Below are 57,671 nucleotides of genomic sequence, written 5' to 3'. Positions count from 1 at the left end.
ACTAAGCCTCTCGTCTGCTCGGTTAACGGAACCATTGGTGCGAAGATATCCGCATCCTTCACAAGCTCATTCAGGTCATATTCCTTCCTGGCACCTGAGCGGTGAAAACATGGTTCACTTGCATAGGGATCCCATGCTGCAACTTCAGCGCACATGAAATGTACAAAACTTGCGTAGCGGCTCGCAATATACCTCCCCTCTCATGAACTTTATCTAATAGATTTATGTATATGCTCGCTAATCATATTGGTAGCCTTAAAGATCGTTAATCAGACTACCTAGTACGAATAATTTACTCTATTCATAAATGCAATCCCAATAGGTCAATGTAGCTAAATATGCAAAAAGACTCACTCCAATTTCCAACAATTGGAATAAACCTCTTAGTGATTTGGTCATGTTTCTGCTTCACTATTAAAATTTCCAGGATACTCGATTTATCAACTACTAATCAGTTTCAGTAGCGTTGTTGTTTTCAATATCAATAACCTCTCTTACTGTTTCTATGAAAGATAATATGATGGGTGACAGCCACTTGTCCTTATGCCACAACATCTGTGTATACACGTGTAAGTCCGGAATTTGCCATGGAAGGGCAATGAGTTCGCCCCGTTCAACTTCGGCTTCCGCTACGATTTCAGGAAGAAAGGCAATACCGATTCCCGAAATGGCACATTGTTTAATGGCTTCAGCACTTTGAAACTCTAAATACGTGATGCTATCGATCCCCTCTTTCTCAAATCCCCGGTCAAACATGGTTCGATAAGGACATCCCTTTTCATTCGTCAGGAACACTTCCCCGTGAAAATCCTCCAGCTGGAGTTCAGTTCGTTTCGCGAATGGATGGTCTGGGGAGGCAAACAAGCGGAACGTTTCTTCGAGCAGCGGTTCCACTGCAAGTCCGCTCGAACGAATGGGTTCATCCAACATAAAGACGACATCCGCGGTCCCCTCAAAGAGTGTTTGCTTAAGTTCCTGATTGGGAACGGAGTGGAAGATAAGACGCACTCCCGGATGCCGCGAACGAAATAGCTGAAAGACAACGGGTAACCGGTAGACGGCAAGAACCTCGTTAGCACTTATCGTTAGTGTACCGCTTAGATTTTCATTATCATGAACGACACTGCGAGCTTCATCCAATTTATTTAGAACGTCCTGTGTATGTGTTAAAAAGCGTTCACCCGCTGTTGTGAGAACGAGCTGCTTGCCCAAGCGGTCAAAGAGACGAACACCAAGCTCTTCCTCTAAAGCTAAATGGTTGATTTCAACATGAAGGGAGCAACTAACAATGGATTATGAGATTTTTGATTTAGGTAATGTAACCTTGCAATCTGGAACGACGCTGCCTAGCGCTTTTCTGGCTTATAAGACTTATGGGAGATTGAATGAGAATAAAGATAATGTCATCGTCTATCCAACTGCTTTTGGCGACACGCATGTTCAGAATGAATGGCTGATTGGAAACGGCGTGGCACTGGATCCGCAAAAATATTTCATTATCGTTCCTAATCTGCTGGGTAACGGGATATCTTCTTCTCCCACAAATACGCCAGCCCCATTCGACCGGGCTAACTTCCCGCAGGTAACGATCTATGACAACGTGAAATTTCAGCATCGGCTGGTGACCGAAAAATTCGGCATTCAAAAGATTGCTCTCGTTGTTGGGTGGTCCATGGGAGGCCTTCAAGCGTTCCAATGGGGTGCAAGCTACCCAGACATGGTGGAACGAATCGCGCCTTTCATGGGAATTGCCAAGCCATGGCCCCATACATTTGTGGTTCTGGACAGTATGAAGGCTGCGCTGCTGGCTGCGGTAGGCTTCGATTCAAGCAAACTAGACCAGCTGACATCTACCGACATGCGTGCGGTTGGCCGTGTATATGCGGGATGGAGTGTATCTGCGGCGTTTTATCGAGAGGAAATTTATCGCAAGATGGGGATTGATTCATTAGCAGCTTTTATGGCTGGTGTCTGGGAAGACAGCTTTATGCAGATGGACCCGCACAATGTCCTTGCCATGTTATGGACAGGCCAACATGCCGATATTAGTGCAAACTCTACGTATAACGGAGATTTCGATAAGGCGCTAAAAAGCATTAAGGCACTTGCCTGCGTCATGCCAGGGAGCACGGATCTCTTCTGTTCAGCGAAAGATAGTGAATACGAGGCAAAGCTTATGCCAAATGCTGTTCTTAAGCCTGTCGAATCGATCTGGGGCCATTTTGCCGGTCGAGGAATCAACCGCGCTGATAATCAATTTATTGATGATAACCTAAAACACTTGCTAGCGCTCAGTAAATAATACGAACTGATTATTCATAGGCTCTATCATTAAGAGCGCCTCCTTGATGTATTTTCGGATTAAGCATCATACGGAGCGCTCTTTTGTTTTCTTATATACACAAAAAGCATTCTTGAGATACTATTATGTAAACTACTTCTAATTCGACCAAGGAGAATAGTCTATGAATATATCGGATCTTAATCAATTAAGAACCCTATTCGCTGAACATAGCAATGAATATCTAGCCCAGAAAATGAAAGCTTATATGAGAAATCAATTTGAGTTTTTCGGCATCCAGTCTCCATTAAGAAAAGAGTTAACGAAGAAATTTCTTGATGAACATGATTTTCCCACTGAGGATCAGGTTGTTGAGGTCATTACGAAGCTTTGGAGCATGAACGAAAGGGAATTGCAAAACGCGGCGCTGCAGATCATGGACATGAGAAAGCGAAAATTTCACTTGGATGACATCAAGCTTATTGAACAGATGATCATCAATAAATCTTGGTGGGATACCGTTGACCATATTGCTTCCAATCATGCAGGTCATTATTTCAGTAAATACCCGGAACAACGGAATATTGCGGATGAATGGATTCAATCTGATAACTTCTGGCTTCAGAGAACCGCTATATTATTTCAATTAAAATATAAGCTGGATACAGATGTCGACAGACTATTCCACTATATTCAATTGACGGCAGACTCCAACGAATTTTTCATACAGAAAGCGATTGGTTGGAGCCTTCGCCAATATAGCAAATACAATCCTGAGTCTGTGATCCGCTTCGTACAGTCTAACACGTTGTCCAATCTAAGCAGGCGGGAAGCCTTAAAAATAATAAATAAGACTACCCAAAACATTAGTTAATACTATTAAAAATTAATGCCATTAACGATGATCGTACTATTTACTTTTCCTAAGGACCTATTGAAATTTTCACTCTACCAGAGCTGTATTAAATCGAGGGTCTCCCGTTCAATGCACATAATGCACCTGTGTGACAAATGATTCTTCATACGACTGCTTCGAATAAACATGACTTAGCTGTATTTATCACTTTTGCCCTTCACTTGCCAAAGCATAATTGGGATTAGTAACAGGGCGAGAATACTTCCGGTAATCGAAAGTGCCGCATAGCTGGAATAAGCAACCACCATTCCGGATAGCACCCCACCCGATGCTCCGCCTAGGGCGATTAATACATCAACAGAGCCCTGCACTTTTGCCCGGTTAGTTGGAGTGGTTGCATCGACAATTAATGCTGTCCCGCTAATCAAGCCAAAATTCCAACCGATTCCTAACAGAGAAAGTGCAATGATTATGACGAACATCGAATCCGCCGGAGCAAGAGCAGCAACTATGCCGGCAATCAACAGTGTTACTCCGGAGGCGATTGCCATCGCCCTCCGCCCGATCTTATCTACCAAAACACCGGTGATCAGGGACGGTAGATACATGGAACCAATATGAAAACCAATGACAAGACCCACTTCCCCTAATCCGTGCCCGTGATGCCGCATATGTACCGGTGTCATGGTCATAATGGCTACCATGACAATTTGCGTGATGATCATAACGGTTGCTCCAGTTACGATTCCACGTTTTCCAGTCCCCGTATCTAATGTTCCTTTAACAGTGGAATGACTTGGAGTGTTTTTCTCCTGAATGACAATAGCTTTCGCTACAAGTAGAGGATCTGGACGAAGTAAAGCAAGTAAAACCATTCCTGCAAGAATATATGCTGCGGCAGCCAACAGAAAAGGTCCAGCTAAACGGGGAATACCTATCGATAATGCAAAATCACCCGTCACATTCACCAGGTTCGGACCTGCTACGGCGCCAAAAGTAGTGAACACCATGGCGATACTAACAGCAGTCGCCCGCTGCTTGGAGTTAGCCAAGTCTGTACCGGCATAGCGTGCTTGCAGATTCGTTGCCGTACCTGCTCCATAGATCAGTAACGAAACGAGCAGCAGTGTAATACTGTTGAAAATTGCAGCTGTTACAACCCCAATGGCTCCCAAGCCGCCGACTAAAAAGCCTAAACCCAATCCAAGCCTTCTTCCGGAGCGCTGGGAAAGTCTGCCGACCAGAAAAGCCGCTCCTGCTGAACCTAATGTAAACAATGCTGTTGGAACTCCTGTAAAATTATCTGTTCCGAGCATATCCTGAGCTAATAGAGCTCCTACCGTGATTCCAGCTGCAAGGCCAGCGCCCCCAAAGATTTGCGAAAGAATAATGACCATTAATGTCCGCCGGTACAATTTATTCTTCTTTTCCGGAGAATCAACATAGCTTTGAAAGGAGACTTGCTGCTTTCTAATTTCTAATTCTGAAGACATTTGGGATTCAACTCCTTCCACGATTTAATGCCTATTTTTATATTTCGAATTTCTCTTTGCTCTTGTTATTAATAAAAGTGTTCCAGTCATGAACTCCCTTGTCCAAGTGTGCGGCCTCAATTCCTTTTTGTTTTAAGAGCTCAATTGCCTTGATCGACATTAAGCAGTACTGACCTCTGCAATATGCCACCACCTTATTATTCGTCGGTAACGAAATGAATTGCTCAGCCAATTCCTCAATTGGAATTGAAATTGCACCAGGAATATGAGCAGCGTCATACTCGTCTCTCGGCCGAACATCAATCAGGGTAACTTCTCCCGATTCAATAAGCTGCTCGAGTTCTTCCATGGATACTCCTTCGGCATCTGGCTTCTGACCTAAGAATTCGTTCTTAATGTGCTGCACCTCAGTTAACTGTTTTTCTGAAAGTCCGTATAAGGAATCTAAAAAATTCAAAACAGCAGGATCAGCCAGCTCATAAATAACAAAGTTCCCCTGCTTCTTGTACTCAACCAATTTTGCATGATGGAGCGTTTGCAGGTGTTGAGAAACATTGGCTACAGTCATGGAAGTCAATTTCGATATACTTTCAACCGATTTCGGTCCTTGTACTAGTACATCCAGGATTTCTAATCGTTTAGGGCTGGAAAGGCATTTACCGATGCGGGCAATTTCTTTGAATAGTTCATCTTTAAAGTCTCTTTCTTTCATTATTTATCACCTCAACTATTCAATTAAGTTATTGAATAGCTTATTCCTTTTTGAATGGAGAGTCAATGGTATTAATCCTATTTAAAGTATATTTCAATCAAAGTATTTGATTCGTAACATTACCTTGACAGTCATGGTAGTGTGACGTATTATGCAGTTACGAGGTGATTTTATGAGCCAGAACAAAATAACATCTGACCTACTGCGCGGACATACCGATACCATGATATTACGGCTCTTATCCGAGGCTGACCGATATGGGTACGAGATTGTCAAGATCATTGCCGAGCGCTCGGGCGGCGAGTATGAATTAAAGGAAGCTACCATGTACTCCAGTGTTCGGAGGCTTGAAGCTGACGGTGATATCGAATGGTATTGGGGTGATGAATCTCAGGGCGGACGGCGTAAATATTTCAGGATTACCGAAAAGGGCAAAGCGACATACGCTCACAACAAAAGCAATTGGGAATACGCAAAAAACGTGCTTGAAAACTTACTATAGAGGGCCATATGTTATGAATGATAAATTAAACAGATATTTAAACGGTGTATTCGCGCCATATGATGGAGTAAAAAGTGCTGCCGAATTAAAGAATGACCTGCTCTTGGATTTACAGGAGCGTTTTCGTGAACTTAAAGCTGAGGGCAAGGACGATGAAACAGCTTTTGAGATGACCATTGACAGCATTGGCGACATTGAACAAACGGTACTAGAGGTGGCGAACCTCTCCCGCTCTCTCGAGCGGAAGGTACAGATAAACCTCCATGCCATTGATCTTCAAGAGAGTGACTTTGCAGGTGTTACTTTACACAAAGGAGAATTCAAAGTGTCCGAGCTGCGCGGAGCCGACTTTGCCGGTGCTGACTTGACCGGTACCTCGTTTGCAACCTGTAATGCGCATGAAGCTAATTTTGACGGCGCGAATCTGACAGATTGCAGCTTTTCCATCACAGACCTTGCGAATGCGAGCTTCAATAAATCGATCCTTGTACGCACCAGCTTCAACATATCGGGGCTGGACGGAGCCAAATTCTCACATGTAAAATTGACCGACGTTACACTAACCAAGACTGATTTAAGAAAAACAATCTTTGAACGTTGTATATTTTCAGGAGTGGATTTCAAACTTTCAGACCTGCGAGGAATGAATTTTGAGGGACAGACCTTTATCGGTGTCAAGTTTGACAAGTCTGCAATGAACGACGTTTCCTTTAGAGGAGCGACACTCAAGAATGTATCATTCCGTCTGCCGTTTTCTTTGACAAACAAATCTCACCGCGATTTCAAAACCGTCTGCTTTGATGGTGCCACGATGGATAAATTGACTTATGCCGCGCTTAAAGGTCTATGGGTTGCCGATTTGTCAAAAGTTACGGTTATTTAAGGAAGACTAATATGCTGCACAAGCCTCCTAAAGATCATCAAGTGCATAAATTGTTATAAACTCATGAATACAAGTAAGATAGAGCCATAATCGAATCCAAGGCTTCCGGGAATATTTCGGGAGCCTTGGATCCTTAAAAGCCCCATAAATTTTTAATTCAGATGACCGATACATAGTTATACGGATTGATATTGATTTAAAAAGGAGAATGAAGATGACAGATAATGTGCTTGGAAGATTTTCCGAAATGCATGACCAATTCATTGCAGATTGGCATGCAGCCATGAATTCGGGGGATACTTCCGCTTTGGAACTGATGACGGATGATTATTATGCTGCATTCTTTAATGATGCCAAGGAAAAGCCCTTGTTCTTTAATACAGAGGAATCTGTCAGCGGCATGAAAGATTCAGTCAGACAGCTGCTTGGCGGTAAGAAAATCTTTAATAACCGACTGATCCGTTTAAAGGACAATGAGAATGCAGCTGTATTTTACGACCTGTCGATTGAATTTAACGGCAATGTAGTAGCAAGACTGTTTACAATTGAAAATTGGCAGCTCATTAACACAAAATGGCTCATCGCTAGTGAAATTCAACAACGGATTAATTAATAATGAATTGGTTTACATAATATTGTTTTCGTTATCCTCTTTAGTGAAATCTAGTTTTCCTACTCCTCATATATCATTTTTCGCGTCATTCCGCCGTCCACAACAAGATGCGCGCCTGTGACAAATGAATTGTCCGGGTCGGTGAAATACATGCAGGCCCGTGCGATATCCTCAGGTGTGCCAACACGGCCGGCGGGATGCTGGCGGTGATCGAGGTCACGAAGTGCACTGTAATCTCCCGTTTCAATCCAGCCTGGACTGACACAGTTGACGCGGATATGGTTCTCGCCATACGAAACCGCTAGAGCATGGCTTAGCGAAACAATCGCTCCTTTAGAGGCAGCATAGGCTTCTGAATTGGGTTCAGACATTAGCGATCTCGTGGAGGAAATATTGACAATCGCTCCACCTTCCGGCTGGCGTTTCATTACTTTTGCCACTTCCCGAGAGGCTAGAAAAACGCTGCGCACGTTCGTGTTCAGCACATCATCCCATTCTTCGACTGTTAGCTCGTCAGGCGATTTAAATCGGGACACTCCGGCATTGTTGATGAGTATGTCTATACGCCCATATAGTCGCTCACTTTCGAGTATGAGGCGCTGAATATCCTCTTCTTCTCGGACATCACAACGGATATAGCTAGCCTGTCCCCCCATCCCCTGAATCGACTCTGCCACAGCATTACCCGTCTGCTCATTCCTCTCAGCTACAACGACACAGGCTCCTCGGTTCGCATAAGCCTCTGCCACACCTCGTCCAATTCCTTGGCCCGCTCCTGTTACAATAACTACTTTTCCTTTAAACGACATGTTTCTGCCCTCCGTTTTCTATATGCTACGGTTGTTCCTATATATAATTCTATTAAAGCTATACGTATATTGTTCATTAAGCTTCTCCGTTATGTTCTACTCAGGAAAGCAATGAATGCCGGTGCCAAGAGCTCCTACCTGCACTGGCTTCTGTTTCTTGGCCTTAGCCAATGTGAGAGCTGGAGGTCGGACAGCTCTGTCTTGCCCATAACTTCTTAGAGTAGACGGTAGTAAGCCGGAAAAGAGAACAACCAGCCAAGTATAATTGGGGTCATTTCAAATCCCCTTGACTGGTTGTATTCCATATAAATTTTATTAAGACGAAGCTAAACCGGTGTGTGCCGGACCACTACGCCAGTACTTTATACAAATCCGATTTGACGGAACCATTTACCGCAAAGAGCAGACCACTGCGAAACGGATGGATCCCCATCAGCCAGTCCAAGTCCGTGCCTTCCTTCCGGAAACACATGAAGCTCATAAGGCACCTTATTTCTGGAAAGAGCCTTAGCATATTCAAGACTATTCTCCACGGGCACTGCGCTATCATCCGCTGTATGCCACAAGAAGGTAGGTGGCGTGCCCGGGCTAACCCTTAAATGGTTGGATAATTCATCCAGGAGCTGTATATCATGACCATCCCCGAGCAGATTTAGGATCGATCCTTCATGACTAAATTCGCGGAAGGATATAACCGGATAACAGAGCACCGCTGCATCCGGTCGGGAGCTGCAGGTATCAATCGGATCTTCGCTTCCAAGGGTGCCGGCAGCTGCATGGTTGCAAACCGTCGCAGCCAGATGTCCACCGGCAGAGAAACCAAGGATGCCGATCCGTTCCGGATCGATACCCCACTCTTCCGCATGGAACCTCACGAGCCGGATTGCGCGCTGGGCATCCATCAATGGATAGGGATGGCGGTAGGGAGCGACGCGGTAATGAACGACAAATGCCGAGAGGCCGATGCTGTTCAGCCACCTGGCGACCGGTTCTCCTTCATGCTCCGCTCTCATACTATATCCCCCGCCAGGTAGAACAAGCACCGCAGCACGGGGCTTGTCTCCTTTAAGTAGATAAGGCGTCATCCCCGGAGCGTTATCCCAAGCTCCCTGAACTGAATGAATGCCCGGTGCTTCTTGTTCCCAAAGCTTCATCATACTCTCCACTCTCACCTTTCTTGAAGAAGGAATATTCCAATCAGTGGTCATTCTATTTACACCAACTGACTTCTTCGACAGAATTGCGGCTTATTCCTATGCCTCAGTTCAGAACAGGCGTTTATTATTTTTGGTCGTATGGTAATGGTGCATATGGTGATACCAGTTTTTGTTCACGCATTTCTTCCCAAAATGATGCTGGAATGACCGTGTGCAGTGCAGCCGTGTCTTCAGCAATTCGTTCAGGTCGACTAGCACCCGGAATTACAGCTGCAACCGCTGGATTAGCCAAAGAGAATTGCAGTGCAGCTGCCTTGATGCTGATATGGTGACGATCTGCAATGTTTTTGATTTTTTCCACTTTGTTCAAAACTTCCGGCGATGCTTTTTGATACTCAAAGTGAGTTCCACCAGCCAGAACGCCTGAGTTGTATGGACCTCCCACAACAATGTCCATCTTGTTCTTTACAGCCGCTGGCATTAGCCGCTGTAGCGCATGTTCATGGTCTAGTAAAGAATAACGTCCAGCCAGCAAGGATACATCGGGCTTAGCCTCTTCCAACTCCAGCATGACTTCAATCGGTTCTACCCGGTTTACTCCGAGTCCCCACCCCTTAATGACTCCTTCTTCACGCAGACGGGTAAGCGTACGAAACGCTCCTGTTCGAGCCGTTTCAAATTGGGAAATCCATTCATCCCCATAAGCGTCTTGTGCTACATCATGAATATATACAAAATCGATCCGATCTGTATTTAGACGTTTCAAGCTATCCTCAATCGAGCGAAGGGTAGCATCCGCGCTATAGTCATTAATAATTTTATTCTTATACCCATACTCGTAAAGTTTACCTTTGTTTCCTTGGTTACCTGCAGATGAATCCTCCATTACATCCAAAATAATGCGACCTATTTTTGTACTCAATACATAATCATCTCGTTTTTTTCCCGACAATGCTTCACCAAGACGCTTCTCTGCTAAGCCAGCTCCATAAAGCGGGGCTGTATCAAAGTAACGAATCCCACTCTCCCAAGCCGCATCTAGCGTGGCGATCGCTTCTTTTTCCGGGACATCACGGTACAAATTACCGAGCGGTGCAGTACCAAAACCTAGTTTCCCTTGCAGTAAGTCTCTTATCATATGAGGTGTCCTCCTAAGAAGTTGTTTTAATCTATTGAATGTAGACCCTATGAAATAATTTAACCAAAATAAGCCTGGCAGATATAAGAATGTCTTATCCATTAATAAATAGAATAATCTAGTTCATCCCCATCAGGAGTAACTAACTGAAATACAGTCGCCTCAAGATCTTTATCGGGCTTCATGTTCAGTCTATTTACAGTAATTGCTTGAACACCCGTTCGTTGCGGTCTAGCCACAATTAACACTTGATTTCCCTTTGATACAACTCTCTCGATCTTTGCTTGCATTATAACGACAACGATCTCATTCACCCGCTCCTCTTGACTGGGCCCTTTCTGTTCTACATTTAGGTCACTTAACCCTAAATTATTCAGAAAATCGTACATGTTCGATAACCCAACTGCAGATGTTGTAAAAATCCTGTGCTGTGCATAAAACAATCTTAAAGGCATATATGACCAACGTCCTCCTGCATATGTACTGTGCCATTGTTCTTTATATAAAGGCCGCTTCCAATGGGGTTCATCCAGGATTAGCCTAAACGGCAGTTGAAAGCCGGTAAGCATTACATCTTTAGATGTTTGCATCTTTGATGGAAATGGACGTTCTAAATAAGGTGTATCCATATGTGTAGGTATTTCAGGTTCCAATTTTCTTAATCGGTTTATAAGATCATCTTTCTGTGTATTTGATGGCTTTTCTTCGGCAGCTATTGTATTCATTTTCAGTGCAAATGCTTTAACTTCATTTCCGTAGCATACCGTGGACTGTGTAATTATCAATGTTGAAAGGATTACCCTGTTAATTAATAATTTCAAATTAAACTTCTCCTTCGTCAGCCTGGTTTTTCTCATCACTATCATTAATCTCCCCCTCTGAATTTCAGAGCATTCATTTTGAATGAAAAGTTAGACAAAATGAAGAACTAGAATTAGAACGCCCAATTTATCTAGGCCAAGTGTCACAAATCTTTTGGTCTCATATCATAAATTATCTCAAAACGAAAAGGAGAAATAAGATGAACCAACAAAACTTTAATGTTAACGAATATCAACAAAGGGAACCACAGCCTTATCAACATCACGGACATGAGCATCATCACCCCCATATGATGCACCCACATAGCTTCCAAATGGGCCACCATATGATCCATCATCACCATCACCATCACCACCACTACCATCATCATTACCAAATGAGAAGAGAAGAAGATTAGTATTAAACCTTCATAAGAAATACAAAAGACGAGAAAATATACGCGCTTCGGTCGTATGATGCTTTCATACACCCGTGCGTAGAATTCTCGTCTTTTCTTAAAACATTTTATTTCAATTTCATCACTAAAAGAAATTACAAATCCCGAATATACCATGCGTCACATGCGAAATGCTCGGAACCTGCAAGCGGTGATTCCAACAGGCGAAAACCGTGTTTTTTATAAAATTTATTAGCTGCCGCCATATTATGCAGTGTCTCCAGGTAACAAACCTTATAATGCAGTTTCGCAAACTGGAGTGCGGTCTCAAGCAACTCTTTTGCTACTCCTGTACCTCTAGCTTCTTCTATTAAATACATCTTCTGCAGTTCGCAAATCTTTTCCTCAGGAGAACCAAACTGCGCGATTCCGCAACCACCAAGCATCTTGCCGTTTGCATCGAACGCAACCCAATAAGCGCGGCCTTCCTGGTTATAATAATCGAACAGATGGCATAAACTTTCATCTTCCCATGCTAACCCTGCACGGTTTCCTCCAAAATCAATCAAACATTGGCGGATAATCGTTTCTATGTCACTGTTATCTTCAGCTTGAATTGTTCTTATGTACATTCTAGCAGCTCCATTTCAAATACATGATTGTCCAGTTCGCTACATGCCTAACTCCTTATGGCTGAGCAATGAATCCATTGATAGCAGCGACTAATCCATGAATATCATCGATCAGCGGGGAGTGACCTGCGTCTAATTCAACATACTGGACTGCCTTCCCATGACTAGCAAAGTCTTCGATCGTTTCCTCTATCATAGACTTTGTGGTAATCAAATCTTTAGTACCCCAAATAACGAGAACAGAACTTTGAATACGTCCCATTTCCCCTGTTCCTTCAGTGAGACCATTAGAAACAGAACTTATGTTGAATCGGTTAGCCGCATCGGCAGCATCAATCATGTTCCGTTGCATTAGACAAGCCTTGATGTACTTCGCACGGGTTTCAGTATCTGACTGACGATTATTCAACATGAGATACGCCATCGCCTGTTCAAAAAAGTCGCGATCCTGATTCTGATTTGCCTGAATGACCATAGCTAGCCCAGGGTCTTTAGCTATCTGTTCCTTCGTCCGCAGACGATCGCCTTCTGTATTCACCGCTGCATATCCTCTGGATGATATGGGGGCTAACAGAATCAGCTTGCTTACACGAGCCGGATAATCGGCCGCAAACTGCATAGCGACTCCTCCCCCATTCGACCACCCCATGACTATGAGTTGATCTAAACCAAGCTGTTCCACAAAATCATATAAATCTTTAGAAAAATCCTTCATATCATTCACTGGACTCTTGTAACTGGACTCGCCATATCCCCGTAAATCTACAGCGATTAAACGCTGCTTGATATCGGGATATTCTAACAAAGGGTCCCATAGTTCCGAAGAAGCCATATTGCCGTGTAATAACAACAGACAAGGTTCTGTTCCAGCTCTCTCCCTGTAGGTCAGCGTTTCTCCACTTGGCAGCACGGCTGATTTTATAACAATCGTCATCACATCATTCCTCCTTGGGAGCATCAAAGTGTGCAATATTTTATCGTACTTTTGATGAAATATAGCCCATGCTTCCTCACCTTCGTGGGCAGATTCATCGGTGTAATGACCTTTCTTCTCGATTCTAACACAATTTAGCACCTTCTTAGCCAGCTCATTCATAACTCCAACTTACATTAAAGCGGACCTCGGCGTACATACGATAATCTTTATTGTTTCGGTTGTCTCCGTCTTGTTACAACTTCCGGCGTTACTCAAGATAACTCATCTTGGATCATCGATGCAAAAACGCCCCATGCCTCAAGCTCATAAATGATCTCTTCCGGATTAAAATCATCGGTCACATATCCGCCGGAATGACTGACTGCGATGCCTGAGACATAATCGGTATCTGCAAACACAAAATCAAATCCGCTGAATAAGCAAAGCTCGTGCACCCCAGAAACAAGATCGTTCAATTCCATCACGAAAACTGGACTCTCGATATGATTAAACCACAGGTGTGCGGGTGAATTCACCGCTAGTGGCCTGATTAAAGACAAGCGGCTCAGCACCTTTTCCCGAAATCCGAATTCTTGATACAGCCTACGGTGCGAAAATTCCCGAATTTCTTCTTCCGTCGGTCGATAAGAATGAACGCTCAGGATTCTGCTGTTTCTTTTCAACTGCTTCAGCACTTCGTCACATTCCCTGCCCACTAGTATCTCTGATAAATCCAGCTTCCCTGACAATTCCTTTGCCGCGTTCTTCGCAAATATCTTTTGACGGTTTACCGCCAGCTTTTCTGCCAACCGGTCCCGCTTGCGGTGTATGTCATCCACGATGTATGCCTCATTCCTGTTTATTTCTCAGTTTCCTTAACCACCGTGCAAAGCTCTCTGCCTGGAGCAGCAGCATAATGCCGATGATTATTCGGATCAGCTGTTCCGCGAGTGTGGAAACATGGCCCATCTCATTGAATGTGACTCCTTGCCCCCGGATATTGACATAATTGATCAGGAGGCTGATCAGTCTGGTGGAGGACAATATCAGGAGTATAAGGCCAACAACCGATAGGATAAATCCCTCCATCTCACTGGAACGGTATCCACTCTCTCCTTCCGCTTCAACCTCTGACAAGCTCCCCGGCACGAGACGCTTTGAAATGGAGTCGGCAAATACCCACAGAATAATGCCGGCTATTATCATGATGGATGCAGGCAGGCCGATCATAAGCAGGACGTCCCCATATGAAATATTGGATTTGATCTGCAAATAGGTCGGCAAGGCAAACTCAAGCAGGTTAATCAAATGATTTAATCCCAATATGAACAAATAGACAGATACCAATCTGACAGCCAAAAAAGCAATTCCCCGCAGCTTCATGCGAATCCCCTCCGCTGTATTTTCTTGTTCTTTCCGGCAATGATTGATCGTCCACCGCACAAGATCAAGATGTTAGGCGAAACATAGACGGTCTTGACTTATATTTTCATACACTCACCTTATTATCAAACAGTCTTATGCAAAAGAGCCGCTTATTTATGTGCAGGCTGTTATTATTATCCGCCGACCTTTACAGGCATGCCGCTTTCGGCCGACCGCCAAGCGGCCCAGGTCACTTCCATCGTTCGGACAGCATCCTCATAGGAAGACAAAATCCCTGAACGATCCCCGGTGCGTACCGCATGAATAAAAGCTTCGTTCTCCCGCTCATAGGGGCTTCCTGCATTGCGGAACTCCGTCATCTTGCCCCTGTCGCCAATGATCAGTCTATCGGCCCGGATATCCACCGTTCCCTGCTCCGTGTAAATACACAGCCCTACCTGCCCGGCTTCCGGCAGGATACATGTGTTGGAGACGGTCGCCACGGCGCCGCTCTTGAGCTTCATCGTCACGGTTCCCACATCATGAACCGTAACTCCTTCGTGCATCTCTTTCATCGCCCGGTGCGCATATGCGGCATATACCTCATCGACCTCACCCAACAAACGGCGGAGCAGGTCCACCATATGCGTCGTTTGCTCGATGAACTGTCCGCCTGAGCCTTCCTGCTTCCGCCACCAGCTCACCTGAGGCATATCACCCATCCAGCAGCCGAGTGCCATGCCGATCTTTCGCCCCTGCAGCATTTCAGCGGCTCTGACAGCCGCATCACTATAACGGAAATGATAGCCCACCGACGTAATCAAACCGGACTGCTGTACCCCGTTCAATATTTTCCGTGGGATTTCCATTTCTGCTCCCAGAGGCTTCTCGACCAGAAAAGGAATACCGCGCTCAATCAGCAGATTCTCCATCTCCCCATGCGCATAGGGCGGAACGCATATATATACCGCATCCGGCTTCACCTCATCAAGCATCTGCTCAAAATTGGCATACGCCTTGGCTGATGAATATTCTTGAGCCGCCCTCTCCGCCTTCTCGAGGCTGGTTCCGACAAACGCCTTGATGGAAACCCCACCCATTTTATTCAATATATTTGCGTGTACCTTGCTGAACCAGCCAGTACCTGCAATCGCAATGTTTAATGTCATGGAACCTCAACCTCCTAGTTGAAAGATAACTTTAATAGGTCCTTGAATATAAAACTGGGTAACACTTATTTAAGATCATATCACTATTATATAATCTTGTTTAACGATTTATGGTAATTTGGCAAGACAAAATAGGAGAGGATGTGAATGTGTTACATAAGGAATAAACTTTATGTGACCGAAATACTGTTGAGGATAGTTATTCGCTCCGCTTTCCACTGTTCTTATTAATTTCAGGTTATCCTACTAAACTAAAAAAGCCCCGCGGGGGCTTTTTTAGTTTAGTAGAGGGCGAAGATTCCATATAATATTATAGTTACGTCTGCCAGGCACATGCGGATGTTAGTCTTCAATTGCGGCTTTACGGGAATTAATGCTACGAATCCTTTCGGGGTCGAATTTCGGTTTTCTATCATATGAATAAAGCCCGTTGACTTCCTGTTCAATATCATATAACTGGGTATAGCAAAACCCGAACATTAACGGATGTTCAAGCAGTACATTCGTTAAACCTTCATAACGCTCCAGGAAAGCTTCCTCCGACACTGGCCTGTCGCCGTAACCCCAAGATTTTTCATCCTTCTGATCCGGATTCCACCAGATGCCGCCATATTCGCTTATGAAATAAGGCTGCCCCTCGTATTTTTGTCGATCAGGAAATGTGTTGTAGACCTCGCCCCCTTCTTTTAGCGGCTCATATTTCGCTCTGAACGTTTCGGGGTTCTGATCATAATCATGAATGTCAAATATATCCGTCACGACATGAAAATTCCCGCTGGTGTCAATAACAGGTCGCGTTGGATCCATTCGTTTAGTTACATCGTATACGATTCGCAGCACATCGTCATCTTGCCTTGTACCATTATGATCCCATGTTTCATTAAAAGGGCACCAGCCGATAAGCGCAGGATGATTGAAATCCCGTTCAACGCCTTCCATCCATTCAGGCAAAAACCGGGACAGACCTTCCGCTTTCGTTATATCCAGCCCCCAGTTGCCATGTTCTCCCCAAACAAGATAGCCCATATGATCTGCCCAGTATAAAAAGCGCGGTTCAAATATCTTCTCATGCAGTCTCGCACCGTTGAAGCCAAGACCCATTGAGATTTCGATATCTTTACGGAGATCCTCGTCACTTGGTGCAGTATAGATGCCGTCCGGATAAAAGCCTTGATCCAATACCAATCGTTGGAAGACCGATTTTCCATTAATCCGGAAAGCCATTCCGTCCAGCTGAATGGTCCGTAAGCCAAAATAAGATTTAACATGATCCTGTGTCTCGCCATGGTTACACAGGGACAACTCAAGATCATACAGTTTGGCATTCCCCACCTCCCAACGGTGGATTTCGGTTAACGGGACGGTCAATTTCACCGAAGAGCTCGAGACAATAGCACTGGTATCGCCCACCTGTTTCCCCTCAAAAATCGCGGTAGCTTTAACGATTGCTCCTGTTGCATTTCCGTCTATTCTCACATCCAAATGCACGCAAGCATTATCAGGGTCGGCCACTAGTTTCATCTTCGACAAATATGCCTTAGGTACTTGTTCAAGCCATACCGTCTGCCAAATACCTGTCGTTCGTGTGTAGTCACAGCCACTTGAGTGGTATCTACCGCTTTGTTTTCCACGTGGCTGACGTCCCGAACGGACATCGTCTTCCACATACACGGTGACCACATTTACGCCCGAAGATACATGGGGAGTGATATCAAAGCTAAACGGGGTGTATCCTCCTCGATGTGAACCCACAAATGCCCCGTTAACCCATACCTCTGTTTCATAATCGACTGCACCAAAATGAAGTAAAGCCCGGCCGCTCAGCCAAGTCTCAGGCAAAAAAAATTCTCGTCTGTACCATACCGCAGGCATAAAGTCTTTATGCTCTACTCCTGATAGTCTGCTTTCCGGACAGAATGGAACGGTTATCATACCTGCAAGCTCATGACTAGAATTCGAATAACCTCTGTCTTTGCCGCTTTTCCCAAAATCGATTTCAAATTGCCAATTTCCGTTTAGGTTAATCCAATCGGGTCGGATCCATTGAGGTCGCGGATATTCAGGGCGTGGAATAGCAGTGGATTTTATCATATTAAATCTCCTTTTCCCTTATTTTTTAAGTTATATTACTCGTTTTTTCCTATGCCTATGGATACTACTTTTTAGTTATTGTAAATTAACTTCGGAGGGATAAAATAGCTCCCACTCTCAAGCGTATTATCCATGCTCGCTGCCTTTCTTTCTATGAATGTGTGTTTACAAGTTGTATTCGGCACTTTCTGTGGAAAACCTTCATGGTACCCGGCCTCTTGCGGGAACGATATTCGGAAGCGGCGTTGGCTATCATTTTAGCTGGCATTTCTGCAACTTGGTCTGGGTTAGTCAGTATTTGTGGCGGATTAGGTGTGCTGGCGGGATTATAGTATGCACACGGGTATCAACGCCTAAGTCAGTCCACATAAAATAAAAGCTGCCCCATCGCTGAAAAGTCAACGAATGAGGCAGCTTTACTAATGCATTACAGCATCAATCTTCCATCTTGCGTCTGTTTACTGTTCTCCCAAGTCTTTCCCAGGTTAAGTCCTTCTTTATAATCAATTCACTTCACTGTAATCATTACCGGTTCAGAATACATCCGCCAGGTATTGTCCAATATAGCCGGATCACCGTCCACAGGTATACTAAACGGTTTATAGTCTTGATACAACTGCAGCGTGACGATTCCAGGTTTAAGTGCTTTCAAGCCCTTGTTTCCAGGATCCAGCGGTGCAACAACCCCGTCCGGACCGATAACACGAATCTCCCCTGCAAACGGAGCCGGCTTACCCGCTCTAAAATGAACCGACGCTTTCAAATCCTTCAAGGTCAATGTTTGACCTACTTTAAGCGTATAAGAATTCTTCGCACCGGATATACTCACAGCCACTTGATCCATCCAATGCGCATAATCCGTAATGATCCCGGTAATTCCCATACTTATAGCATCTTGCATTCCCTGCTTACTGTTAACCGTCCACGCAATCACCGGGAGTCCACGATGTTTGGCATAGCTGATAAACTCAGGAGTAAGCATGGAATAATTCGCAAAATAAAATGTTCCGAGCTGAATATGATCCGTGACCACCTTCTCAGCATCCTGAAGGGCCTCCTCTGGAGAAGGCTTCCCGCCATCCAGTGTAAAACCTCTGCCGATTTCTGGATTCTCCTGCTTCACGCGCTCCAGGACATCCTGACTGAAACTCGTTACATACACATCAGACTCCATATGATATTTCTCTACCAGATCAATGACTTTATCCTCATAGCCGAACCCCTTCATCTCAAGTGCTAAGACCACATTTTTCCCCTTGGCAAAGGTAAGCACTTCTTTCAGTGTTGGGATCTTTGCATCCGGATACTTGTCATATTCTTTTTGCCAGTCCGGATTATTCGTTTTATTAGCCGTCAGACTCTTTAATTGCTCTAAAGTAAGCTCGCTCACCTTGCCTTTTCCGTTGGTCGTTCTATCGACGGTATAATCATGAATCAGAACAAGCTCTCCGTCCTTGGACTCCAGAATATCCAGCTCGATCACTTCAGCCCCCTTCTCAACCGCAAGCTCAAAGGCAGGCATAGTGTTTTCAGGTGCCAAAGCACTCATACCACGGTGAGCTACTATAATAGGATGCTGTGTAATACTGTCTGTCGCGTCGAACTTCGCAAAGGCAGAAGTTATCACCGATGTATCCGAACTTTCGATACCCGAAACCCCCATCGAGATCAACCGATGAGCTTCAGCCTCCGTTGTGACCCCATAACCCCAAACGGATACCGAACGGATAAACAGGCTTCTTACATGTTCTTTCGTCAAAGCTTCTTGATCTATGAGAGCAATCAATCCCGTGCTTCGGCGCACCGTACGAACAATTTCTTGAATATCCTTTTTATTAAGCTTGGAATCCTCAAACCGTACAGCACCCCGATATTCATCGTTCAATCCTCTGATCTGCTTAACAAGGTCCGGATTAGTTGAAACAATGAGCACATCTGTTATTCCACGGGCACTTAATAACTGATGAAGCGGCTGAACCATTCGGCTCTCGTTAATTTCAATGACAGGAAGCATGGTTCCTTGAATACGGTCAAGTGCCTCTGACAGCAGCACACCGCGATTGTCTGCATACAACTTACCTCCGGATAAACGAGCCTTCATTAGAAAAGACGGAATATTTCCAGGAAGCTCATCAGGCATACCGCTGGAAGCATCGATAACAGTTGGAGCGGCGGCCATAGCACTTTCCGGCTCGTTGACCAGAAGAACATCGTCCTTCAGATCAGATACAGGAATCAAGTCTTCCCTGCCGTTTGGACCGAACAGCAAAATCCCTGGTGTAGGACGGGGCTGATCCACAAAATCAGCAGCGCTATTCTTGGTATCCGTGGATTTGAGCCTCTCCAGTGAATGGCCACTGTTCACACCGCGATGTGCTTCCATCCCCATAAACATGCCCGATTTGTATATGATGGCATCTATCAGCTTTTTGTTCCGATCCAACAGCAAGACCTCGTCTCCGGTGTTGGCAAGCTGCATTGTCCCGCAGCCCCAGGTGCAATTCGGGACCATTTTGGCGACGCTTGGATCGGATTGCTCAAGTTCAAACCTCGGCTTTTTCCCGTACAGATCCTCTACTCCCTTGGCATTGCGCGCAATTACGAAGACCTCATACGGCTGTATAACCGTTCCTTCTGGAAAATTGAACATACCTTCCGGCGAGGCCTGACCTTCTGATTCTTCATCTCCCAAGTAATAACCGCTGATATCGACAGGCTTATCGGATATATTCGTGATCTCTACGAACTCGCCCAATACCTCGTCAAATAATGGATCATAGATGACTTCCGTGATCAACAGGCTGTTACTGATAGGAATCGGTATGGGCCTATCCCCAAGTGAAGGCGGTCCTGCAGCAAAATCGACCGGAAGATTACCGGTCCTGCCAATCCGATGAATTGCATTTCCGTCTCCCGGAGCCGTCGCCGAGACTGCCTTATAAGCAACCTCCCGGTATGTCCGGTCTATGATATAAGGTACAAAATCAACGATATTAGTTTGGGGGTCCATCAGAAGAATTTCATCCCCGCCATTCGCCAATTGGATAATCCCAGTCGACCAATCTGTCGGCAGTAAATCCGGAATATCAGGATCGTCCACAGTGCGGATCACACCAATCCACGGCATTTCGAAATCAGGCACTGTGCCGTAAATCTGCTTGAAGCGGATACCTGACTGGGCCAAAACCATTTCTTGTCCGGGGTTCATGACTGTCCCGGGTGGAAAAGCTGCCATCCCCTCACCCTTGGATTGATTAATCCCATCACCAATCATAAATCCGCTAATATCCACCTGCTTATCTGCATAGTTCTTGATCACAATGTACTCTGCCCCGTCATCGGTTCCAGGTACATCATACATATACTGGGATATAAGCACTTCGGGACTTTCCGGCTCAATCGGCGGCTCTTCCTCAAGACCATATTTAGCCCAGCGATTCAGGTTGATTTTAATCATACGGTCCATAATATAAGTCGTTGTATACCGATATTTCGTTGCGCCGGATTCCAATTGAACGTACAGTTCACCGCCAACATCAACGATTCCCTCAGACATCGGCACGATGTTGAGTCGGGAGTTATGTTGTTTCTCTGCCTGGGCATCCAGGAACCATACCGGCACTTCTCGGCCATTGATGTTTGCCGCGGAATGTGCGCTCTCTTGCAGTTGATTGTTGTACCAATAAAGCAAACTGTCATTGCCTCTGCCCCACGAAGTGCTCAAGATAACGCCATCTTCCCTAACCACAGCTCCCTGAACCTTACCCGGTATGGATAACACCATATCCGGTGTCGCCGGTGTCGCTGAGCCCGTACTCCAATCTTCGGAAGAAATACTGCCTGTCGTCTGATCAAGCGTATATCCCGCCATCCAAGCATAATAGGTTTCACCGGTTCTATTGGTCATATGATGGCTCGGATCCGTCGGATAGCTGGTCTTCTCGTAAAACTCACCAACCCACAGCACGCCATCTGCATAATAGTTGAACGATGCTTGAACAGGAACGGGTACAGTATCGATAAATTGAATTTCATCGTTATCCTCAGCATCTATCAGGTCCATCAGCTTAATCTGATACAAATATTCCTCGGAAGCAATCCACACATAACCAGGGCTTACGGCAACGCCGCCAGCATGCCCGGTATACGGGGTTCCATCCTCATTCATCAGAATGACCGACTTCAGAAGCTCACCGCTCGCTTCATTCAGTACAGACAAGGTCCCCGGTCTTCCATCATCCATATAATTAACAGCTAAAATCCAGTTCTTCTCCGGATAATAGCCTAGTCCTTGCGGTACCAGATCCTGCTTCAATCCTGGTATGACAGGCCCATCCTCGCTAATGTCCCACAATGTTTGATACTTGCTGTTATACGGATTCTGAGTACGCTCTGTTTGCGTAACTTTTTGGTGTGAAGGTTTAACCGTTACCTGCTCCGACTCCGACTTCGGTGATTCCTGACCGGAGCGGTCTACGCCCGTAACCTCAAAATTGTAGGCTACATTGCCGGTCAGACCGTACACTTCAAACATCGTTTGATCTGCAGGAACAGAAAACTCCAAGCTGTCGTCTTTGTAAATGTTGTACCTTTCCATATCCGGTTCGCTGTTCGGATTCCAGGTTAGCTTGACTGTTCCGTCACCTTTCTCGGCTTGTAATCCGGTTGGCTGAACAGGCACTTGTTCATCCTTTTCTCTGGGAGGTTCTTGACCCTCAATGATCCACCCGGGTGTCGGCCGCTGTTTGACCGCCATCGGCTTCATATTCTTGCTGCCTTCCTCAGGATAAGAGAAAATAATCGATTTACCTTCAGCAACTTCTGCGCCCGTGTACTGTGCACGGACTACCTCATTCCCGGAAGAATCCTGCAAGATAACGACTTGTGTTCCACTGTTAACCAGCCCGCCGACATTAGCGATTATTCCCGTACGCTCTTGCGGTATATATTTGCTCGCATACGATGTGAAATAATAGCTGTTGAAGGCTTCCCAAGTCAGCGGCTCAATCTCCGCTCGCCGTGTCCAGAATACAGCACTTTCCCTCGCTCTGATGATGAAGGGGCTGTCAATGACCTTTTCCCATTTATCCGACAATATCCGGTAACCTTTCAGATCAACCCCCGCATCACCTGTATTGAAAACCTCTATAAACTCAAAGGCATCATAACTGGCGTAGTTGGATGTATCCGGTACAAGCTCCGTAATGAGCAGATTCGGAGCTTCTGCAGGGGACGCACCGGCTGGTTCTGCGGGATCTGTTACATCGGGAGTATAATCTTCTTGTAGAGACTGTGTACCACCTTCCGAATAGGATTCATCGCCTTCCCTTTCATCGGCGTTCAAGTTCACTGCTGCTTGTGCGGATTCGTAAGGCGTTAGAAACGTCATGTTCCCAAATAACATAGCGAACGACAAGATATACATGACACCTTTCTTCTTCCACTGACTCTTCATAATCTACCTCCCATTTTTAATTGTAAACGCTTACAGAAATTTGTGGATTATGGCAGCATTTTGTGCCATATCCTATGTTAATGGAGCGTTTTAAACATGGTATTTACTCTTTATCCCTCCAGTTCATTCGAACCTGCCTAATGCCTTCAACCTGCCATAATCTCTCAAATAACGTGTCGATTCCTTTGCTGTTAAAGGAATATACCTTAAACTCCATCGTTATTTTCGATGAATCCTCCTCCGCTCCATCATCGTTTACAATCATTTGCTCTACCGACATATTGGATTTCTGCAGCAGTGAAGTAATCGTACTCACTTGAACAGGCTGGTCAGCCGCTTCAATTGTAATAAGCAGGCTACCGGATTTTTTTATGAACAAGAATTTAGACTCCAGTCTGTTCAGTATCAAGGTGCTGCATAAGACAATAACTGTCGTTATTACAGCAGGCCAATAAAAGCCCGAACCCACGCTGAGACCGATTGCTGCGGCAACCCATAGCGTTGCTGCTGTTGTAAGACCAGAGATAATATGGTTAGAACGCCTTAATATAGCGCCTGCTCCCAGGAATCCGATACCGCTTACCACCTGGGCAGCCAATCTTGCCGGATCAAATCGGGCATTGGGGTGATTGATCAGAGAATTATCAAAACCGTAAATCGAAGTTAGCATGATTAAAGTAGACCCCACCGCTACAAGCAAATGCGTTTTTAAACCCGCCTGCTTATTTCTACGCTCGCGTTCCCAACCGATCAGACCACCAAGGAGTGCCGCCAACAAGAGGCGCATCAACATAGTTTCCGTATCCAGCTGTATATTGTACAACATATCCCTCACCCATCTTTCAAATATTATGTGAAGGCAGGCTGTTATAACATATTCTCATCCTGCCAGCGCCAAAGCTCCTTGCTCGATGTTGATATTCCAATAACTCCGCTTTTCAGCGCTGTATCAAAATCCTCCAGATCAATCATTAATCCGCCTGCGATCACCGGAACATTAACCTCCGTACGGATTCTTTCCATTATCCGCTTACATACCATACCTGGCAGAACTTCAATCGCATCAGGGTCAGATGCCTTGATCATCCTGATTCCGTTATCCAGCGACACCGAGTCAAACACGAACAATCGCTGAACGGTAAGCAGTCCTAGCTTTTTCGCCTCGACAATAGCCGTATTTTTCGTTGTGACAATACCGTCGATTCCTACTTTCTCAGCTAAGTAAGCCACACCGGTTTTATCTTTTCCTATGCCCTCGATGAGATCGAAATGGACAAAGGACAACTTGCCTGCCTCCCGGATCTGTTCAACAATGGATTCAATAACAAAAATGTCCGTTTTTAAAATAAATACGATATTTGAATCCGTCTCAAGAACAGACGGCAATTCATCCACATTCATCAGTGAGGTAATGATCGGTTTTCGTTTCAAACAATAAGCAATTCGCTGTGCACCATCCACGTTATTTTTTACATTGCTTCTCAAATGTGCTCACCTCATTGTTGCAACAACTTCTCCATATCTCCCGTTGTAACAACATATTTTGTGTAAATATATTAATTTTTCATGTTCTGCAGCCTACTGTTTCGGTAAATGTCATATACTGAATTCAACACATAGGAAGGTTTTACCTGCATAGCTGATAAATCTTCCCGCTGCGTTACCCCCGTTAGTACTAGTGCCGTACTCATGCCCGCATTGTTTCCCATCAGAATATCAGTCTCCAGCCGATCTCCCGACATAAGGCAGTCCTTCGCATCCACCTGCAAAATATCCAGTGCAGCCAGTGCGGTTAATACGGATGGCTTGCCCATAACAAGATTTATCTGCATACCCGTTGTTCCTTCAATAGCTCCAATCATCCCGCCACAATCCGGCACATCACCGCCTGGCATTGGACAAGTCCGATCCGGATGGGTGGCTACAACAGTCGCGCCATTTTTAATGGCCTGGTAGGCAAAGTCTAAGTGATTGTAATGAAAATCCCGGTCCCATGAAACGACGACCACATCGGTTTCTTCAGGGCACGTTGCAAACTCGATTCCGTTTTCGCGGAACTCATTCTTTAATATTTCTTCTCCAATGACGTACACTTTCTCGCCCGCATGATTCTTCTGCAAGTAATGAATGGTAACGAGCGCTGGATTCAGTATATTGTCCAAGCCAATCTTAATTCCGAATCCATTCAGTTTTTTTAAATAATTTTCTCTCGACTCAATCGTCTTGTTAGTTAAAAATAATAGCTTCTTATCCTGTGATTGCAGGTATTGAATTGTTTCTACCGCACCTTCGATCGCTTGATTGCCAAGATAAATCGTTCCATCCAAATCGAATATATACCCAGAAAAATGGTCCATACTCTTTCTCCTCTGCATGTAAATTCCGCTATAATGTGACGGTTGTCAGCTCTTGCCCCACAGTAATCTTGCGGTGAATCTCCTCAGGAAGCTGCCCGAGAACCTCCATATAGGGTTCGTTATCGGTCATGTGTACGAGTGTCACACGCTCCACTGCTGACCAGTTATAAAAGCCGGCAAGCTCTTTGAGACTGGTATGGAATTCTAGCTTCTTGTGTGCCGTTGTTGCCTCATGAATCAGAAGGTCAATGTTCGAAATCTTTTTAATTTCAGGGTTTACCATGGTATCTGAGGAATAGACCATTACTTTACCTTCATGGACCATCTTTACGCCAACCGTAGGCACACTATGTCTGCTTGGAAACACGGACATCGTCCAGTCCTTCCCCTCCGCGATCACAGAGGGCTTCTCCCATGTATATGTCATAACACGGACTTCAAAACGGATAGCCCACTGTGTAACCTTCAAGTGATCCAGCCATTGCTCCAGCCATTCCCGCCCTTCTTCATCACAATAGATATCAAGCGGCTCGGTGCGTTGATCAAGCCACATTCCCCACAGTAAGGAAGGAAGCCCATAGATATGGTCGATATGAAGATGGGTAAATACAACTCTTTTGACCTGATGTGACGAGATTTGCAATTGCTTCAGTTTTCCTAACGGATTGCCTCCGACGTCCACCATGGTACAGTCAGTATCATTTTGTAAGAGCAGATACGTATTATCACGTCCTGCTCCGGAGGCTGCGCTGGCTGTTCCCATCAATGTAATATCCATTTCTGTTTCTCCCTATTTAAGACCTGAGTGCATAAAGCTTTCTACAAACTGGCGCTGGAATACAAAGAATGCTGTAAGCAGCGGCAGGATAACAAGCACCGTTGCAGCTGTAACCGTCCCCCACTGGGCACCTGTTTCAAATGACTGTGCAAAGATAGCTATCCCTACTGTGAGCGGACGCGATTCCACCGTATTGGTGACGATTAGCGGCCACATAAAATTGCTCCAGTGCGTACTGATAGAAATAAGACCAAATGCGATATATGTCGGCTTTGCTGAAGGCAGATAAACATACCACAGCGTTTGGTACCAGCGGCACCCATCCACTCTTGTCGCTTCATCAAGCTCAAGCGGGATTTGTTTAAACGTCTGACGAAGCAGGAATACTCCGAAAGAGGACGCCCAGTAAGGCAGCATGATCGCAAGCTTCGTGTCAATCAGATTCAGTTCCTTCATAATCGAATAGTTTGGAAAGATCAGAATGTCCGGCGGAATCATGATTTGAACGAGAAAAATGATAAAAATAAAACTTTGCCCGATAAAGTTTAACCGCGCAAACGCATAAGCAGCGAGCGTTACGGTCAGCATCTGTACGGCTAAGATCCCGAGAACGATGACTAATGTATTCCAGTAATACTGAAGAAAGGGAATCGTATCCCAGGCCGAAATGTAGTTTATGAATGTTGGATTCTTGATGAAGAACGGATTCGCACGCGTAATGACTTCCGACGACGGCGTGAATGAAGTAATAACGGCCCATACCAATGGAACGAGGAAAATAATCGCCAGGATGATAACTAACAGACGGTTAATGACGCGGTACATGGTTCAAATTCTCCTCTCCTAGTAATGGATGCGCTTATCCAGATAAGCATAATTGAATATTGAGATTGAAAGCAGAATGACGAGCAGGATAACCGTAAGTACAGAAGCCGCCCCCATATCCCAGAAACTGAACGCTGTTTCATAAATGTAAAACAGAAGCAGATTACTTGCGTTGTCCGGTCCACCCTTAGTCATAATGTACAGGTGATCAACCAGTTTGAATGAATTCGTTGTGGCAATGACAAGGCAAAATAGCGTTGTTGGCATGATTAAAGGAAATGTGATTTTGCGGAAAACCTGAAATGGACGGGCTCCTTCCAGCTTTGCAGCCTCGTAAACTTCACTAGGCAGATTTTGCAGCCCCGCAAGATAGAAGATCATGAAAAACCCGGCTTCCTTCCATATAATCATCCCAATCATGGCATACATTACCCAGCCGGGTTCCCCAAGCCAATTCGCCCCATTAATGCCGAAGAAAGAAAGGAATTTATCCAACAAACCGTAATCAGGTGTGTATATAAACAGCCAGATGTTAGCAATTGCGATCATCGGAATAATGGTCGGATAGAAAAAGGCTGCTCTCAATATCCCGTTGCCTTTCATCTTGTTGTTCACCCAGATCGCCAAGTATATCGCCAAAAAGATACTGATCGGAACGGTCCCAAGCACGAGGATCAGGTTGTTCTTGATTACCTTCAGAAACACCTCATCCTGCATCACTCTGGAATACTGGTCGAATCCGACAAAAGTCTGACTGCCGAATGTGGAGTTAAAAAAACTCAAGTAAATCGATTTGAAGGTCGGATAAAACGTAAACATTACGAGAAATATCAAGGAAGGAAACAGTAAAGCGTAGGCAAAAGCATTTTCCCTCCAGTTGATTGTTCGCCTAGTGCGTTTATGTACCGCTGGTTGTGCCAATTCATTCAATCCCCCGTTCCCACCTAAGAGAGTTTAAAATAATGCAGGCTGTGAATTCGATGATTACGCTTTCATTAATGGTTCGATTCACAGCGCTGCTTAACCCCGCATCCTTATTAACCGCTATAATTCATTATTTTTGGAATTGTTTTAGAATCCCGTCAGCTTGCTGCTGCGACTTTTCTAAAGCTTCCTTTGCTGTCATGTTACCAAGCAGAGCCGCTTGAATGTTATCATTGAAGATCTTGGTCACTTGACCGTTTTGATATGTAGATAATTCACTGTCCGCGTATTCCAGCTGGTCTCTGGCAATCGCCGCCGCAGGAAATTCGCTCACATATTTCTTAAGCAGATCTGTTTCATAAGAAGATTTCGTAGTCCCCACATAACCGGTATCAATTGACCACTGCGCTACCCGCTCCGGTTTAGTCAGGAACTCAATGAACTTCACAGCAGCTTCTTTGTTGGCGTCAGGAATATCTTTGAATACATACAGGTTACCGCCACCCGTTGGAGATCCAAACTGCTTGTTGGCAGGCAGGAATGCTACACCGAAGTCAAATGCCGCCTCGTTCTTAACCTTGGTAAGATTTCCTGTTGTATGGAACATCATTGCCGTCTTTCCACTGATAAAATCTGAAGGAACTGTCGCCCATTCGATCGTACCTTTAGGCATAACCATATCCTTTTGTCCAAGATCCATGTAGAACTGCAGCGCTTCTTCTACATGGGGTTGGTTGAACATCACTTTCGTTCCATCGTTAGACATGATGTTCCCGCCTGACTGCAGTGATAGAGCCTGCAGCATCCAGTACTGATAACCTGTACTTGGAATCTCAATTCCCCACTGGGAGCCATCTGCCTTTGTCAGCTTCTTAGCATACTCACGGAGCTCATTCCAGTTCGCTGGTGCTTTCTCCGGATCAAGACCTGCTTCCTTAAATTTATCCTTGTTATAGTACATCACGATGGTACTTCTCTGAAATGGAACGCTCCACACCGTATCACCGGATTTTGTATTCCCCAGAAATGCTTCATAGAAATCTTCAAAGTATTCCTTTGAGAAGCGCGGAGTTAAGTCTTCAATCGCATTCATGGAGAGCAGAGTGTACAAATCCGTTGATAAAAGAACCGCGATGTCCGGCGAGTTTTTCCCTTGTACGGCTGTGGCTACTTTTGTCATCGTATCTTGATAGCTTCCGCCATAGATTGGCGTAATGTCAATATTCTCATTTTCCTTCTCAAAATCACTGGCCAACTGATCTATCAACTTCGTGATCGGTCCGCCTACCGCTACCGGGAAATAGAATTGGAGTTCTACTTTACCGTCTTTCCCAGTTCCTCCATTCTTTCCACCTGACGCTCCTTTGGAATCCCCCCCACCGCTACAAGCTGAAAGCACTAATGCAAATACGATGAATAAAAACCCGAATTTTTTCACCTAAATCCCCCTTTTTCATCGTCCGGGCACAAAAAAATGAGAAGTACTCTGCACAAAAACAGCTTTCACAACAAAGAAAGCGTTTTAGTTATGCAAAGGGCTTCTCATCATCTCTACCCAGCTCTAAAACTATACTGTTATACTACAGTCTGTTCACAAGTTTGACAAGATTAATTTTAAATTATCCCTCCTATCTCATAATTATCATTGACATTTCCTAATTGTGTAAATTAAAGGTTAAATAAATTATATTTTTATAGAAAGTTATGCAAAAAACCCGGACTTCTTAGCTCAGTCTGATTATCCTTTACAGACTTTCCTGCTACATTTAAATCGACACGGATATCCTCATTGGTGTTCCATGCTATCTTCACTTGTTCCTGAAGCATTAACCACTGCCTATCCAGCTCATGACCATCCCATTCCAACAGCTCCGTCATAATAGACACGACTTCACCCACGATCCGTTCAGCCCTCTGCCGGTCAAACAGCAGCCATCCGGTTCTTCTTAGGAGAAAATCTACAGCATTTAATGTCATTTCGTGATCTATGGAATACTTAATTTCGGCATACAGCAGACCATCCTCCATCATTTCATCCCGCTTTGATTCATCTATATATCTAAAGATCTCCAGCGTATTCGCCCCGTAACGGGACATCAAATCAAAGGTCTCATCTATGTTGATGCCAAAGGATCTCCCTTGTTTCACCATGGCTTTTTTCAGGTCGTGATATGTTCCGCCGTTCATCAGTCCCCCACTGATCGGTTTTCGGTCTGTTGTACACGGCGGGAAAATGGTGCCCTCTTCATCCTGAAGCTGTTTGGATACAAGATTGACGACTTTTTCTCCCATTTTGCGGAATCCAGTCAGCTTTCCTCCAGCAATTGTTATCAGGCCGGAATGTGAGACAAACAACTCATCCTTACGTGAAATTTCTGAAGGGCCTTTTCCTTCTTCCCTTACGAGCGGACGAAGACCGGACCAAGCAGTCTCTATATCTGTCAGGCACAACTGAACATCCGGGAAGGCATGATTAACGGCATCGAGCAGATATTTGCGATCAGCCTCGGTTATACCGGGATTTTGGATATCTCCTTCATACACCGTGTCGGTCGTGCCGATATACGTTTTCTTTCCGCGCGGTATAACAAAAATCATCCTGCCGCCAGGCACGTCAAAATAGGCGGCTTGCTTAACAGGCACCTTATTATAATCCACCACCAAGTGAACACCCTTGGTCAGGAGTAGTCTTTTTCCTTTTAGAGAGTTGTCTTGTGTTCGAATTTCATCCACCCAAGGGCCTGCCGCATTCACGATTTTTTTAGCGTAAATGGAATATATATCTCCACTAAGCAGATCTTCCGCTTTAACGCCCACAACTCTTCCGCCCCGATAAATAAATGCCGTTGCCTTTGTATAATTCGTCATCATTGCTCCGCTCGCACGAGCGCTCTTCAAGACTTCAATTGTTAGCCTCGCGTCATCCGTCCGATATTCATAATAGTAGCCGGCACCTTTTAAGCCATCCTGCTTAAAGAGCGGTTCAAGAATTACTGCATCATCGCGGCCGTACATTTTTCTGCGCTCGCTACCTTTGACTCCTGCCAGCCAATCATATATAAGCAGCCCGATGGAGCTGGTCCAGTATCCGTATGTTCCATTTTTATAAATAGGCAGCAGCATCGGAATTGGATCCACGAGATGAGGTGCACTTTTATGCAGAAGAGCGCGTTCTGACCCTACTTCACGGACTAACTTTATTTCGCCCTGTTTTAAATATCTAAGCCCGCCGTGTATCAGTTTCGTGGACCTGCTGCTCGTTCCGGATGCGAAGTCATTCATCTCCACAAGGCCTGTAACCATACCCCTGGAGCTTGCATCCCATGCGATCCCTGCCCCCGTAATGCCTCCTCCGATGATCAGCAAATCCAGTTTAACTTCCGACATATCTTTCAAATACGCTGCTCGTTCCCTTGACGAGAGCTTGGTATCCATAGTCTAACCTCCCTAATCCACATCCGGTCTATAAGAGGGTATAGAAAGAACCCTTCCGCCATGAATACATACTGAAAGACAGTATATACTCAGCAAAAGGGTTCTCCGTTATCTCCGCCCGTTTATGCAATCGATATAATAAATTCCATTATATGCCTACCCGCGCCATAAGTCTATAGTAACTAAATGAGTCAGCTATCAATTTCACACAACTTTCAAAATACGGTTAGAACACCATTCTTAAGCCTGAAATAGAATAACTTGCTCTCTACCCTTTCGTCCCTCCCTGAAGGCCGAAGCCTTTGGACATAAACTGCTGAGAAAGAATGTACATGATAATAGCCGGGATCGCATAGAGTACGGAAAATGCCGCCAAGCTGCCATAGTCTACCATGCCGTATTGGCCGAAAAATTGATACAGCTTAACAGACGCCGGAAATTTTTCGGGTGACTGCAGCAAAATATACGGGACGAAAAAATTGCCCCAGCTTCCGGAGAAAGTAAAAATTGCAACCGTACAAATGCCAGGCACCATTAAAGGCGCAACCACTTTCCGGATTCCGGTGAAGACAGACGCTCCGTCAACCCATGCTGCTTCTTCCAGATCCTGCGGTACCGAATCCATAAAATTTTTCAGCATCCATATGCCATAGGGCATCGACGAGGCAACATAAAATAAAATAACGCCAAAAATATTATCATAGAGCTTTAATCCGAGAAACAGCTGATATACAGGCACCATGACAGCGGTGATCGGCAATGAGGTCATGAACAAAATCGTCAGCATGAACGGCTTCTTATATTTCATCTGGTATCGAGATAACGGGTATGCCGCCAGCAATGCAAGAAGCACTACAATTACGGCTTGGCCAAGCGACATAACCAGGCCGATCAGAAAAGCACGCTGATTTTCGCTGCTGGTGATCACCTCCACATAGTTAGCGCCGGTTATACGGCTGGGGAGCTTAAGGGACTGCATCGCATTGGCGTCAACCGAGGCAACGAGAACCCAAAGCAGCGGCAGCATGAAACAGATTCCGATCAAAGTAAGAATCGTATAAGGCATGACTCGATACATTACTTTACGTTGTTTGGCATTCATCCGAATTCTCCTCAATTTTTTGGTAGTCCAAGCTTAGGAAGTATTCCGCTCAAGACCCTACTCTTTCATTGACCGGATATAGAGCAGGCTGAGTACAATGCCAATGAGCAGCAGTAACAATGAAATGGCAGTTCCATATCCAAGCTGATAATTAACAAAAGCCTGATTGTACATAAAGATTGGCAATGTCGTTGTCGATGTTCCCGGCCCGCCGCCGGTCATCGCATAGATCAGCCCGAATACCCCCAGGGTCTGCAAGGTAACCAGCATCATATTTGTTGTAATGGTGCCCTTGATATAAGGAACAATAATACTCGTGAAAATCTTCCATTTTGACGCCCCATCTACAACAGCAGCTTCCTCAATTTCATTCGGTACATCGTCCAGTGCCGCCTGGAACACAAGCATGGAAAAGGCGGTTCCGTGCCAAATGTTTGCCAGGATGATGGTCAGCATGGGAACGGTAAACAGCCAGGTAACTTCCGAAAATCCGAAAAAGGAAATGATGGTATTAAGTGTCCCCTCATCCCCGAAAAAACTGTATAAGCATAAGGCACATACGATTTCCGGGGTTACCCAGCCGGCTAACACGATCGTGCCGATCACACGTCTGAATGTTTTATTTCTTTGCTTCATTAATAAGGCGATAAGAAATCCCAGCACCTGCTGCCCAATAACAGCCGAACCGATCAAAAAGATTAAGGTGTTCCATATACTCACTCGGACCGAGGGATCTTCAAACATACGCACATAGTTGTCTAAGCCGATGAATTTAAGGTCTTTGGCTGCTTCTCCCGTTAAAGCGAGATTTGTGAAAGAATAAAAGAAGGTTAACAATATCGGATAAATGAAAAATACCAGCATAATCGCAATCGAAGGAAGTAAGAAATAGAGCCATGTATACGTCGTTCTCTTCTTTTTGAAATCATTAACCGTCAGACTGCTCATGTTCTGTGCTCCTTCCGCCACTGAAGATCTGAAAAAAACCGCTTGCCCAAGCAGTCCTGTTAAGGAGCAGCTTGAGCAAGCTTTTTCCGTTATTTTTCCATGACATGATCCCCGCCGACAATTCTGCTTACATCCTGGGCATATTTGTTCATTGCATCCGCTGGAGAGGTGCCCGTGGCGACAGATTCAACCATCGTTTGTATTTGCGTTGATACCTCAGGGTATTTCTCCTGTGCGGGTCTGAACTCTGCATTTTTCAAGTATTCCGTTGCAATTTCGTTAAACGGCATCTTAGTATATTCCGGATCCTTGGCAACATCCGCACGAACCGTTATATTGCCTGAAGCCATCACCAGCTTCTGTGTATTTTCCTTATTGAGGGCATATTTGATAAAATCCCAGGCCTCTTCCTTATGCTTCGAATTGCTTGGGATGGATAAAGCCCAGCCTCCGGCCAGTGTAATTGATCCAGGTGCCTGACCTTTACTTGTCGGCATCGGTGCGAAACCGAGCACATCCTTATATTCCGGCCATGGTGCGGCGCCTCCCGTAAAATAATTACCTGTAATCCATGAGCCATCCAACGAAATAGCTAGTTTACCTTGTGGTAAATATTCGCGGGTTGCTGTATTTCCTGCCTGGCCGTTCAATACCTTGGACAAAGGTGGTCCAAGCTTCTCTTTGTTAACCGTTTCAATAAAAGTAAGTGCGTCAACGATTCCCTGACTTTTAATAATCCATTTCCCGCTTGCATCGTCATAAAGTCTTTCACCTGTTCCATATAGGAGCATTTCATAGGTCTGCATCGATGTTGCTTCTCCAGTCGCCTTGCCCATGTTCATCCATATCGGAACCACATCAGGTGCCTTTTCCTTAATGGTTCTTGCCGCACTCAGGACGTCCTCCCAAGTTTTCGGCTGCCAGTCTTCCGGAAGCCCTGCCTGTTTGAATATCTCCTTGTTATACCAAAGTCCTCTGGAATCCGTGTTATAGGGAACCCCATACACTTTCCCGTCACTTGCAGTCACGCCCTTCTTCATTGCTTCAATAAAAGAACCGTTGGACCAATCTTCCCAGCCCTTCAGCTTATCATCCAGCGGTTCCAGAAATCCTGCACTCGCATCTGAATTCAATATGAAGGTATCCTCCGTAACGATATCCGGTGCTGTATCTTTAGATTTCAGCGCTAACGCAACTTTGGCAAAATAATCGCCTTCAGACGCCTGGATCGGTGCTGGCTTAATTTCAACACTTTTATCAGGATAGCTTGCCGCTAATTCCATGATCCACTTATATAACGCTCCATTCTCTCCTATTCCGTCATCTCTAAAGGTAATGCTGATCGTTGTTTTGGGAGCCTCTGCAGCCTTCCCGTTCCCTGGATCACTCGATTTTGAATCAGCGGGTTTATTCGTATTGCTGGTACATCCAAACAGCAGCGAAGTACACAAGACAATCGTTGTAAAGAGCCACCATTTTCGGTTACGTAACATCATACTTTCCCCCTCCTTTTAAGTCGCTGTATACTACCCTCAAAGTGTAGATGTATGCGCTTACCGTCTGTACTTAAACATACTTCTTTTATTAGTCGTTTATTCGAACTTTGTAATTTTTATCCCGGCATTTTGCTGCTCACTACAGAAAACTTTGGCACAACAAAAAACGCAGCCTTAATGGCTGCGCTTGGTTATACGAATGGGTTCTGAGGGGTTCGAACCCTCGACCTGATGATTAAGAGTCAACTGCTCTACCAACTGAGCTAAGAACCCGCAGATCCTATACCTTCTTAAATCAAGGTAACTAATAACTTATTAGTAGGTACTTTATAAAGTATATCAGAATACTTTCCGTTATTCAAAGGTAATTGAAACCATTTTTGGAAACGATCAAGTGAAGTTCTATCCATGAATATTTCAGATGTGAGCCTGGACTCGATATTTTAAATATCTTTCGAGGTATAATGGTAAATAAATCATCCATTACGAAAGGAGAAAAATGCTCCATGGAAGCTTCAGAAATAACAGCGGTTGCCGCACTCATCATATCTCTCCTCCTCAGCTTTAAAGTGTTAGGCCTGCAAAACCAACTCAATGATATGAAAGATGAGCTTGAATGGTTGAACAAACGACCGGAAAGTGCTGACTTGTACAACAAGGGTCCAGCAATTACGGATGTTCCGGCAGGACAAAGCGCAGACTATCTCTCTGCAGAACTTGAAGGAAGACTGCGGATGATGCTTGCTTCCGGTAAAAAGATTAAAGCTATCAAATTGCTGAGAGAAGCGAAAGGCTTATCTTTGAAAGAAGCGAAGGACTTTGTAGATAGCATGGATCATAAACTGTAAAATCAAATTAATGATGTTAATCATTCATGGCGTAAACTAAAAATTACACACCCGAAAATATAGACTCTATATACAAAAAAAGCAGACCTCACAGGTCTGCTTTTTTCTTCTAAATCTAGCGTTCAAGCAAAGTAGTGAAACGCTGTCGGTTCTCGAAATATACGATCTCACGGTATCCGGTGTCATATGCCAGGTTCGCGGCTTCATTCAGCATCATACCGATATCGTCCGGAAAATGGGAATCGGAACTCAGCGTGATAGGAACGCCCTGTTTATAAAGGCTGCTGAGCAGAGATGGGCTTGGGCACATTTCCTTAATCGGATATCGGTAAGCAAGGCCGGTATTTATTTCAGATGCCACGTTCGCTTCTTTCAGCACGGCAGCAACCTCATCGTACATACCCAGCATCTCACTTTCGTCCGGCCTGTAATTGAACACCTTCAAATTATCCAGATGCGCAATAATATCGAACAAGCCCGAGCGTGCAGCCTGCTTCACATGCTCAAACAAGTCCCGGTACAGATCAAGCAGATCTCTGGTTTCAAACAGATCCTTAACCTCAGGATTGTCGAATCCCCATCCTTCCAGAAAGTGTACACTTCCGATTACATAATCCAGCTTGTACCGATCCAGCAAGGTTTTTAATTCCGCTTCCCCGCCAGGGAAATAATCAGCCTCCACACCAACTGAAAGCGGATAGCCTTCACCCTGCAGATCCCGGACAGCCTTCAGATAAGTGTCAATGGAGCCCACACGAACTCGGTCGAACCATTGGCGCTGCAGTTTTCCCAGCTTGCTGTCATCCATTAAAATGTACTTTTCGTAGTAATCACGAAATTCATCAAACCGGTAAAGATGGTCAACAATACCGAACCTTTCGATACCTTTCTGACGTCCGCGTACCAGATATCGCTCGATCCAATCTTTCGAGAAACAGCCTTCCTCCAACCGTCTGTTTAATCTTCTTGTCTGCTCCTCAATCCATGGAAGCGTATGAACAGGGTGGCTCGCTTCAGTTTCGTTTAAAGTCGCGTCAATCGCCTGGGCGGTTCTTTGCAGCCATCGAAATGAATAGGGGCCCTCCTCCAAATGAAAATGAAAGTCGACTTTCACTAGTTGTCCTCCTCATCAGCTATCCATAATGCTATATCTTTCTCAGCTAAGTATTGCCGCCACTCTTGGGAGACTTGACGGTCTGTAATAATTGCATATACTTCGTCCAGAGAACAAACATTGGCAAATGTCGCTTTCCCAAACTTGGATGAATCCGCCAAAATTACACATTCATCTGCACGTTCCATCATTTTACGAGAAATATTCACCTCAGAAAGCTCGTAATCGGTTATGCCTTCGGCAATCGATAATCCACCGACCGAGATAAATGCCTTGTTTACACGCAGCTGCTTCAACATAAGTTCTGCCAGCGGGCCTGACATGGATTTCTGGCGTTTATTAACCTCCCCGCCGATAAAGATGATTTTACCGGGGAATATTTCCATGGCGAGCAGCATCGTTGGCGTGGAGTGAGTCACAATCGTGACATCACGGCAATTCGTCAGATTGCGAATGATTTCAATTGTGGTTGTGCCACTGCCAAGCATAAGCGTATCGCCATCCTCCACCATCGAGGCAGCGAAACGACCGATGGCGGCTTTCTCCTTCGCATAAAGCTGGGTTTTTTCCTCAAACGGCAGCTCAAGGGAATCAGATCGGACTTTAACAGCTCCCCCATAAACCTTCTTGAGCTTACCCTCCCGATCCAGACGTTCCAGATCGCGTCGAATCGTTTCGGTCGAAACATGGAACTCCTCGGCCAGTACAGGTACCTCGACACGATCCTCTCTGCCCAGGTTCTCCAGTATCTTTTTCCTTCGTTTCTCGAATGACAACGACACGAAAACTCGCTCCTTAAGACGATTTTTGGACGCTCTTCCACTCTTTCCGAGGAATAAGCAGCCGAACGGCCGTCCCTGACGGCAAATGTTCAATGGATTGTCCACTTAGAACATCAACGGTTACGGGCAATCCGGATACAAGCACCTCGAATCGAAGCACGTTTCCAAGAATTGAAACCATTGAAATCGTGCCGTCTGCAGCAATTTCATCGCCGCTTGGCTCTACGTCCGGACGCTCAATACGGATGGCTTCAGGACGAACCGCAAACATATCACCCTGATCAGGAAGGCCGCGCAGCGGAAGACCCTCCAACTGCTCCCGGCTCCATACATTGTAGTTACCAATGAAACGTGCAACGTATTCGCTTGCAGGGGAGGTATATATTTCATTCGGGCTGCCGACCTGCTCGACTATACCGTGATTCATGACAAATATCCGGTCAGAAACGGTCAGTGCCTCTTCCTGATCATGTGTTACAAAAATCGTGGTCATATTCAGCTTCTGTTGAATTGCGCGGATTTCATTGCGCAAGCTACGCCGGATTTTTGCATCAAGTGCACTAAGCGGCTCGTCGAGCAGTAGAACCGTTGGTCTCTTAACCAGGGAACGAGCTAATGCAACCCGCTGCTGCTGACCACCGGAGAGCTGATTCGGGTAACGTTTCTCCTTGCCTTTCAGATCAATAATACCGAGCATTTCTTCTACCAGCGGACGGATCTCCGCCTTGCTGAGCCCATCCATCTTCAGACCGAATGCAATATTATCGTAAACAGTCATGTTAGGAAATAGCGCGTAAGACTGAAATACCATACCGACATTGCGTTTCTTGGGGGGCAGCTGTGTAATATCACGGCCGCCAACCAGAATGGAGCCCCCCTCGTCAATGTCATTAAGCCCGGCTACGGCCCGCAGCAGAGTACTCTTGCCGCAGCCGCTAGGTCCGAGGAGTGTAATGAACTCCCCCTCATTAATGGTTAGGGAGACCCGGTCTAATACCCGGTTCTTGCCATATGTTTTGGATATATTACGAAGCTCGACAAAGCTCAAGCCGATCCCTCCTCTTCGCCGTCAGACGGCAGCATGGTCCGTGAATTGCGGTCACCGATTTTCAATACGAGAGCAAACAAGACAGATACCAGGGCAAAGAAAGTGACGATGGTTGCACTTGAAGCGTGTCCATCAGTGCCTAGAATCCGGAACAAATACACCTGCACTACTTCGTAACTGCCGCCAACAAGCATATTGGCTAATACAAATTCACCGAATATGATTGAGAACGACAACAAGCTTGCTACAATTACGCCCGGCATAATGTTCGGCAGGATGACTCGCAGGAAAGCATTTGCCTTGCTTGATCCAAGAATCTCAGCGGCTTCCATAAGCTCCGGCGCATTGACCGACCGGAGTGAATTCCGGGTGCTCGTATAAACGAAGGGCAAAATGATAACAAAATATACACCGATTAAAATCCAAATGGTGCCGGAAAGAGCGACCGGTGGTGACGAGTAGAGTTTAATCAGACCTACTGCTGCAACAACTCCCGGCAGAGCAAACGGCAGCATGACTATGATCTTGAGTACCTTATCCAGGCGCGGAAAGTATAACGAAATCAAAAATATGGTCGGCACCGTGATAAGAAGCGTCAAGGTTACCGTAATTAACGCGACAAGAAAGGAGCGTCCCAGGGCCATTAAGAACCTCTCATCAGAGAGAAGCTCAATGTACCATTTAAACGTAATACCCTTTGGCAAAATGCTGTTCTCCCAAACGGTGCTGATCGAGAAAAGAATCGTAACCAGCAGCGGAAGGAGTAAGAAAATGAGCACCAGAGTGGTTACGGTCAGATGCCAGACCCGTCCGCCTTGCTTTTTGCCGTTGGCGTTGGTTTGCATACTACCTCTCCTTCCTTGTCAGCTGAAGCATTTTCTCGTTAACCAGCATGGCAATGACCAGAATGAGAAACAGGATAACGGCCAGTGCGCTGCCAAGTTCCTGACGTGGGAATATGTCACCTGAGACCAAGCCGCCTATTTGGATAGGCAGCAAATTGAAATTTCTAAGCGCCAGCGCATAAGCGGTTGCATAGGCTCCCATACTGTTGGCAAACAGTACACTGAACGTTCCGGCAATTCCCGGTAAAAGAACAGGTATGCCGATCCGGCGCCAGAACTGCCAAGTGCTGGCGCCGAGCAATGAAGAAGCTTCCTTCCATTCCGTCCGGATAGCGTATAAGGACGGGTAGATCAGCAAAATGCCCATAGGAACCTGGAAATAGATATACACCCAGGCGAGACCACTCCATGTATACAAATCAAAAACTAAAAATGACAGGCCCAGCTTCTGAAATAATAATGTCATCATTCCGTTGGTACCGAACAGAATCATGAAAGCAAAGGCCAAAGGAACGCCGGCAAAGTTCGTCATGATGTTGGAGACATTCAGCAGACGGTCTCGTATTCTTGAAGAAAAGGTTGTGAACGAGTAAGCGGCAATGACCGCAATGATAATTCCGACAAAACTGGAAACGAGTGATAAGAGCACACTATTTCCAATTGCCTTCGAGTAGAGCGGATTTGTCAGCGCCTTCACATATTGGTCGAGCGTAAACCCACCGCCGCCTTCATTCTGAAAACTGGAGTAAAACATGGAAAACGCCGGGAGAAACAGAAAGGCGAATATCCATAGGAAGAAAGGAACGAGCAGCACGTACATTATTTTATATGAATTTGCACTTCTTCCTGCCATTTGATACTAAGCTCCTTCACCGTGTTTTCCCATACCTTATAATCCTTGATTGGCTTGGTGTTTTTATACTCTCCCTGCGGTATCAGTTTCGCCTCCACTTCCGCGGGCAATTTTACGCTGGAACGGATTGGACGAGCATATCCCTTAGCCAGATTGATCTGTCCCTCATCGCTCAAAATATAGGTGCGGGCCAGCTTGGCAGCATTCGGATGAGGGGCGTACTTGTTAATGATGGTAGCGTATCCGCTGATAACACTTCCTTCCTCGGGAATCGCTACCTCGAACTTGTCAGGTCCGAGCTGATCGCGGTTGCCAAGTGCATTAAAGTCCCACATCAGTCCCACAGCTACTTCACCCTTCTGGATGTTGGCAACCGAGATATCCACCTTCGACAGCCGGCCCTTCTCCGCCAAACGCTTAAAGTAATCCAGCCCCGGCTGAATGTTACTCTCATCGCCGCCAAAGGCGAACGCTGCTGCTAAAATGACGTGTTGAGCTTGGGCTGCACCGATTACATCACCAAGCGCTATTTGATAATCAGTGGCACTTTCCATATCCGCCCAACTTGTCGGGCACTTGCTGACTAATTCTTTATTACAGAGAATGCCTATACTTCCGGTGTATGCAACCATCCAGTGACCATCCTTATCCTTGGCCCACTCCGGGATTTCATCCCAATACTGGGTTTTATAAGGCTGGGTAACTCCTTTCTCTACCGCAACCGGTCCGAACGCGATTCCAACATCGCCAATATCTGCGGTCGGCTTGTTCTTCTCAGCTGCAAACTTATTAATCTCATCGGCGCTTCCCATGTCCGTATCGGAATGCTCCAAGCCGTACTTGTTCGTCAAATCAGCCCAGGTATCCTTCCAGTTAGCCCAGGTATCCGGCATGCCCACACTAACGACCTTGCCTTCCTCCTTGGCTAGCGGAGCCAGCTCCTCCAGCGTCAGCACTGGACCGGCGTCCTGACTGCCCTTGCCTCCTTGTTTGCTGCCACTCTCCTCTGAATTTCCGCATGCGGCCAAACTAAAAGCAAGCATCCCCGCAGCTACAGTCATGAACGTTCTTTTTCCAAAGATTGTTTTCAACAAAATCGTCCTCCTCGTTTTGATTAACTGGCTTTTTTATACTTCCATCCCGTGTCGCTTGTTATGGAAACCCGGAATTAGGAATGGCATCATATCATGGGAGGGCTCGAGTCCTAACAGACTAGCGCCTAAAGGAGCAAGAGCAAGCTGCGGCACATATTCATCCGTGTAGACACCCGGCTCAAATAACGAGCTTATGACGAACATAGGAACATCCCGTTCCCCGTTGCCTGTTCCGCCATGATGACCGTCTTCATTCATGCCATGATCGGCTGTAATCAGGATATGGTAGTTCTCTTTCATCCAGACAGGTAACAGCTGAGCCAGAATACTGTCGGCAATAAGAGCCTTTCCCCGGTATTCCTTAGAATCTGAGGTATATTTATGACCACTGTCGTCAATGTTCATGGAATGAATATAGAGAAAGTCCGGGTCGTACGTTCGGCGCAAATACTCTGCATCTGCAAATAAATGTGTATCGGGGTATGTATCATCGAAGTAAAATTTCCCGTGTTGAATAGGGTGGTTCAATTCATGCTGTTCTCGATCCTGTAAATAATCAAACGGCGCACGGTTATAAAGCTCACTTACCCAGAAATAGGCGGCAGCTGCTGTTGTAAGCCCTTTGTTACGCGCCAGATGAAACAGACTTTGCTGGCGGGACAGCCGCACCACCTGATTACCGGTTATGCCGTTTTGCCAACTTGGCGTACCAGTCAACAATACCTCGTAAAGCGGACGTGAAAGACTTGGCAGCTCTGATTTGACCTTGTAGAGAGATGCCTTAGACTTTTCCACGAGATGAGACATATACCCCATTTGGGAAATAGCCGTATCAAATCGCAAACCATCCAGAACAACAAAAATGAATTTTGGCATGCATGGCCTCCTTGTTGTCGTTTACTAACCCTAGCTAAAGTTGTGAGAACGTTCTACTTCGATTCATGTTGTTTTTGTGTGGAATCATTCATGATTTTCTGTATTATAAACGCTTACATTTTGATTAGTCAACATAATTATGATTTTCATCATATACTTTTGTGGGAAGTTGTGGTTTTAAGGCAGGCTCTCAGTCTTTCGTCAAAAAAGCCGGAGAAGTCTCCCCCCCGGATCATAATGATCGGGGAGAGGGCTTCTCCGGCTCTTCACGCCAAACTGTTTTCGACTTTGATAAGGAAAGTTAATGGGCCGTGAGTTCACAGCTTTAACCGCGCACTCTTTAATACTCTCCTTTAATCACAAAAAACGATCCCCGAATCGTTCCGGCTAATTTCGACTTCTGTCTGGCAAACTTGAATTTTCCTTCTAACTCCGCTGGGACCTCCATCCCCTCGGAAAGCTTAAAACCAACAGCGCGCTTCTTAGGGTCATTCACCGTATACATGACATTAAGACCAAGGCCATCCTCATAAAAGACGTAGGCAAATTGGATATTTTCCACTTGAAAACGCGATGTTTCCAGAGGCTTGGCCGCAAACTCAATGTTACGTTCTTCTTTCAAAACCCGGTTCACATAATCAAGTGTATCCTGGCTTTTACTTGCCGGTGTCACCGTAAATTCATGTTTGTACTTGTTCATGAAGTAACGGGCTTCATTCGCTCGTAAACCGGCAAGAGCGTCTGCTACGGGCGATGATTCCAGACCAACTGTTGACACATTCTTAAAATCAACGATATACGACATCTTGTTTCCTCCTAAAGATTTCACTTCCTAACAACAGGAATCCACATCTCACCGAATACGGATCCATCACGCTGCCCCATCTCTACCGTTGCATTCGGTCCGCCAACGTAAGCATAATCCTTTGCTTCAGGCAGCACTTGACCAAAGGCTACACCCGTAAGCATAGTACTCAACTCTTCAGCCGTTCTCCCTTCCCCTTTTACAATCAGGTATTCCCCTTTAGGGAATTGAATTACCCGGGTTGCTTCCGGCAAAGACGCCTCAGACAAGACACCGGCATAATACATCATCTTGTGATTTACCGCTTCGTTTACGGCAAATATATAGTCATTGTCGGCTACTGCCTTTAATGTATCGAGCCGTCCATCTTGTTTCACGGCCTCCCAGAATTCTGCCTTCTCCTTGTTTATGCCGGCATAATCTGTGTAATCGCTCTTAAGCTCCGTACCAAATCCTAACACGGTAAAGCTGTCTTTTTCCTCAAGTGTATAATTTCCCATATTCTAAACCATCCTCTGCTTTGTATTTACCAAATGATTTATCTTTTCACTTGATAGGTTTATAATAGTATTTAATCATGTCAAAAAATGATACTGTTTAGGGGTTCCGATGAAAAAAGTTGAACGAATTAATATCATCATGCGGTATATCAATAACCGTGCCCACTTTACCATTTCAGAAATCATGCAGGAGTTCAATATCTCTCGCTCGACAGCAATTCGTGATATCAGGGAAATTGAAGCCATGGGGATGCCGCTTGTCGCTGAGGTTGGAAGGGATGGCGGTTATTTTGTCATGAATAACTCTGTTCTGCCAACTGTCCGATTTACCGATAATGAGATTAAAGCCTTATTTATTGCTTTTATGGCTACAAGAAACCAGCAGCTTCCTTACCTGAAGAGCCGACAATCTTTAACTGAAAAATTGCTTGGCCTCATCTCAAAAAATCAGCAGGATGATCTGGTTCTATTAAATGAAGTATTGCTGTTTGAAGGAACGAACCCCCACAATCCGGACCTGCTTGATCTGTCAGACCTGCCTCACCCGATGTTAGAAAAGCTTATTCAGCTGCTTCTAATGGACAACTACTTATTGATTTCTGTCCAAGAAGAGAAGAAAATACACTCTTACCCTATCTATCTCCTGCATCTTTATCGTGAAAAAAGTATGTGGCTGATTGATGGCTTTAATCTGGAGGAAGAGAAAAGACAGACCATCCCCGTCGATAATCTCATCGATGTACAATCATATGCTGTGAAAAATAGAGCAGCCAAGAAAAAGATGCTAGAAAGAATAAACAAGCATGAAGAAGCATTCAACCTGGTTCTTGAGCTTGGTCCCAAGGCGATTGCCCAATTCAAAAAGTATCACCCATTAAAGTTGACGATATCATATACGAGTCCTTTTCAAACTACAGCGATTTTAAAGACATTTATCCAGGTTCATCGTTCAGAAGAGTTATCCGAAATAACCAATTGGCTGCTATTCCTCGGCGGGGATATCAAGATCAGGCAGATACCGGAAGAACTCTTGGCAAGTTTAGAAGACCGATTAAATCTGTACCGTTCCTGAGCAATAATCGTAAAAATAAGCTGATCACTATATTTGAGTAATGAATATTGCAACCTTTCCCCTTGGGAAGCGTCTAAGACTACACAAGGACAGAGAATGTTGAGTTTAATTAATGAGGTGATCCGAACCAAATGAGTCATATCACGATGGCGGAAGCTTTGGCTGTACGTGCAGCCATGAATCGCCTGATCAATCAATTGATGCAGGAAAGAATGAACAACAGCAGCACCATCATTGAAAAAGGAGAAACCGCCGAGTTTCCTATACGCAGTGTAGACGTTATTACAGAGGAAATCGATACGGTTTCAGCTGATTACAGAAAGCTTGACCTGCTAATGGCCATATCAAATACAACCGAGACGATTTCATGGAACGGCGGCAGCATTACTGTCATGGAAGCAATTGAACTGGCTAAGCAGATACGCAATGAAATCGGACAGCTAGCCCATCTCGGCTCCCGTAAGAAACTGGAGCGGCAGAGCAGCCGGGGACATGACGGTTCTGTTACGCTGTTTACTGTGGCATTGTATGATCCGGAAGCGTATCAGGCTGCTGCCCGCAAAAAGGAACGCGAGGTCACGAAGCTATCGTCTCTAATTGAGCATGCCAACCACCATTCCAAAATTCCTTTTGACGCTGCAAAATATATGGAGTAAGGGGAAACGCTGGCTTCAAGCCTGCAATGAACTACCTCTTGCAGGTTTTGAGCCGGCGTTTGCCGGTCGGCGGGAAAGTGCGAGCAGCCGTTTGTTGTTTGTCGGATACAAACAAAGTTAAACCCACAATCGACTCCTATGGTAAAACGGATGACGATTAACGGATTACGCCTATCACTTGTTTACGAATGACGGACTACTCCAGTATAAATTTGAAAGCTCCGTTTCCCGCCGCTTCATTACAATATCTCTATATAGCCTTCTGTTCCATTCACGCGGATTTGCTGCCCGTCTTGTATCTGTTTGGTTGCGTTCTCTACTCCAACCACTGCTGGTAATCCATATTCACGTGCAATGACAGCTCCATGGGTCATAAGACCACCGACTTCGGTAACCAATCCTTTGATGGATACAAATAATGGCGTCCAGCTAGGATCCGTAAAAGAGGTGACCAGTATGTCTCCTTCTTCTAAATTAGCCTCTTCTATATTCAAAATAACACGCGCCCTGCCCTCTACGACTCCTGTGGATACAGGCAGACCAATGATCGCTCCCTCTGGGAGATTCCCACGTTTATACTTCCCGGCGATGATTTCACCATCCGATGTCATAACACGCGGCGGAGTCAGTCTTTCATACCACTTATACTCATCTTTCCGTTTGCTGATGATCTTTAGATTCAGTTTTTTGTTGCGAACGGCTTCATGCAGCTCTTCAAAAGTGAGATAGAATATATCTTCTTGTTCGTGAATAACACCTGCTTTGACAAGCTGTTCCGCTTCTTTCATTAAAGCCTGCTTATAAATAAAGTAGCGGTTGATCATGCCGTATTTCGGGTATTCCCTATACCCGCTGAACTTCCGAATGAGGTCAATTTTTCGTTTGGTCTCTATTGCTTTTTGTTCTCCGTCTGGTAATCGCCGTAATCGATCTAATAACTCCTGTTCTTTTTGATAAGCCTCCTCTCGCCCTTTTTCAAAAATTCGACGGCTGGCATTCGGCTCAAAATTTTTGATGTTATTCAGAATCAACGGGACAAGGGTGCTTGGTTTTTCTATCCATCGGGTCCTTGAAATATCAATCTCGCCTGCACATCTCATGCCGTATTTGCTGAGATAATCATTAATTGCATCGAGGGTTTCCTGCCCGCCATCCAGCTTAGCCAGCTCATCCCCAAAGTGATCATCTGTAACATGCTGTAAATAATCAGTGACTTCCGGATAAGGACGTATCACATCGGCGACATCCAGAAGCGCGAGGCCCATTTCCGAAGTGATATTGCCAGGCACAGATTGGGATAGCGTATCAGCTGCGTTTTTTTCACCTAACCAATTATTCATATTCTCATTGATCCAGGCTGAAGCATTCATGGCAGCCATAATCACGGCAGAACTCTGCGGGTCAAACAAAATCTTTCTCAATTGCTGAATATCTTCCCGAATAAAATCGAATAAATCTGCTCCAGATTTCGTCTGGATGTTTTGTTGTAACTCTACGATCGAGATTTGACTGCGCCTGATCAGGTCAGAAACGATGTTCGAATCGTTTTCGAGCTCCGCTGGAAGCCCTGCTGGGGGCACTCCTTTACTGCTATGTCCCGGTATTGATTCTTGATTATCAGCAGGAATTGTTTTTATAAAATCTCCCCGTTTAATAAGCGTTGTAAGTGCGTCTTTAATGAGTGGGTCGGACTGTCCCAAGGTATTTAATATCGTCTCTCTGCTGGCAGGTGATTTCAGCATAGGTGTTACATTAACAAACAATCTTCCGCCAGCTTTACGCATGGGTGCGGGAGTGGTTAACAAGTAAAATGAAAGTCCCAATGGCTTCATCGGATCAGTCATCATCTGTTGGTGACCCACAGACACATAGACGTGATTCTCTTCATCATTCTCTTCAGGAATCGGGTATAACGTCGTGATCGGCCGACTCTGAACCATATAAAAGGTATCCTGATCCAAGCACCATTCGATATCTTGCGGCTGGCTGAAATAAGCTTCGATCTGTCTGCCGATGCGTGCCAGCTGTAATATTTGTGGATCTGTTAGCGATTGAGTCCTTTGCAGCTCGGCATCAATCTGCCGGGTCTCTGTTCCTCCTTCTGGTCGCCCATAGACAGCCAGTTTTTTGGCTTCAATTCGCTTATCAACGATTTTCCCTTGCAGCACTTTAAAACCATCAGCAGATACCAAACCAGAGACCAGGGCTTCTCCCAATCCAAAACTCGCATCGATGGACAGCAGCTTTCGATTAAAGGTCACCGGATCAGCGGTAAACATAATCCCTGACGCTTGCGGCAAGACCATCCTTTGAACGATAACGGAAACATGAACTAAACTGTGATCAAATCCATTCTGAATACGGTAGATGACTGCACGTTCCGTAAAAAGGGATGCCCAGCATTTGCTGATATGCTGCAGGATGGCATCGATGCCGATGATATTTAAAAAGGAATCTTGCTGGCCCGCAAAAGATGCATGCGGTAAATCCTCAGCTGTTGCACTGGAACGTACTGCATAGGTCTGTTCCTCACCAAGCTGGGAGAGATAGTTAGTCACTGCGTTAACAACATCAGAAGGAATATCTGTTTCCATAATGAGCTCTCTGATCCTCCTGCTTATCTCACCAATCTGCTCTTGATCCTCTGCTTTCAACAGATTTAGACGGTCTAACAAACCTTGATACGTTTCGTTTTGCCCGACGGCCCTGTGATAGCCTACCGTTGTCACACAGAATCCTTCGGGTACTCGTATTCCATCGATTTTTGATAATACCCCTAAATTTAATGCTTTCCCTCCCACAAGCATCAGCTGCGTTTCATCCATTTCCTTAAAACCCAAAACTAAAGAGTTCATCAGTCTTCCCCCTCCAATTTGTCATTTGACAAGGACCTATTAGCGTGTTAGAATAAAGATATAAGATTTGTAAGATATGTATTTAATTGTAATCAGAGTCGCGTTCTGATTGTATCACTGTCCTTACATATAAGCAATATTAAAGAACCGTACCCGGTTCTTTTTTTGTTTCTCCGATAACATACTTATTGTAAAAATAACCACAGCCGGCCAAGTAGGCCGGCTGTGAGCTGTTTTATACTCAGCTATTCGATTTTATTAAGTAATGGATTTCATTTATTATTGTTCATTGCCTGTATTCCCGCTGTATCGATGAGCATGAGGAATTCTGCCATCTACTGTTGTATAACCCTCAAAATAATGATAGTGTCCTCCTCCTGGCAACGGAATCGCAGGACCCGTCGTTCCCTTAATTAAATGCTTGTGCTGGTCATTAACCGACGTTTGGGCATGATAATGATGTACATGTGGAACACCACTTGGAGCGGGTTCAGTCACACCAACGTAATGATGAAAATGGCCAACATCAAAGGATGTATCCCCTTTGAAGGGATGAACATGAACGTTAACTGGTTTACCGTCCCATGATGTAAGAAAGAGTTGATGTGAATGTTCAGAATCAGAACCACCATGGTGAACAATAAATCCGGTTATCGGAATTTCCATTTAGGGCACCTCCCTTATATAAGTGGGTATTTAGATATCAGAGTATATGGTGTTGGCTTGATCCAATATGCCAGCCCTACGATTCTCGCCACTCACTTATGTATAAGCCATTCCTACCAAACGAAATGTACTGTATAAATGCTTCATGGGGACGGTAAATACCGTCCCCAAACTTTACTGTCGTATTTTAATTAAATCCAAAAAGCACCCACGATGATAACCAAGAGAATAAACAACACCAAGACCATACCTACTGGGTTTCCGTAGCCATAACAAGCTTTTTCACAACTCACTGATATTACCTCCTTGTGTTTTGGATTGATACAGTCTATGTAGACATACGGCCTTAGTTTTGGGCATTTCGGTAATCATGCTCAAAATGTGCTAATGACTAGTTTCCCCCTTCCTAAACGTGTATTCATAAAACAAAGCGCATGCCATCGATGGCATGCGCTTCTCTGAACCCCAAAAATGCTTACTTATTATTGAAGTTCTCCACATATTTTTTAAAATTGTCTAATATCGCCTGCCATCCGGCTTGCTGGATTTCAATGGCTTGGGTTTCTTCCGCTTCGAACGATTCAATGACTCTTGTTTGGTCATCTTGGCTGATAAAGTCGATCTTCACTTTCCTGCCGTCTCCAAGTGTATAGGATATACGTTCGTTTACACTCACTTCGTCGTATACTCCGCCAAAATCGAATCCAAAACTGCCATCTTTCGCTTCCATTCTGGAGACAAACTTACCACCGACCTTTAAATCATTCTCGGCATGAGGTGTATGCCAATCGTCCGAAGCTGAATTCCACTGCATAATATGCTTCGGCTCCGTCCAATATTCCCACACCATTTCAATGGGGGAATGGATTACTGTTTCAACAGTTATGATTACCGGATTTCCTGATGCCATCATGCGGCCTCCTTTGTAGATAATTTAAATTGAAACCAGAAATCAGATTTATTTTCGATTGCTATTCTGAAGTTTGTAAGTCCTATTGATCAGATCGTCTCATTAAAAAAACAGCTTTTCATAGCCACCGATTGGGGTGATTATAAAAAGCTGAGCTGCTATGCAGCTTCTGCCCCGGTTCGATTAAAATTTATTAGGAAACTGTTTGACGATACCTTCTGTCAGGATGTCCGCCAAATGAATCATATGAATCTCATTTTTATCAGTAGCCGCAATATCCGCTTTCCAGTCTCCTTTTAAGCAGCTTATAACGATCTCCGTAATCAACTGGAGATGCGTATACAGCATATCCTGCAGTTCTTTAAACTGCCAGTTCGGGTTCGCCGTACTTAAGAATTTGGCAATATCATCTGCGTTTCTATGCCAATCCTTCTCTAGCTTTTTCACTTCCGCCTGGTTGCCCTCTTTGGCAGCCGCTACAATTTTACCCGCGATCAAAATATGCTCTCTTAGAATTCCAGCCAGCTTATTGCCGAATTCCTCCCCATAATAAGGTTTGAACACATTACCTATATCCTGCTGATTACGCAGAAGACGGTCCAATACATCCTTCTGATCTGGACGATTAGAGATCGCACTGACAATATAGCTTCTCGTCCATATCGTATGGTCGATCCATACCTTTTGCATATCGGTTTTCAGCTGTACCATCTTGGGGCTTAAGCAAATGGAATTCTTCTTCTCTGCTGCCTTTGCTTGCACGGATAAAACTGGCATTATGCTGAGAGCAAGCACCAAGAACATCGCCAGTAACCTTTTGTTATTCACTCTTCATCTGCTCCTCTGGATGTCGAAATGTACATGCTGTCTTATTATGGATATTCCAACCGAAAATATACAGAGAATTGGATCAATCGATGAGCAGTATGGGCCTGTTAGGTACGCGAATTCTTATGTTGATCATAACTGCATCTTGTTTTCGATTCGCTGCATAAATTCTTCTGCCGCGCTGTAGCCCAATTGCTTAAGTGACCAGCTGTTGGCGGCCGCTTCAATCAGACTGGCTACATCACGGCCAGGCTGAAGCTGAATTTCGATATGCGGGATTTGGATACCGAGGTATTCTGTGAATTTCGGCACTGTCTCAAGCTCATTGTTCAGTGAGTTCTCCTGCCACGGGGAAAGTTCAATATCCAGCACGATTCGTGTCTCATCTTGAAAAGCCATGCGTCCGTATTGGCGCACAACATTTATCAGCCCGAGGCTTCGCAGTGCGAGAAATTCCCGGGTTGTTTCGTTATGAGTACCGAGAAGCGTTGCAGGACCCAGCTTTTTAAGCACAACGATGTCATCTGCTACGAATCGGTGACCTTTTCGGATAAGCGAGTGGGCTGTTTCACTCTTGCCTATTCCTGATTTTCCTCTGAGCAGAATACCTATGCCCGCAACATTCACACAGACCGCATGAATGGACATTTCCTGTGCTAATGTTTTCACCAAATAGCTGTCCAGCTTGGCGATGAACTCCGTTGTCTTTTCAGCAGTACGCAGTAACGGTATACCCTCCTGATCACAAAACATCGTCAAATATGGAATCTCCTGCTGTCCTGACGTCACGATAAAGCATGGCGGATGATATTTCACAATATTTCCGATATGTAACTGACGATCTTCTACACTAAGGGTCAGTAAGTAGTTGATTTCTTTACGACCGAGAACCTGAACCCGCTCCATAGGAAAAAAATCAAAATATCCAACAAACTCAAGTCCTGGTCTATGTGTTTGTGGACGGGTAATTTCACGGTCCATCCGTTTCGCTCCTGCAAGCACTTCCAATTGAAACTTATCCGTAATACTCTGTACATTGATTGATTTCATGTTGTTACCCTCCTGTAACTAAGGTATAAACGGGATCATCAGTTATCTATTAGGTATTCGGATATATTCAACACCCTAAAGATACTTTCCTGCACAAGATAAAAAGACTGCCCGGCAATTCTCACCCGGCAGTCCTTCCATTACGAGTAGTATACTCTTCATTCTAATCGTTGGACAATTCCTTCAGCGATTTGACTTTACCATGGGGATGCTGTTCCTGCTTTCTTGACTTCCAGGCAGCTTCTCTTCTTCTCTTCTGGTCGGCCATAACAGATAACCTCCTTGGGAATTGAATATATACTACTTCATTATGTTGTCATACCTTGACTCCGTTCATTCAGAGATTCAATTGGGTCAGATGTATTACTGAAGGTATTTTCCGGTGATCGACTGCTGAGCATGAACAATCTCCGAAGGTGTTCCCTCGAATACTACCTGGCCGCCCTTACTGCCTCCGTCCGGTCCCATATCGATGATCCAGTCCGCATGACTGATTACCTCGAGATTATGCTCAATGACGATCACTGTATTCCCCGCATCCACAAGTCGGTCCATGATCTCCAAAAGATGTCCGATATCAGACATGTGCAGGCCGGTTGTCGGTTCGTCCATCACATAAATACTTCCCTTTTTATGGAGCTCACTTGCCAGCTTGATACGCTGACATTCCCCGCCCGAAAGCGTGCTGAGCGGCTGTCCGAGTGTAATGTAATTCAATCCGACATCACTTAATGCCTGAAGCTTCCGCACAACCTCTTTAAGCTCAAAGAATTCAAGTGCCTGCTCTACAGTCATCCCGAGCACTTCTGCAATGGACTTGCCATTAAGCTTATACTCAAGCACTTCTTCCTTAAAGCGCCTGCCCTCGCATACTTCGCATGGGAGCTTTACACTTTCCAGAAATGCAAGATCCGTATATACAACACCTAAGCCCTGGCAGTTCTCGCATGCTCCTTTGGAGTTAAAGCTGAACAGCCCCTGATTCACTTTGTTCGCCGAAGCAAATGCCTTACGCACATCATCCATAATGCCAGTGTAGGTCGCGGGATTCGAACGTGTTGAAACGCCAATTGCCGATTGGTCAATAACGATTGCATCCGGATGCCGGCTGAGGAATACATCATTAATGAGTGTACTCTTGCCTGATCCGGCAACGCCCGAAACAACGGTCAGCACTCCGGTTGGAATATCTACACTTACGTTCCGCAGATTGTGGAGTGCAGCATTTTCGATAGACAGCTTTCCGGATGGCTGCCTGCAATTGGTCTTTAATTTGAGAGGTCTCTTCATGTGAGTACCTGTTAATGTATCTGACGCAAGCAGCCCCTGGTAACTTCCTTCATATACGATGGTGCCGCCGTGACTTCCAGCATAAGGTCCCACATCGACAATATGATCCGCCACCTTGATGACATCAGGATCATGTTCAACGACAATAACGGTATTCCCCTTGTCACGCAGCTTCAGCAGCAATTCGTTTAACCTGTGCACATCACGGGGATGCAGCCCAACGCTGGGTTCATCAAAAATGTAAGTGACATCGACCAGACTGCCGCTCAGATGCTTCACCATTTTGACGCGCTGCGACTCGCCCCCAGACAATGTATCCGTCTCACGGTCCAGCGTTAAGTAATCAAGTCCGATTTCCACCAGATGTTGAAGTCGCTCTGACAGTGATTTGACAATCGGTGCAGCGACCGGATCGTTTATCTCCCGGACGACTCGTAGAAGTTCGCCAACCTCCATGGATGACATATCTGCAATGTTGAGTCCATTAATCTTACAGCTGAGTGCATCCTGACTGAGTCTCGCGCCATGGCAGCTGGAGCATTGGCCCTCGGTAATGAACGGAGCAACAGCACGCTGTGTACGTTCAGACTTTGTCTTTACATCCTGCTTTATGTATTTGTTCGTGAACTTCTCAATTGCGCCTTCTACAGTAATATTAGTTGGCTTGCCAGCGAAATCCATCTTCACTTTTCTAGCCTTACCATATAGCAGCTGTTCCAGCTGCTCATCTGAATAATCGCTCAGCTTCTTGTCGAGATCATAATCCCCCGACTGCACGATGATATTCCATTCCCAGCCATTCACCGAATAGTCTGGCAGCATAATTGCTCCTTCATTTAATGACTTGGACATGTCCACCGCCCTCGATATATCGACGCCTAATTTCCGACCGATTCCATTACATTCCGGACACATGCCTTGCGGATCATTAAACGAGAACATGTTCGCCAGTCCAATCTGGGGCTGTCCTAATCGCGAGAATAGAAGTCTTAGAACAGGTGAAATATCCGTGATTGTACCCATCGTGGAATGGGAACCGCCCCCCAGTCGTTTCTGATCCACTACGACAGCCATACTCAGATTCTCGATTACATCCGCATCCGGCTGAGGATACCGCGGCAGAAAATTACGCACGAACATACTGAAGTTCTCATTCAACAATCGGGTCGATTCTGCAGCAACAGTATCGAAGACGATCGAAGACTTGCCTGAACCGGATACCCCAGTGAAGATCGTGATTTTTCGTTTGGGAATGCGAAGGGAAACATTCTTGAGATTGTTTTCTCTTGCAGCCGAGATTACGATATACTCCTGATTCGATTCGCTCATGTATAACATCCTTCCGATTACGTTTTATTTGTTTATATGATGGTAACAACCATTATGTATAAGTGGGCTAACTAAGGCTTCCACACACTGATAACAGAAGGATTGACCGCTGCATGCTTAATATTCATTGGTGACTCATTTTGAAAGAGAATTGATTATATGTTACGAATTAATATCGTGTCAATAGAAAAAAGCGCCTCTCTAGAGACGCTATAATGCCTTTTCATAAAATGTTAAACAGATTCTTTCGATCGTTCAGGGATCGATTGGTATTACACTTACTTCAGAGAAGCAGGCAGCTTCACCCCGATTAGCTTTCCCTCTGCTTGTATGATTATCATTTCTCCTGTCTTTAGAGTCGTCCCATGTAAGTCTGAACCGGTTGTTACCCTAAACACAGGCTGGGTTGTCAGGAAGTTAATACCCAGATATGTCCCGTTCCGCTGTGCTCTGTAAACTCCTTTACCATACACATCAATCTGTGAAAAAGGCGCGTCACCGTACCAACCGATCTGCCGGTTGTTAACCATCTTAACACCTGTAAGCTCACCCGTTTTTATATTTTGGAAGATCAGTCGATCCTGCACAATCTTTAGTAACGACCAGTCATCCCCATAAGGCATCTTAAACGTTCGGATCGGTGCCTGGTTAGATTTATAGGTATCGAAATCATACTCAGCCACTTGATCTGCTTGTTCAATGTAAAGCTTGCCTCCGCTTATAAATATATTTCTATAATCATACGGATACGGCGGTTCTCCGGTTAATGTCCAGCTATATTCGCGAGTTCCTTTTTTAACACCTGTCTTAAGATTGTATATATTTACGATGTGTTTTCGTTCCGGAAGCGACTGGTAATCGGACATTCTGTGGGAGTGGTAATCAACCGAATAGACAAGTCCATCTTTTATACGAATAGCCTCACCCTGACCGAATACTCCCCACAGCTTCTTGCCCGTCTTTTTATCAAAAGCGTCCAGTTGAGTAGATGTTAGTGCCCCTTGCACCAGGAAAGTCCGGAGGATAACTCCGTTCGACTCTTCAAGGTAATCCGTACCGCTTCCATCTGCCATGGGTTCGTCTGTCTTCCAGCGCAGCTTGCCTGTTATTTTATCAAAAGCGTAAGTTACACTGCCTTTAATAACATATAACGCATCAGAAGTCGGCACCAATCTCTCTATACGCTGCTGCTTATCGATAAATGTCGATGAACTCGACTGCCATTTCACTTTTCCTGTCTTGGAATTCAAAGCGTATGGCTTCTGATCTCCTGTAAGTCCATAAATAATTCCATTATTATAAACAACATAAGGTGTCAGGTTCTTACCGTAACTCCACAGCTTTTTACCTGACTTTGCATTCAAGGCAATCAGCTTTTTATCAACGAATGTGAATACCTTGCCATCCTCCGCTATAGCACTGTAATTTGAATAGTAGCTTCCATAGCTATCTAACTTGTTGTCCACCTTTAATGTCCAGGTAGGCTTCAGTTCAGGCACCTTAATCGTTGGATATGAATTTATGCTATTTACTGAAACATCAGCTGTTTCTGCATTTACTTGAATCGGCAGCGTAGAAGTTACCAACAGACCTGCAACGACACCTGCGGCAATACGTTTTAATAGATATCGATTCGATCGCTTCTTTAAGATTTTCAACATCAGTGTTCCTCCCTCTGGTTAGGTTCTTTGTCCTTATGACAATTAGACACCTATGAAGAGGGAATAGTTGCATATTATTTCTAAAATTGTATGGAGAACCGAAACCAGGTGGGATGCATAGAGCTAGTGAAAGGAACGTGAAGTTGAATCCGTTTTATATTGAACCTCTTTTGCCTGGTTTAAAAAAGCACCATTGAAAGATCTTTTGAATAAACAGAAAAACCATCGAGTTCCAGAGGGATATAGAAATATAGCTAAAAAATAAAGTCGTTCCCGAGAAGATCAGGCTGACAAGAATCGCACTAACCATACCTAACAATAAATATGAAAAAACAACGATCAGCATACTGCGTAACCCCGTTAGATTAAATCTCTTGTAAATGATTCTGTCCATAACAGGTGATAGCATGGGTCCCATTATTATCGAGATGAAAAAGATTGGCACGAAATTGAAGGCGAATATCCCTATGAAAGGAGAATATTCAGTAGTGGAAAGCCTTTCAGATAAAGGTGTATATATTCTCCAAGAAAAATAAATGGTAGATATAACAGCTGACAACATAGCCGCGATTACTTTTATCATAAATAATGAATTACCCTTCCTTACCATTCCATCTCCCCGTTTCGCTCATATATATGTCGCTTTAGTTACTAAAACGGGAAAATATTAAGTGAAGTTGCAGATACAAACCCAGTATAACTGGAGTTAGCCCTTCATTTTATCATTAGCGACCAGTCCGGATCTTTATATCGTTTATCCACCACTTCCCTGACTAGGGTGAGTTCATAAGGGATTTGTTTCAAGCCGACAATACGGAATTCATAAGGTTGCTGCATGCTGCGATCTCCCATTTCGATCAATCCCTCTCTCCAGCTATCAGGCAGTGTATCTTTATAATATCTTGACGCCCCCCTATACTGTATATCATACGATTTACCTGAAGGTTCGTACGCCCTCCATTGATCGTATGTAACTTCATTCTCCATTTCCCCATAAAATGAGACCGCTGTTTCATATTTCCCGTCACCCCTTTGTGAGTCTTCTAAAGAGGCACCAACCAACTCCAATTTATCATCCAATATTTCAAAAGATTTAGGAACTTTGAGCGATGAAGGCTTAAATGAAATCTCGCTTCCATCTAATTCCGGGACCGTATATCCATCCAGAACAAATCGATATGGTTCATGTTCTGGTAGAAAATTGAACGTATAACTCCAACGCACTTTTCCGTTACCAACTACATGATGATCAGACGTCATCAGGCTGTATTTTTTTTCGCTTTTTCTCGCATTCACCGAATGAATCTCTTCTCCTTCTTCGGTTTCGAAATGAAAGCTGAGCGTTTGATTTTTCCATAAATCACCCGGTGATCTGGTCAGTGCTGCCTTATCCAGTTCGGTTTCCAGCTCGAAACGTACACCCTGTACCATTCTCGTCAATCTTTTTAAAGTAA

At 44.9% G+C, this 57,671-nt stretch carries 53 protein-coding genes, 1 tRNA gene and 1 pseudogene (2 of these 55 cut by a window edge); 9 read left to right on the top strand and 46 right to left on the bottom strand.

The features are described 5' to 3' along the window. A protein-coding gene (locus BN1234_RS23025; RefSeq protein ID WP_370733782.1) for an NAD(P)-dependent oxidoreductase crosses the window boundary here: on the bottom strand, positions 1-188 show its 5' portion. It extends 91 nt beyond the left edge of the window; 188 of the gene's 279 nt are visible here — the first part of the coding sequence; the start codon lies at positions 186-188; its stop codon lies off the left edge, out of view. A gap of 259 nt (positions 189-447) precedes the next feature. Beyond that, positions 448-1,251 (bottom strand): annotated as a pseudogene (locus tag BN1234_RS03240) (LysR family transcriptional regulator); the annotation flags it as partial. A gap of 37 nt (positions 1,252-1,288) precedes the next feature. On the opposite strand from BN1234_RS03240, the gene BN1234_RS03235 reads away from it, so the two are divergent. Continuing rightward, positions 1,289-2,302, top strand: a complete 1,014-nt coding sequence (locus tag BN1234_RS03235; RefSeq protein ID WP_054955219.1) for an alpha/beta fold hydrolase — start codon at positions 1,289-1,291, stop codon at positions 2,300-2,302. Between the two features lie 163 nt (positions 2,303-2,465). Further along, positions 2,466-3,155, top strand: coding sequence for a DNA alkylation repair protein (locus BN1234_RS03230; RefSeq protein ID WP_054955218.1), 690 nt, complete (start codon positions 2,466-2,468; stop codon positions 3,153-3,155). Between the two features lie 173 nt (positions 3,156-3,328). Here the strand turns inward: BN1234_RS03230 and BN1234_RS03225 are convergent, their stop codons facing one another. Continuing rightward, the gene (locus BN1234_RS03225) at positions 3,329-4,630 is read right to left on the bottom strand and encodes an MFS transporter (protein WP_054955217.1); all 1,302 of its coding nucleotides are present in this window, start codon (positions 4,628-4,630) and stop codon (positions 3,329-3,331) included. 37 nt (positions 4,631-4,667) lie between these two features. Next, positions 4,668-5,342, bottom strand: a complete 675-nt coding sequence (locus BN1234_RS03220; RefSeq protein ID WP_054955216.1) for an ArsR/SmtB family transcription factor — start codon at positions 5,340-5,342, stop codon at positions 4,668-4,670. 172 nt (positions 5,343-5,514) lie between these two features. Here BN1234_RS03220 and BN1234_RS03215 point away from each other — a divergent pair, with 172 nt between their 5' ends. From BN1234_RS03215 to BN1234_RS03205, 3 genes are all read left to right on the top strand, one after another. Then, complete coding sequence (locus tag BN1234_RS03215) at positions 5,515-5,844, top strand: PadR family transcriptional regulator (protein WP_054955215.1); 330 nt, start codon at positions 5,515-5,517, stop codon at positions 5,842-5,844. 13 nt (positions 5,845-5,857) lie between these two features. Further along, on the top strand, positions 5,858-6,727 hold the full coding sequence (locus BN1234_RS03210; protein ID WP_054955214.1) for a pentapeptide repeat-containing protein: 870 nt from the start codon (positions 5,858-5,860) through the stop codon (positions 6,725-6,727). A gap of 214 nt (positions 6,728-6,941) precedes the next feature. Further along, on the top strand, positions 6,942-7,340 hold the full coding sequence (locus BN1234_RS03205) for a hypothetical protein (RefSeq protein ID WP_245640076.1): 399 nt from the start codon (positions 6,942-6,944) through the stop codon (positions 7,338-7,340). A gap of 59 nt (positions 7,341-7,399) precedes the next feature. Here the strand turns inward: BN1234_RS03205 and BN1234_RS03200 are convergent, their stop codons facing one another. The 4 genes from BN1234_RS03200 to BN1234_RS03185 form a co-directional block, all read right to left on the bottom strand. After that, positions 7,400-8,149 carry an SDR family NAD(P)-dependent oxidoreductase gene (locus BN1234_RS03200; RefSeq protein WP_054955212.1) on the bottom strand — a complete coding sequence of 250 codons (750 nt, stop codon included), beginning with the start codon at positions 8,147-8,149 and terminating at the stop codon, positions 7,400-7,402. Between the two features lie 362 nt (positions 8,150-8,511). Beyond that, complete coding sequence (locus BN1234_RS03195; protein WP_054955245.1) at positions 8,512-9,303, bottom strand: alpha/beta hydrolase; 792 nt, start codon at positions 9,301-9,303, stop codon at positions 8,512-8,514. A 127-nt stretch (positions 9,304-9,430) separates the two neighbouring features. Then, positions 9,431-10,444: an aldo/keto reductase gene (locus BN1234_RS03190; RefSeq protein WP_054955211.1), complete on the bottom strand. Its 1,014-nt coding sequence runs from the start codon at positions 10,442-10,444 to the stop codon at positions 9,431-9,433. A gap of 101 nt (positions 10,445-10,545) precedes the next feature. Beyond that, entirely contained in the window at positions 10,546-11,310 is a 765-nt protein-coding gene (locus BN1234_RS03185; protein WP_054955210.1) for a hypothetical protein, read from the bottom strand. A 155-nt stretch (positions 11,311-11,465) separates the two neighbouring features. On the opposite strand from BN1234_RS03185, the gene BN1234_RS22430 reads away from it, so the two are divergent. Then, on the top strand, positions 11,466-11,663 hold the full coding sequence (locus BN1234_RS22430) for a hypothetical protein (RefSeq protein WP_082423082.1): 198 nt from the start codon (positions 11,466-11,468) through the stop codon (positions 11,661-11,663). 134 nt (positions 11,664-11,797) lie between these two features. Here the strand turns inward: BN1234_RS22430 and BN1234_RS03175 are convergent, their stop codons facing one another. The 19 genes from BN1234_RS03175 to BN1234_RS03085 all read right to left on the bottom strand — a co-directional run bounded on the left by BN1234_RS03175 (position 11,798) and on the right by BN1234_RS03085 (position 35,408). After that, positions 11,798-12,274, bottom strand: coding sequence for a GNAT family N-acetyltransferase (locus BN1234_RS03175; RefSeq protein WP_054955208.1), 477 nt, complete (start codon positions 12,272-12,274; stop codon positions 11,798-11,800). Between the two features lie 55 nt (positions 12,275-12,329). Then, positions 12,330-13,208 carry an intracellular short-chain-length polyhydroxyalkanoate depolymerase gene (gene phaZ / locus BN1234_RS03170; protein WP_054955244.1) on the bottom strand — a complete coding sequence of 293 codons (879 nt, stop codon included), beginning with the start codon at positions 13,206-13,208 and terminating at the stop codon, positions 12,330-12,332. A 254-nt stretch (positions 13,209-13,462) separates the two neighbouring features. After that, positions 13,463-14,029: a hypothetical protein gene (locus tag BN1234_RS03165; RefSeq protein ID WP_054955207.1), complete on the bottom strand. Its 567-nt coding sequence runs from the start codon at positions 14,027-14,029 to the stop codon at positions 13,463-13,465. Between the two features lie 10 nt (positions 14,030-14,039). Beyond that, entirely contained in the window at positions 14,040-14,573 is a 534-nt protein-coding gene (locus BN1234_RS03160) for a hypothetical protein (protein WP_054955206.1), read from the bottom strand. Between the two features lie 176 nt (positions 14,574-14,749). Further along, positions 14,750-15,724, bottom strand: a complete 975-nt coding sequence (locus tag BN1234_RS03155; RefSeq protein ID WP_054955205.1) for a Gfo/Idh/MocA family protein — start codon at positions 15,722-15,724, stop codon at positions 14,750-14,752. A 342-nt stretch (positions 15,725-16,066) separates the two neighbouring features. Then, positions 16,067-17,815 carry a glycoside hydrolase family 2 protein gene (locus BN1234_RS03150; protein WP_054955204.1) on the bottom strand — a complete coding sequence of 583 codons (1,749 nt, stop codon included), beginning with the start codon at positions 17,813-17,815 and terminating at the stop codon, positions 16,067-16,069. 508 nt (positions 17,816-18,323) lie between these two features. Further along, complete coding sequence (locus BN1234_RS03145) at positions 18,324-23,270, bottom strand: glycerophosphodiester phosphodiesterase family protein (protein ID WP_054955203.1); 4,947 nt, start codon at positions 23,268-23,270, stop codon at positions 18,324-18,326. Between the two features lie 103 nt (positions 23,271-23,373). Continuing rightward, the gene (locus tag BN1234_RS03140; protein ID WP_054955202.1) at positions 23,374-24,096 is read right to left on the bottom strand and encodes an MgtC/SapB family protein; all 723 of its coding nucleotides are present in this window, start codon (positions 24,094-24,096) and stop codon (positions 23,374-23,376) included. Between the two features lie 41 nt (positions 24,097-24,137). Next, entirely contained in the window at positions 24,138-24,755 is a 618-nt protein-coding gene (locus tag BN1234_RS03135; RefSeq protein ID WP_054955201.1) for a glycerol-3-phosphate responsive antiterminator, read from the bottom strand. A gap of 71 nt (positions 24,756-24,826) precedes the next feature. Next, entirely contained in the window at positions 24,827-25,627 is an 801-nt protein-coding gene (locus tag BN1234_RS03130) for an HAD-IIA family hydrolase (protein ID WP_054955200.1), read from the bottom strand. Between the two features lie 28 nt (positions 25,628-25,655). Next, positions 25,656-26,405, bottom strand: a complete 750-nt coding sequence (locus tag BN1234_RS03125; RefSeq protein ID WP_054955199.1) for an MBL fold metallo-hydrolase — start codon at positions 26,403-26,405, stop codon at positions 25,656-25,658. 12 nt (positions 26,406-26,417) lie between these two features. Continuing rightward, a complete protein-coding gene (locus BN1234_RS03120) occupies positions 26,418-27,230 on the bottom strand; it encodes a carbohydrate ABC transporter permease (RefSeq protein WP_054955198.1) in 813 nt (270 codons plus the stop codon). Between the two features lie 18 nt (positions 27,231-27,248). Further along, on the bottom strand, positions 27,249-28,151 hold the full coding sequence (locus tag BN1234_RS03115) for a carbohydrate ABC transporter permease (protein ID WP_054955243.1): 903 nt from the start codon (positions 28,149-28,151) through the stop codon (positions 27,249-27,251). A 133-nt stretch (positions 28,152-28,284) separates the two neighbouring features. Next, on the bottom strand, positions 28,285-29,592 hold the full coding sequence (locus BN1234_RS03110; RefSeq protein WP_054955197.1) for an ABC transporter substrate-binding protein: 1,308 nt from the start codon (positions 29,590-29,592) through the stop codon (positions 28,285-28,287). A gap of 254 nt (positions 29,593-29,846) precedes the next feature. Continuing rightward, the gene (locus tag BN1234_RS03105) at positions 29,847-31,589 is read right to left on the bottom strand and encodes a glycerol-3-phosphate dehydrogenase/oxidase (RefSeq protein ID WP_082423081.1); all 1,743 of its coding nucleotides are present in this window, start codon (positions 31,587-31,589) and stop codon (positions 29,847-29,849) included. Between the two features lie 268 nt (positions 31,590-31,857). Beyond that, the gene (locus BN1234_RS03100) at positions 31,858-32,691 is read right to left on the bottom strand and encodes a carbohydrate ABC transporter permease (protein ID WP_054955196.1); all 834 of its coding nucleotides are present in this window, start codon (positions 32,689-32,691) and stop codon (positions 31,858-31,860) included. 57 nt (positions 32,692-32,748) lie between these two features. Then, on the bottom strand, positions 32,749-33,639 hold the full coding sequence (locus tag BN1234_RS03095) for a carbohydrate ABC transporter permease (RefSeq protein WP_054955195.1): 891 nt from the start codon (positions 33,637-33,639) through the stop codon (positions 32,749-32,751). A gap of 89 nt (positions 33,640-33,728) precedes the next feature. Further along, positions 33,729-35,135: an ABC transporter substrate-binding protein gene (locus BN1234_RS03090; RefSeq protein ID WP_054955194.1), complete on the bottom strand. Its 1,407-nt coding sequence runs from the start codon at positions 35,133-35,135 to the stop codon at positions 33,729-33,731. Positions 35,136-35,335: 200 nt separating this feature from the next. Beyond that, positions 35,336-35,408 (bottom strand) — tRNA-Lys (locus tag BN1234_RS03085). 233 nt (positions 35,409-35,641) lie between these two features. Here BN1234_RS03085 and BN1234_RS03075 point away from each other — a divergent pair. Beyond that, the gene (locus BN1234_RS03075) at positions 35,642-35,983 is read left to right on the top strand and encodes a ribosomal protein L7/L12 (RefSeq protein WP_054955192.1); all 342 of its coding nucleotides are present in this window, start codon (positions 35,642-35,644) and stop codon (positions 35,981-35,983) included. 115 nt (positions 35,984-36,098) lie between these two features. Here BN1234_RS03075 and BN1234_RS03070 read toward each other — a convergent pair whose 3' ends face one another. From BN1234_RS03070 to BN1234_RS03030, 9 genes are all read right to left on the bottom strand, one after another. Then, positions 36,099-37,097 carry a histidinol-phosphatase HisJ family protein gene (locus BN1234_RS03070; RefSeq protein ID WP_054955191.1) on the bottom strand — a complete coding sequence of 333 codons (999 nt, stop codon included), beginning with the start codon at positions 37,095-37,097 and terminating at the stop codon, positions 36,099-36,101. Beyond that, entirely contained in the window at positions 37,097-37,879 is a 783-nt protein-coding gene (locus BN1234_RS03065; protein ID WP_054955190.1) for a DeoR/GlpR family DNA-binding transcription regulator, read from the bottom strand. The genes BN1234_RS03070 and BN1234_RS03065 overlap by 1 nt, the downstream gene beginning before the upstream one ends. 13 nt (positions 37,880-37,892) lie before the next feature. Beyond that, complete coding sequence (locus BN1234_RS03060) at positions 37,893-38,927, bottom strand: ABC transporter ATP-binding protein (RefSeq protein WP_054955189.1); 1,035 nt, start codon at positions 38,925-38,927, stop codon at positions 37,893-37,895. Continuing rightward, positions 38,924-39,772: an ABC transporter permease gene (locus tag BN1234_RS03055; RefSeq protein ID WP_054955188.1), complete on the bottom strand. Its 849-nt coding sequence runs from the start codon at positions 39,770-39,772 to the stop codon at positions 38,924-38,926. The genes BN1234_RS03060 and BN1234_RS03055 overlap by 4 nt, the downstream gene beginning before the upstream one ends. Position 39,773: 1 nt before the next feature. Beyond that, the gene (locus BN1234_RS03050) at positions 39,774-40,625 is read right to left on the bottom strand and encodes an ABC transporter permease (RefSeq protein ID WP_054955187.1); all 852 of its coding nucleotides are present in this window, start codon (positions 40,623-40,625) and stop codon (positions 39,774-39,776) included. Further along, positions 40,592-41,716 (bottom strand): ABC transporter substrate-binding protein, encoded by a 1,125-nt coding sequence (locus BN1234_RS03045; protein ID WP_245640075.1) that lies wholly within the window; start codon positions 41,714-41,716, stop codon positions 40,592-40,594. Before BN1234_RS03045 ends, BN1234_RS03050 begins: the two co-directional genes overlap by 34 nt. Before the next feature lie 36 nt (positions 41,717-41,752). After that, positions 41,753-42,595: an alkaline phosphatase family protein gene (locus tag BN1234_RS03040; protein WP_054955186.1), complete on the bottom strand. Its 843-nt coding sequence runs from the start codon at positions 42,593-42,595 to the stop codon at positions 41,753-41,755. A 340-nt stretch (positions 42,596-42,935) separates the two neighbouring features. Beyond that, positions 42,936-43,400, bottom strand: a complete 465-nt coding sequence (locus BN1234_RS03035; protein WP_054955185.1) for a DUF8821 family protein — start codon at positions 43,398-43,400, stop codon at positions 42,936-42,938. 20 nt (positions 43,401-43,420) lie between these two features. Beyond that, on the bottom strand, positions 43,421-43,900 hold the full coding sequence (locus BN1234_RS03030; protein ID WP_054955184.1) for a GyrI-like domain-containing protein: 480 nt from the start codon (positions 43,898-43,900) through the stop codon (positions 43,421-43,423). A 109-nt stretch (positions 43,901-44,009) separates the two neighbouring features. Here BN1234_RS03030 and BN1234_RS03025 point away from each other — a divergent pair, with 109 nt between their 5' ends. Continuing rightward, positions 44,010-44,972, top strand: coding sequence for a helix-turn-helix transcriptional regulator (locus BN1234_RS03025; protein ID WP_054955183.1), 963 nt, complete (start codon positions 44,010-44,012; stop codon positions 44,970-44,972). 131 nt (positions 44,973-45,103) lie between these two features. Next, positions 45,104-45,628, top strand: coding sequence for a hypothetical protein (locus tag BN1234_RS03020; protein WP_054955182.1), 525 nt, complete (start codon positions 45,104-45,106; stop codon positions 45,626-45,628). A 239-nt stretch (positions 45,629-45,867) separates the two neighbouring features. Here the strand turns inward: BN1234_RS03020 and ppsA are convergent, their stop codons facing one another. From ppsA to BN1234_RS02980, 10 genes are all read right to left on the bottom strand, one after another. Continuing rightward, complete coding sequence (gene ppsA / locus BN1234_RS03015) at positions 45,868-48,483, bottom strand: phosphoenolpyruvate synthase (protein WP_054955181.1); 2,616 nt, start codon at positions 48,481-48,483, stop codon at positions 45,868-45,870. Positions 48,484-48,762: 279 nt separating this feature from the next. Further along, entirely contained in the window at positions 48,763-49,149 is a 387-nt protein-coding gene (locus BN1234_RS03010) for a YmaF family protein (protein ID WP_054955180.1), read from the bottom strand. Between the two features lie 191 nt (positions 49,150-49,340). After that, positions 49,341-49,448 carry a YjcZ family sporulation protein gene (locus tag BN1234_RS22700; RefSeq protein WP_370733781.1) on the bottom strand — a complete coding sequence of 36 codons (108 nt, stop codon included), beginning with the start codon at positions 49,446-49,448 and terminating at the stop codon, positions 49,341-49,343. Between the two features lie 176 nt (positions 49,449-49,624). Further along, positions 49,625-50,059, bottom strand: coding sequence for an SRPBCC family protein (locus BN1234_RS03005; protein ID WP_054955179.1), 435 nt, complete (start codon positions 50,057-50,059; stop codon positions 49,625-49,627). A gap of 183 nt (positions 50,060-50,242) precedes the next feature. Further along, the gene (locus tag BN1234_RS03000; protein WP_170307978.1) at positions 50,243-50,887 is read right to left on the bottom strand and encodes a glycosyltransferase; all 645 of its coding nucleotides are present in this window, start codon (positions 50,885-50,887) and stop codon (positions 50,243-50,245) included. 132 nt (positions 50,888-51,019) lie between these two features. After that, positions 51,020-51,937: an HPr(Ser) kinase/phosphatase gene (gene hprK / locus BN1234_RS02995; RefSeq protein ID WP_054955178.1), complete on the bottom strand. Its 918-nt coding sequence runs from the start codon at positions 51,935-51,937 to the stop codon at positions 51,020-51,022. A gap of 163 nt (positions 51,938-52,100) precedes the next feature. Continuing rightward, the gene (locus tag BN1234_RS22695) at positions 52,101-52,205 is read right to left on the bottom strand and encodes a DUF6254 family protein (RefSeq protein ID WP_245640073.1); all 105 of its coding nucleotides are present in this window, start codon (positions 52,203-52,205) and stop codon (positions 52,101-52,103) included. A gap of 95 nt (positions 52,206-52,300) precedes the next feature. Then, entirely contained in the window at positions 52,301-54,556 is a 2,256-nt protein-coding gene (locus tag BN1234_RS02990) for an ATP-binding cassette domain-containing protein (RefSeq protein WP_054955177.1), read from the bottom strand. Between the two features lie 278 nt (positions 54,557-54,834). Next, complete coding sequence (locus tag BN1234_RS02985) at positions 54,835-56,217, bottom strand: outer membrane protein assembly factor BamB family protein (RefSeq protein WP_054955176.1); 1,383 nt, start codon at positions 56,215-56,217, stop codon at positions 54,835-54,837. 714 nt (positions 56,218-56,931) lie between these two features. Next, a protein-coding gene (locus BN1234_RS02980) for a DUF4179 domain-containing protein (RefSeq protein WP_054955175.1) crosses the window boundary here: on the bottom strand, positions 56,932-57,671 show its 3' portion. Its footprint extends 736 nt past the window's final position; only the last 740 of its 1,476 coding nucleotides appear in the window; its start codon lies beyond the right edge, outside the window; its stop codon occupies positions 56,932-56,934.

This window comes from Paenibacillus dakarensis (assembly GCF_001373415.1).
GTDB lineage: Bacteria > Bacillota > Bacilli > Paenibacillales > Paenibacillaceae > Paenibacillus_AQ > Paenibacillus_AQ dakarensis.
Note: the sequence above shows the minus strand (reverse complement) of the source record. Positions and strands in the feature narration are given on the sequence as shown.

What these genes read in the sequence shown, in the direction of transcription:
- BN1234_RS03220 (WP_054955216.1), bottom strand. Translation starts at nt 5,342, where the DNA reads ATGAAAGAAAGAGACTTTAAAGATGAACTATTCAAAGAAATTGCCCGC.
- BN1234_RS03025 (WP_054955183.1), top strand. Translation starts at nt 44,010, where the DNA reads ATGAAAAAAGTTGAACGAATTAATATCATCATGCGGTATATCAATAAC.
- BN1234_RS03190 (WP_054955211.1), bottom strand. Translation starts at nt 10,444, where the DNA reads ATGATAAGAGACTTACTGCAAGGGAAACTAGGTTTTGGTACTGCACCG.
- BN1234_RS03010 (WP_054955180.1), bottom strand. Translation starts at nt 49,149, where the DNA reads ATGGAAATTCCGATAACCGGATTTATTGTTCACCATGGTGGTTCTGAT.
- BN1234_RS03140 (WP_054955202.1), bottom strand. Translation starts at nt 24,096, where the DNA reads ATGTTGTACAATATACAGCTGGATACGGAAACTATGTTGATGCGCCTC.
- BN1234_RS22695 (WP_245640073.1), bottom strand. Translation starts at nt 52,205, where the DNA reads ATGGCCGACCAGAAGAGAAGAAGAGAAGCTGCCTGGAAGTCAAGAAAG.
- BN1234_RS03225 (WP_054955217.1), bottom strand. Translation starts at nt 4,630, where the DNA reads ATGTCTTCAGAATTAGAAATTAGAAAGCAGCAAGTCTCCTTTCAAAGC.
- BN1234_RS03125 (WP_054955199.1), bottom strand. Translation starts at nt 26,405, where the DNA reads ATGGATATTACATTGATGGGAACAGCCAGCGCAGCCTCCGGAGCAGGA.
- BN1234_RS03195 (WP_054955245.1), bottom strand. Translation starts at nt 9,303, where the DNA reads ATGAAGCTTTGGGAACAAGAAGCACCGGGCATTCATTCAGTTCAGGGA.
- BN1234_RS03100 (WP_054955196.1), bottom strand. Translation starts at nt 32,691, where the DNA reads ATGAATGCCAAACAACGTAAAGTAATGTATCGAGTCATGCCTTATACG.
- BN1234_RS03020 (WP_054955182.1), top strand. Translation starts at nt 45,104, where the DNA reads ATGAGTCATATCACGATGGCGGAAGCTTTGGCTGTACGTGCAGCCATG.
- BN1234_RS03120 (WP_054955198.1), bottom strand. Translation starts at nt 27,230, where the DNA reads ATGTACCGCGTCATTAACCGTCTGTTAGTTATCATCCTGGCGATTATT.
- BN1234_RS03235 (WP_054955219.1), top strand. Translation starts at nt 1,289, where the DNA reads ATGGATTATGAGATTTTTGATTTAGGTAATGTAACCTTGCAATCTGGA.
- BN1234_RS03160 (WP_054955206.1), bottom strand. Translation starts at nt 14,573, where the DNA reads ATGAAGCTGCGGGGAATTGCTTTTTTGGCTGTCAGATTGGTATCTGTC.
- ppsA (WP_054955181.1), bottom strand. Translation starts at nt 48,483, where the DNA reads ATGAACTCTTTAGTTTTGGGTTTTAAGGAAATGGATGAAACGCAGCTG.
- BN1234_RS02985 (WP_054955176.1), bottom strand. Translation starts at nt 56,217, where the DNA reads ATGTTGAAAATCTTAAAGAAGCGATCGAATCGATATCTATTAAAACGT.
- BN1234_RS03230 (WP_054955218.1), top strand. Translation starts at nt 2,466, where the DNA reads ATGAATATATCGGATCTTAATCAATTAAGAACCCTATTCGCTGAACAT.
- BN1234_RS03185 (WP_054955210.1), bottom strand. Translation starts at nt 11,310, where the DNA reads ATGATAGTGATGAGAAAAACCAGGCTGACGAAGGAGAAGTTTAATTTG.
- BN1234_RS22430 (WP_082423082.1), top strand. Translation starts at nt 11,466, where the DNA reads ATGAACCAACAAAACTTTAATGTTAACGAATATCAACAAAGGGAACCA.
- BN1234_RS03090 (WP_054955194.1), bottom strand. Translation starts at nt 35,135, where the DNA reads ATGATGTTACGTAACCGAAAATGGTGGCTCTTTACAACGATTGTCTTG.
- BN1234_RS03205 (WP_245640076.1), top strand. Translation starts at nt 6,942, where the DNA reads ATGACAGATAATGTGCTTGGAAGATTTTCCGAAATGCATGACCAATTC.
- BN1234_RS03155 (WP_054955205.1), bottom strand. Translation starts at nt 15,724, where the DNA reads ATGACATTAAACATTGCGATTGCAGGTACTGGCTGGTTCAGCAAGGTA.
- BN1234_RS03150 (WP_054955204.1), bottom strand. Translation starts at nt 17,815, where the DNA reads ATGATAAAATCCACTGCTATTCCACGCCCTGAATATCCGCGACCTCAA.
- BN1234_RS03095 (WP_054955195.1), bottom strand. Translation starts at nt 33,639, where the DNA reads ATGAGCAGTCTGACGGTTAATGATTTCAAAAAGAAGAGAACGACGTAT.
- hprK (WP_054955178.1), bottom strand. Translation starts at nt 51,937, where the DNA reads ATGAAATCAATCAATGTACAGAGTATTACGGATAAGTTTCAATTGGAA.
- BN1234_RS03215 (WP_054955215.1), top strand. Translation starts at nt 5,515, where the DNA reads ATGAGCCAGAACAAAATAACATCTGACCTACTGCGCGGACATACCGAT.
- BN1234_RS03035 (WP_054955185.1), bottom strand. Translation starts at nt 43,400, where the DNA reads ATGTCGTATATCGTTGATTTTAAGAATGTGTCAACAGTTGGTCTGGAA.
- BN1234_RS03055 (WP_054955188.1), bottom strand. Translation starts at nt 39,772, where the DNA reads ATGCAAACCAACGCCAACGGCAAAAAGCAAGGCGGACGGGTCTGGCAT.
- BN1234_RS03200 (WP_054955212.1), bottom strand. Translation starts at nt 8,149, where the DNA reads ATGTCGTTTAAAGGAAAAGTAGTTATTGTAACAGGAGCGGGCCAAGGA.
- BN1234_RS02990 (WP_054955177.1), bottom strand. Translation starts at nt 54,556, where the DNA reads ATGAGCGAATCGAATCAGGAGTATATCGTAATCTCGGCTGCAAGAGAA.
- BN1234_RS03175 (WP_054955208.1), bottom strand. Translation starts at nt 12,274, where the DNA reads ATGTACATAAGAACAATTCAAGCTGAAGATAACAGTGACATAGAAACG.
- BN1234_RS03040 (WP_054955186.1), bottom strand. Translation starts at nt 42,595, where the DNA reads ATGCCAAAATTCATTTTTGTTGTTCTGGATGGTTTGCGATTTGATACG.
- BN1234_RS03145 (WP_054955203.1), bottom strand. Translation starts at nt 23,270, where the DNA reads ATGAAGAGTCAGTGGAAGAAGAAAGGTGTCATGTATATCTTGTCGTTC.
- BN1234_RS03050 (WP_054955187.1), bottom strand. Translation starts at nt 40,625, where the DNA reads ATGGCAGGAAGAAGTGCAAATTCATATAAAATAATGTACGTGCTGCTC.
- BN1234_RS03005 (WP_054955179.1), bottom strand. Translation starts at nt 50,059, where the DNA reads ATGGCATCAGGAAATCCGGTAATCATAACTGTTGAAACAGTAATCCAT.
- phaZ (WP_054955244.1), bottom strand. Translation starts at nt 13,208, where the DNA reads ATGACGATTGTTATAAAATCAGCCGTGCTGCCAAGTGGAGAAACGCTG.
- BN1234_RS03075 (WP_054955192.1), top strand. Translation starts at nt 35,642, where the DNA reads ATGGAAGCTTCAGAAATAACAGCGGTTGCCGCACTCATCATATCTCTC.
- BN1234_RS03210 (WP_054955214.1), top strand. Translation starts at nt 5,858, where the DNA reads ATGAATGATAAATTAAACAGATATTTAAACGGTGTATTCGCGCCATAT.
- BN1234_RS03030 (WP_054955184.1), bottom strand. Translation starts at nt 43,900, where the DNA reads ATGGGAAATTATACACTTGAGGAAAAAGACAGCTTTACCGTGTTAGGA.
- BN1234_RS03130 (WP_054955200.1), bottom strand. Translation starts at nt 25,627, where the DNA reads ATGGACCATTTTTCTGGGTATATATTCGATTTGGATGGAACGATTTAT.
- BN1234_RS03105 (WP_082423081.1), bottom strand. Translation starts at nt 31,589, where the DNA reads ATGGATACCAAGCTCTCGTCAAGGGAACGAGCAGCGTATTTGAAAGAT.